The 55,330-nt window shown below is 70.5% G+C and carries 51 protein-coding genes and 1 pseudogene (1 of these 52 cut by a window edge); 17 read left to right on the forward strand and 35 right to left on the reverse strand.

Annotated features, from left to right (window positions below; translation table 11 throughout):
* From INE98_RS07675 to coaBC, 3 genes are all read right to left on the reverse strand, one after another.
* Positions 1–463 (reverse strand): histidine phosphatase family protein (locus tag INE98_RS07675; RefSeq protein ID WP_293537907.1); only part of this gene is annotated, 463 nt, incomplete at its 3' end.
* Positions 464–489: 26 nt separating this feature from the next.
* Positions 490–945: a dUTP diphosphatase gene (gene dut, locus INE98_RS07680; protein WP_293537908.1), complete on the reverse strand. Its 456-nt coding sequence runs from the start codon at positions 943–945 to the stop codon at positions 490–492.
* Positions 942–2,150, reverse strand: a complete 1,209-nt coding sequence (coaBC, locus tag INE98_RS07685) for a bifunctional phosphopantothenoylcysteine decarboxylase/phosphopantothenate--cysteine ligase CoaBC (RefSeq protein ID WP_293537910.1) — start codon at positions 2,148–2,150, stop codon at positions 942–944. Before coaBC ends, dut begins: the two co-directional genes overlap by 4 nt.
* Positions 2,151–2,268: 118 nt before the next feature.
* Here coaBC and INE98_RS07690 point away from each other — a divergent pair, with 118 nt between their 5' ends.
* Entirely contained in the window at positions 2,269–2,850 is a 582-nt protein-coding gene (locus INE98_RS07690; RefSeq protein ID WP_293537912.1) for a hypothetical protein, read from the forward strand.
* Here the strand turns inward: INE98_RS07690 and ubiB are convergent.
* Positions 2,839–4,344: a 2-polyprenylphenol 6-hydroxylase gene (gene ubiB, locus INE98_RS07695; protein ID WP_293537914.1), complete on the reverse strand. Its 1,506-nt coding sequence runs from the start codon at positions 4,342–4,344 to the stop codon at positions 2,839–2,841. The two genes, INE98_RS07690 and ubiB, sit on opposite strands and share 12 nt — an antisense overlap.
* 2 nt (positions 4,345–4,346) lie before the next feature.
* Positions 4,347–5,096, reverse strand: coding sequence for a class I SAM-dependent methyltransferase (locus INE98_RS07700; RefSeq protein ID WP_293537916.1), 750 nt, complete (start codon positions 5,094–5,096; stop codon positions 4,347–4,349).
* A 109-nt stretch (positions 5,097–5,205) separates the two neighbouring features.
* On the opposite strand from INE98_RS07700, the gene mutM reads away from it, so the two are divergent.
* The 4 genes from mutM to dnaA all read left to right on the forward strand — a co-directional run bounded on the left by mutM (position 5,206) and on the right by dnaA (position 9,155).
* Positions 5,206–6,060, forward strand: a complete 855-nt coding sequence (gene mutM, locus INE98_RS07705; RefSeq protein WP_293537918.1) for a bifunctional DNA-formamidopyrimidine glycosylase/DNA-(apurinic or apyrimidinic site) lyase — start codon at positions 5,206–5,208, stop codon at positions 6,058–6,060.
* A 64-nt stretch (positions 6,061–6,124) separates the two neighbouring features.
* Positions 6,125–6,901: an enoyl-CoA hydratase gene (locus tag INE98_RS07710; RefSeq protein WP_293537920.1), complete on the forward strand. Its 777-nt coding sequence runs from the start codon at positions 6,125–6,127 to the stop codon at positions 6,899–6,901.
* Positions 6,902–7,008: 107 nt separating this feature from the next.
* Positions 7,009–7,278, forward strand: coding sequence for a 30S ribosomal protein S20 (gene rpsT / locus INE98_RS07715; RefSeq protein WP_293537922.1), 270 nt, complete (start codon positions 7,009–7,011; stop codon positions 7,276–7,278).
* Between the two features lie 407 nt (positions 7,279–7,685).
* On the forward strand, positions 7,686–9,155 hold the full coding sequence (gene dnaA, locus INE98_RS07720; protein ID WP_293537924.1) for a chromosomal replication initiator protein DnaA: 1,470 nt from the start codon (positions 7,686–7,688) through the stop codon (positions 9,153–9,155).
* Positions 9,156–9,163: 8 nt separating this feature from the next.
* Here dnaA and INE98_RS07725 read toward each other — a convergent pair whose 3' ends face one another.
* The 11 genes and pseudogenes from INE98_RS07725 to rimP form a co-directional block, all read right to left on the reverse strand.
* Positions 9,164–9,697 carry a DUF2087 domain-containing protein gene (locus INE98_RS07725; protein WP_293537926.1) on the reverse strand — a complete coding sequence of 178 codons (534 nt, stop codon included), beginning with the start codon at positions 9,695–9,697 and terminating at the stop codon, positions 9,164–9,166.
* 243 nt (positions 9,698–9,940) lie between these two features.
* The gene (gene pnp, locus INE98_RS07730; RefSeq protein ID WP_293537928.1) at positions 9,941–12,085 is read right to left on the reverse strand and encodes a polyribonucleotide nucleotidyltransferase; all 2,145 of its coding nucleotides are present in this window, start codon (positions 12,083–12,085) and stop codon (positions 9,941–9,943) included.
* 223 nt (positions 12,086–12,308) lie between these two features.
* Positions 12,309–12,578 (reverse strand): 30S ribosomal protein S15, encoded by a 270-nt coding sequence (rpsO, locus tag INE98_RS07735; protein ID WP_293537930.1) that lies wholly within the window; start codon positions 12,576–12,578, stop codon positions 12,309–12,311.
* 19 nt (positions 12,579–12,597) lie between these two features.
* Positions 12,598–13,527 carry a tRNA pseudouridine(55) synthase TruB gene (gene truB, locus INE98_RS07740; protein ID WP_293537932.1) on the reverse strand — a complete coding sequence of 310 codons (930 nt, stop codon included), beginning with the start codon at positions 13,525–13,527 and terminating at the stop codon, positions 12,598–12,600.
* A 1-nt stretch (position 13,528) separates the two neighbouring features.
* Positions 13,529–13,954 carry a 30S ribosome-binding factor RbfA gene (gene rbfA / locus INE98_RS07745; protein ID WP_293537934.1) on the reverse strand — a complete coding sequence of 142 codons (426 nt, stop codon included), beginning with the start codon at positions 13,952–13,954 and terminating at the stop codon, positions 13,529–13,531.
* A 263-nt stretch (positions 13,955–14,217) separates the two neighbouring features.
* Positions 14,218–14,349 (reverse strand): annotated as a pseudogene (locus INE98_RS07750) (dienelactone hydrolase family protein); the annotation flags it as partial.
* Between the two features lie 11 nt (positions 14,350–14,360).
* Positions 14,361–14,876: a DUF2939 domain-containing protein gene (locus tag INE98_RS07755; RefSeq protein WP_293537935.1), complete on the reverse strand. Its 516-nt coding sequence runs from the start codon at positions 14,874–14,876 to the stop codon at positions 14,361–14,363.
* 23 nt (positions 14,877–14,899) lie between these two features.
* On the reverse strand, positions 14,900–17,860 hold the full coding sequence (gene infB / locus INE98_RS07760; RefSeq protein WP_293537937.1) for a translation initiation factor IF-2: 2,961 nt from the start codon (positions 17,858–17,860) through the stop codon (positions 14,900–14,902).
* A 54-nt stretch (positions 17,861–17,914) separates the two neighbouring features.
* Positions 17,915–18,610, reverse strand: a complete 696-nt coding sequence (locus INE98_RS07765) for an RNA-binding protein (protein ID WP_293537939.1) — start codon at positions 18,608–18,610, stop codon at positions 17,915–17,917.
* A gap of 7 nt (positions 18,611–18,617) precedes the next feature.
* A complete protein-coding gene (gene nusA / locus INE98_RS07770; RefSeq protein ID WP_293537941.1) occupies positions 18,618–20,288 on the reverse strand; it encodes a transcription termination factor NusA in 1,671 nt (556 codons plus the stop codon).
* Positions 20,285–20,842 (reverse strand): ribosome maturation factor RimP, encoded by a 558-nt coding sequence (gene rimP, locus INE98_RS07775; protein WP_293537943.1) that lies wholly within the window; start codon positions 20,840–20,842, stop codon positions 20,285–20,287. Before rimP ends, nusA begins: the two co-directional genes overlap by 4 nt.
* A 209-nt stretch (positions 20,843–21,051) precedes the next feature.
* Between rimP and ppa the strand changes: the two genes are divergently transcribed.
* The gene (gene ppa, locus INE98_RS07780; RefSeq protein ID WP_293537945.1) at positions 21,052–21,588 is read left to right on the forward strand and encodes an inorganic diphosphatase; all 537 of its coding nucleotides are present in this window, start codon (positions 21,052–21,054) and stop codon (positions 21,586–21,588) included.
* A 2-nt stretch (positions 21,589–21,590) separates the two neighbouring features.
* Here the strand turns inward: ppa and INE98_RS07785 are convergent, their stop codons facing one another.
* The 9 genes from INE98_RS07785 to rdgB all read right to left on the reverse strand — a co-directional run bounded on the left by INE98_RS07785 (position 21,591) and on the right by rdgB (position 31,769).
* Positions 21,591–23,360 (reverse strand): MFS transporter, encoded by a 1,770-nt coding sequence (locus INE98_RS07785; protein WP_293537947.1) that lies wholly within the window; start codon positions 23,358–23,360, stop codon positions 21,591–21,593.
* 97 nt (positions 23,361–23,457) lie between these two features.
* Positions 23,458–25,002 carry a response regulator gene (locus INE98_RS07790; RefSeq protein WP_293537949.1) on the reverse strand — a complete coding sequence of 515 codons (1,545 nt, stop codon included), beginning with the start codon at positions 25,000–25,002 and terminating at the stop codon, positions 23,458–23,460.
* A gap of 75 nt (positions 25,003–25,077) precedes the next feature.
* Positions 25,078–26,613: a YifB family Mg chelatase-like AAA ATPase gene (locus INE98_RS07795; RefSeq protein WP_293537951.1), complete on the reverse strand. Its 1,536-nt coding sequence runs from the start codon at positions 26,611–26,613 to the stop codon at positions 25,078–25,080.
* A 137-nt stretch (positions 26,614–26,750) separates the two neighbouring features.
* Positions 26,751–27,527 carry a hypothetical protein gene (locus tag INE98_RS07800; protein ID WP_293537953.1) on the reverse strand — a complete coding sequence of 259 codons (777 nt, stop codon included), beginning with the start codon at positions 27,525–27,527 and terminating at the stop codon, positions 26,751–26,753.
* 164 nt (positions 27,528–27,691) lie between these two features.
* The gene (gene gshB, locus INE98_RS07805) at positions 27,692–28,639 is read right to left on the reverse strand and encodes a glutathione synthase (RefSeq protein ID WP_293537955.1); all 948 of its coding nucleotides are present in this window, start codon (positions 28,637–28,639) and stop codon (positions 27,692–27,694) included.
* Between the two features lie 79 nt (positions 28,640–28,718).
* Positions 28,719–29,105: a YraN family protein gene (locus INE98_RS07810; protein WP_293537957.1), complete on the reverse strand. Its 387-nt coding sequence runs from the start codon at positions 29,103–29,105 to the stop codon at positions 28,719–28,721.
* A complete protein-coding gene (rsmI, locus tag INE98_RS07815) occupies positions 29,102–29,971 on the reverse strand; it encodes a 16S rRNA (cytidine(1402)-2'-O)-methyltransferase (RefSeq protein WP_293537959.1) in 870 nt (289 codons plus the stop codon). The genes INE98_RS07810 and rsmI overlap by 4 nt, the downstream gene beginning before the upstream one ends.
* A gap of 44 nt (positions 29,972–30,015) precedes the next feature.
* Positions 30,016–31,173 carry a radical SAM family heme chaperone HemW gene (gene hemW, locus INE98_RS07820; protein WP_293537961.1) on the reverse strand — a complete coding sequence of 386 codons (1,158 nt, stop codon included), beginning with the start codon at positions 31,171–31,173 and terminating at the stop codon, positions 30,016–30,018.
* Positions 31,170–31,769: an RdgB/HAM1 family non-canonical purine NTP pyrophosphatase gene (gene rdgB / locus INE98_RS07825; RefSeq protein WP_293537963.1), complete on the reverse strand. Its 600-nt coding sequence runs from the start codon at positions 31,767–31,769 to the stop codon at positions 31,170–31,172. The genes hemW and rdgB overlap by 4 nt, the downstream gene beginning before the upstream one ends.
* Before the next feature lie 104 nt (positions 31,770–31,873).
* Here rdgB and INE98_RS07830 point away from each other — a divergent pair, with 104 nt between their 5' ends.
* The 3 genes from INE98_RS07830 (at position 31,874) to INE98_RS07840 (ending at position 32,915) form a co-directional block, all read left to right on the forward strand.
* Positions 31,874–32,413 (forward strand): DUF2975 domain-containing protein, encoded by a 540-nt coding sequence (locus INE98_RS07830; protein ID WP_293537965.1) that lies wholly within the window; start codon positions 31,874–31,876, stop codon positions 32,411–32,413.
* Positions 32,413–32,631 carry a helix-turn-helix transcriptional regulator gene (locus INE98_RS07835; protein ID WP_293537966.1) on the forward strand — a complete coding sequence of 73 codons (219 nt, stop codon included), beginning with the start codon at positions 32,413–32,415 and terminating at the stop codon, positions 32,629–32,631. The genes INE98_RS07830 and INE98_RS07835 overlap by 1 nt, the downstream gene beginning before the upstream one ends.
* Before the next feature lie 128 nt (positions 32,632–32,759).
* Entirely contained in the window at positions 32,760–32,915 is a 156-nt protein-coding gene (locus INE98_RS07840) for a hypothetical protein (RefSeq protein ID WP_293537968.1), read from the forward strand.
* A gap of 103 nt (positions 32,916–33,018) precedes the next feature.
* Here the strand turns inward: INE98_RS07840 and rph are convergent, their stop codons facing one another.
* Entirely contained in the window at positions 33,019–33,753 is a 735-nt protein-coding gene (rph, locus tag INE98_RS07845; protein WP_293537969.1) for a ribonuclease PH, read from the reverse strand.
* A 92-nt stretch (positions 33,754–33,845) separates the two neighbouring features.
* On the opposite strand from rph, the gene hrcA reads away from it, so the two are divergent.
* The 5 genes from hrcA to gyrB all read left to right on the forward strand — a co-directional run bounded on the left by hrcA (position 33,846) and on the right by gyrB (position 40,459).
* Positions 33,846–34,943 carry a heat-inducible transcriptional repressor HrcA gene (gene hrcA, locus INE98_RS07850; RefSeq protein WP_293537971.1) on the forward strand — a complete coding sequence of 366 codons (1,098 nt, stop codon included), beginning with the start codon at positions 33,846–33,848 and terminating at the stop codon, positions 34,941–34,943.
* A gap of 67 nt (positions 34,944–35,010) precedes the next feature.
* Entirely contained in the window at positions 35,011–35,595 is a 585-nt protein-coding gene (grpE, locus tag INE98_RS07855) for a nucleotide exchange factor GrpE (RefSeq protein ID WP_293537973.1), read from the forward strand.
* 106 nt (positions 35,596–35,701) lie between these two features.
* Entirely contained in the window at positions 35,702–36,820 is a 1,119-nt protein-coding gene (gene dnaN / locus INE98_RS07860) for a DNA polymerase III subunit beta (protein WP_293537975.1), read from the forward strand.
* Positions 36,821–36,872: 52 nt separating this feature from the next.
* Positions 36,873–38,015, forward strand: a complete 1,143-nt coding sequence (recF, locus tag INE98_RS07865) for a DNA replication/repair protein RecF (protein ID WP_293537977.1) — start codon at positions 36,873–36,875, stop codon at positions 38,013–38,015.
* Positions 38,012–40,459, forward strand: coding sequence for a DNA topoisomerase (ATP-hydrolyzing) subunit B (gene gyrB, locus INE98_RS07870; RefSeq protein WP_293537979.1), 2,448 nt, complete (start codon positions 38,012–38,014; stop codon positions 40,457–40,459). The genes recF and gyrB overlap by 4 nt, the downstream gene beginning before the upstream one ends.
* Here the strand turns inward: gyrB and INE98_RS07875 are convergent, their stop codons facing one another.
* From INE98_RS07875 to INE98_RS07885, 3 genes are read right to left on the reverse strand one after another with little or no spacing between them, the layout of a single operon-like run.
* On the reverse strand, positions 40,460–41,710 hold the full coding sequence (locus INE98_RS07875; RefSeq protein ID WP_293537981.1) for a DUF3526 domain-containing protein: 1,251 nt from the start codon (positions 41,708–41,710) through the stop codon (positions 40,460–40,462).
* Positions 41,710–43,158 carry a DUF3526 domain-containing protein gene (locus INE98_RS07880; RefSeq protein WP_293537982.1) on the reverse strand — a complete coding sequence of 483 codons (1,449 nt, stop codon included), beginning with the start codon at positions 43,156–43,158 and terminating at the stop codon, positions 41,710–41,712. The genes INE98_RS07875 and INE98_RS07880 overlap by 1 nt, the downstream gene beginning before the upstream one ends.
* Positions 43,155–43,886 (reverse strand): ABC transporter ATP-binding protein, encoded by a 732-nt coding sequence (locus INE98_RS07885; protein ID WP_293537984.1) that lies wholly within the window; start codon positions 43,884–43,886, stop codon positions 43,155–43,157. Before INE98_RS07885 ends, INE98_RS07880 begins: the two co-directional genes overlap by 4 nt.
* A 117-nt stretch (positions 43,887–44,003) precedes the next feature.
* Here INE98_RS07885 and INE98_RS07890 point away from each other — a divergent pair, with 117 nt between their 5' ends.
* Complete coding sequence (locus INE98_RS07890; protein ID WP_293537986.1) at positions 44,004–46,133, forward strand: TonB-dependent receptor; 2,130 nt, start codon at positions 44,004–44,006, stop codon at positions 46,131–46,133.
* Between the two features lie 3 nt (positions 46,134–46,136).
* Here INE98_RS07890 and recQ read toward each other — a convergent pair whose 3' ends face one another.
* From recQ to INE98_RS07905, 3 genes are all read right to left on the reverse strand, one after another.
* On the reverse strand, positions 46,137–47,981 hold the full coding sequence (gene recQ / locus INE98_RS07895; RefSeq protein WP_293537987.1) for a DNA helicase RecQ: 1,845 nt from the start codon (positions 47,979–47,981) through the stop codon (positions 46,137–46,139).
* A 58-nt stretch (positions 47,982–48,039) separates the two neighbouring features.
* Complete coding sequence (locus INE98_RS07900; RefSeq protein WP_293537988.1) at positions 48,040–49,791, reverse strand: amidohydrolase family protein; 1,752 nt, start codon at positions 49,789–49,791, stop codon at positions 48,040–48,042.
* A 97-nt stretch (positions 49,792–49,888) separates the two neighbouring features.
* Positions 49,889–51,178, reverse strand: coding sequence for a DUF1566 domain-containing protein (locus tag INE98_RS07905; RefSeq protein WP_293537989.1), 1,290 nt, complete (start codon positions 51,176–51,178; stop codon positions 49,889–49,891).
* A gap of 218 nt (positions 51,179–51,396) precedes the next feature.
* Here INE98_RS07905 and INE98_RS07910 point away from each other — a divergent pair, with 218 nt between their 5' ends.
* A complete protein-coding gene (locus INE98_RS07910; protein ID WP_293514515.1) occupies positions 51,397–51,714 on the forward strand; it encodes a YbjQ family protein in 318 nt (105 codons plus the stop codon).
* 129 nt (positions 51,715–51,843) lie between these two features.
* Here INE98_RS07910 and INE98_RS07915 read toward each other — a convergent pair whose 3' ends face one another.
* Positions 51,844–52,743, reverse strand: coding sequence for a LysR family transcriptional regulator (locus INE98_RS07915; RefSeq protein WP_293537991.1), 900 nt, complete (start codon positions 52,741–52,743; stop codon positions 51,844–51,846).
* Positions 52,744–52,843: 100 nt separating this feature from the next.
* Here INE98_RS07915 and INE98_RS07920 point away from each other — a divergent pair, with 100 nt between their 5' ends.
* A complete protein-coding gene (locus tag INE98_RS07920) occupies positions 52,844–53,704 on the forward strand; it encodes an SDR family NAD(P)-dependent oxidoreductase (protein ID WP_293537993.1) in 861 nt (286 codons plus the stop codon).
* Between the two features lie 75 nt (positions 53,705–53,779).
* Here the strand turns inward: INE98_RS07920 and INE98_RS07925 are convergent, their stop codons facing one another.
* On the reverse strand, positions 53,780–54,622 hold the full coding sequence (locus INE98_RS07925; protein ID WP_293537994.1) for an alpha/beta hydrolase: 843 nt from the start codon (positions 54,620–54,622) through the stop codon (positions 53,780–53,782).
* A 125-nt stretch (positions 54,623–54,747) separates the two neighbouring features.
* Positions 54,748–55,330 carry the 3' portion of an alpha/beta hydrolase gene (locus INE98_RS07930; protein WP_293537996.1) on the reverse strand. It continues 233 nt past the right edge of the window, so 583 of the gene's 816 nt are visible here — the last part of the coding sequence; the start codon falls outside the window, past its right edge; it ends in the stop codon at positions 54,748–54,750.

Raw genomic sequence — 55,330 nt, forward strand, 5'->3', positions numbered from 1 at the left:
GGGGTTCGATGCCCAGGACATGGGCCGCCCACACATTGATCACGCCGCCATGACAGAAGACCGCCACCTTGCCGCCGGGATGGGCGGCGATGATCTCCTCCATGCCGTCGACCACCATCTTCTGGAACGCGGCCATGTCGACCCCGTGGCCGCCGGTGGCCATGGCCTGCCAGGCGGCGAAGTTCTCCTTCTTGAGCTCCTCGGTGGGGATGTAGACCCCGGAGTTGCGGTCGAACTCGACAATGCCCGGGTGCTGCTGGACCTCATGCCCCACCAGTCCGGCGAAGGCCTCGGCGGTCTGGACCGCGCGGCGCATGGTGGAGGACCAGGTGGCGTCGATGGGCTCCAGGGCCAGCCAGGCGGCGGCCCGGCGGGCCTGTTCCAGCCCCACCTCGTTCAGGTGCGGGTCGGCGGTGGTCTCCATCCGGGCGGGGCGTCCGTGGCGGACCAGGATCAGCTCCATGGGGTCTCTCCGTTCTGGGCTGCGGGTCAGCGCCCGCCTGTGGATCCGAAGCCGCCGGCGCCGCGGGCGGTGGCGTCCAGGGCACCCACCTCGCGCCAGGCCGCCTGGACCACCGGAGCAATGACCAGCTGGGCGACCCGGTCGCCCCGGCGGATGACGAAGTCTTCCTCACCAAGGTTCACGAGAAGGACCTTCAGCTCGCCTCGGTAGTCCGCATCGATGGTGCCGGGCGCGTTGGCGACAGTGACGCCGGATTTCAGCGCCAAGCCCGAGCGCGGCCGCACCTGGGCCTCGAAGCCGTCCGGCAGGGCGAAGGCCAGGCCGGTGGGCACGGCGGTCCGGGCGCCAGGGCGCAGGACCAGGGCCTCGTCCTCGGGCACGGCGGCCCTCAGGTCCATTCCAGCCGCCCCGGCGGTCTCATAGGCGGGCAAGGGCAGGTCCGGATTGTGCGCCAGGCGCACGATGTCGACGACGGGCGTCACGGGGCCTCTCCTTCCAGGGCGGCGGCGATCCGAGCGGCCAGCCTGCGGGCGACCTCGACCTTGGGGGCCTCTTCCCAGCGCTCGATCCCCTCGCGGGTGACGATGGAGACGGTGTTCTCGGTCCCGCCCATGACGCCGGGCCGGGACACGTCGTTGGCGACGATCCAGTCGCAGCCCTTCCGCGCCAGCTTGGCCCGGGCGTGGTCCTCGACGGTCTCGGTCTCGGCGGCGAAGCCGATGACCAGGGTCGGGCGTCCGGGGCTGCGGGACAGGGTGGCGAGGATGTCGGGGTTCTCCACCAGCCGGATCTCGGGCGGCGGCGCCCCTGCGACCTTCTTGGTCTTGCCCGCCGCGACCTCGGCGGGGCGCCAGTCGGCCACGGCGGCCACGCAGACGGCGACATCGGCGGGCAGGGCGGCCTCGCAGGCGGCCAGCATTTCCCGCGCCGTCTCGACGTCCACCCGACGGACGCCCGCCGGCGTGGGTTCGGCCACAGGGCCGGCCACCAGGGTGACCTCGGCGCCCAGGGCGGCCAGGGCCCCGGCGATGGCGAAACCCTGCTTGCCGCTGGAACGGTTTGTCAGCACACGGACGGGATCGACCGGTTCCGCTGTAGGACCGGCGGTGACCAGGGCGCGCCGGCCGGCCAGCGGTCGGTGGGCCCCGGCCCCAAGGGCCTCAAGGATGGCGGCGCAGATCGCAGCGGGCTCGGCCATGCGCCCCGGACCGGTCTCGCCGCAGGCCATGTCCCCGACGTCCGGCCCGACGATGCGGATCCCGTCGGATTGCAGGGCCGCAAGGTTCCTCCGGGTCGCTGGATGCGTCCACATGCGGACGTTCATGGCGGGGACCATCATCACCGGCGTGTCGGTGGCGAGCAGGAGGGTCGTCGCCAGGTCATTGGCCAGTCCCGCCGCGGCCCGCGCCATCAGATCCGCTGTGGCCGGGGCCACAACGACCAGGTCCGACGACCGGGACAGGCGGATGTGGCCCATCTCGGCCTCGTCGGTCAGGGAGAAGAGGTCGGTGTGGACCTTGTCCTCGCAGAGGGCCGCCAGGGACAGGGGGGTGACGAACTTCGACCCCGCCTCGGTCAGGACCGGTCGTACGGCGATCCCCCGCCCGCGCAGCAGGCGGACAAGCTCCAGACACTTGTAGGCCGCAATTCCGCCGCCCACGATCAATAGCACCCGTCTGTCCGACATGGGTCCTGGCAGCCTCCAACAACGTCCCCGCCTCTTACGCCAAAACGACGGGACTCGACAAACCGGATACGATGTTCCTATTCTGTTCCGACCTGGGCGGGCGCACTGGGAGACCACCATGACCAACCGTTCCGTCCGCACCCCTGTCGTGCTCGTCCTCGGGGCCCTTTCCCTCGCCGCCGCTCTGGCCGGCTGCGAGCGGCCCTCCGCCGTCCGCGCCGAAGCGGGTCCGTCCTCGGAGGACGCGCCGGCCGCCGCCAGCGCCGCCGCCGGCGGGGCCGCCGTCTTCGCTGATCGCCCCGGCGCGGGGTCGCAGGACGCGGCGACGGCCCCGGCGCCCCTGCTCGACGGACGCCCGCTCTGGACGTCCAGCCGGCGCGGTTCGGCCGAGGAGAACGCCCGCCGGGCCTTCGCCCGCAACGGCGAAAGCTTTGGCGCCGCCAGCCTCGAGGCCTATGTCCGCAAGGCCAGGGCCTTCATCGACGTCCCGCCGGCCGGGGCCGAGCGCCTGACCCGCCGCAATGGCGATGTCCTGCTTTATCATCCCGCCTCCAACACCTTCGCCGTGGCCAGCCGTGACGGCGACCCCCGGGCCTTCTTCCGTCCAGACGAGGGGGCGGCCTACTGGGCGGAGCAGAAAGCGCGGGAAAGCCGGGGCCGCACCGCCCGGGCCGGATCCGAACGGCCGTCAGAGGGCTGAGACCGCCACCACCAGGGCCGCCAGGGCCGAGACCAGGGCTGCGGCGGCCAGAATCACGGCCGCCGAAGCCTCGCGGCGCTCCGGCGCGGGCGGCGCGGGGGGCGTCTCCGCGAGCTTGGACAGCCTGGACAGGACGCGCCCGGCCTGTTCGCCCAGCCGGTTCAGGCGGGCCGCGGGGGACAGCTCCCGGGCCATCCAGCGCCGCACGACCGGGTCGGCCGCCGTCCAGATGTCGAGATCCGGCCATATCGACCTGGCCACGCCCTCGGCGGTCATCATGGTCTTCTGCAAGAGGACCAGCTCGGGCCGCAGGTGCATGTCGAACTGGCCTGTGATCTCGAACAGCTGGATCAGGACCCGGCTCATGGGCACGTCCCGCGCCGTGCGCCCGAAGATCGGCTCCCCTACGGCGCGCAGGGCCTGGGCGAAGTCGCCCACCGCGTGCCGGGCGGGGACGTACCCGGCCTCGAAATGGATGCGCGCGACACGATCATAATCGCGCTGGAGGAAGCCCCAGAGGATTTCGGCCAGATAGCGCCGCTCGTCCGGCCCCAGCCGGCCGACGATGCCGAAGTCGACAGCCTCGATCCTGTCCGGCGCCGAGACGAAGAGGTTGCCCTCATGGAGGTCGGCGTGGAAGACGCCGTGGTCCAGGGCCTGGGCCAGGAAGGCGCGGATCAGGCCCGTCGCCAGGGCCTGCCGGTCGAGACCGGGCGCCTCGAGGCTGGCCGGGTCGGACAGTGGAATCCCCCGCGCCCATTCCAGGGTCAGGACACGGCGGCCCACCCCCTCCCAGACCACTATCGGCGCCGACATGTAGCCATCGAGCGCCATCACCGCGCGCAGCTCGTCCGCCCCCGCCGCCTCGAGCCGAAGGTCCAGCTCGCGCCGGACGGACTCGATGACCGAAGCCGCCAGGGTGCGCGGCTCCAGCCGTTTCGCATCCGGGGCGAAGCGCTCGGCGAGGCCCGCCGCCAGGTTCATGACCCGGGCGTCCACCTCGACCTGGCGCTCGATGCCGGGTCTCAGGACCTTGACCGCCACCCGGCGGCCGTCATGCAGCCGGGCCTCGTGGGCCTGGGCGAGCGAGGCCGCGGCCACCGGCGGGCCGAGCTCCGGGAAGAGGGTCTCGACGGGACGGCCAAGGCTGGCGGCGATCTCCCGGCGAGCGATCGCCAGGGGAAAGGGATCCAGCCGGTCCTTGAGCCTCGCCAGGTCCTGGGCGAACTCCGCCCCGAAGATGTCGGCCCGGGTGGACAGGAGTTGCCCCAGCTTGATGGCCACCGGCCCCATGCCCTCAAGACTTCGGGCGAGGCGCTCGCCGGGCCGGCCGCGCCTGGACGCCGGGCCGGCGAAGAGCCCCGCCAGCCGCGACATGCGCTCCAGGGCGGGCGGGTAGAGGGGCCGTAACTCCCGGGGCAGGAGGGCGTCGGCGCGCGCCAGCCGCCATCCGGCCCCCGCCAGCCTCCCCGCCGCCGCCAGACCCGCCAGCATCCTCAGACCGCCCAGCCGTGATGCAGGGCCGCGACCCCGCCGGTGAAGTTGGTGTAGCCCGCCCGGCCGAAGCCTGCGGCCTCGATCATCGACTGGAAGGTCTTCTGGTCCGGGAACCGGCGGATGCTCTCCACCAGGTACTGGTAGGAGTCCCGGTCGCCCGCGATCCTCTCGCCCATGAAAGGAATGACCCGGAAGGAATAGGCGTCGTAGAGTCGCGCCAGGGCCGGGGCGGGGGGCCGGGAGAACTCCAGGCACAGAAAGCGGCCGCCCGGCTTCAGGACCCGACGGGCCTCCCGCAGGGCGGCGGGGATGTCGGTGACGTTGCGGATGCCGAAGCTGATGACGTAGGCGTCGGCGCAGGCGTCGGGCAGGGGCAGGCGCTGGGCGTCGCCGACGGCCCAGTCGATCTCCGGCTCCAGGCCCCTGTCACGGCCGGCGGCGATCATCTCGGCGTTGTAGTCGATCACCAGGATGCGGGCGTCCGGCCCCCCCCGCCTGCTCCGCGCCCGCCGGGCGAGGTCGGCGAAACGCCGGGCCATGTCGCCGGTGCCGCCGGCGCAGTCGATGATGGTCTCGCCCGGCTGGGGGTTGAGCCGCGCCGCCGCGGCGTCCTTCCAGAGCCTGTGGACGCCCGCGCTCATGACGTCGTTCATCAGGTCGTAGCGGCTCGCCACGCGGTCGAAGACCCCGCGCACCAGGCCGGGCTTCTCCCGGGGATCGACGTCCCGAAATCCGAAGGTCGCGCTCATGCCGGGCTCTTAGAACGACGGGGCCCCGCGGGAAAGCGGCTTCACGCGATACGCGGCCCCGCCCCGCCCGCCGGTTGCCCTGCGCGCCGGGCCGTGCGAGGCCATCCCCATGCCCGAACTTCCCGAAGTCGAGACTGTCCGCCGCGGCCTGGCGCCCGTGCTAGAGGGCCGCCGCCTTGCGCGCGTCGAGGCCCGCAGACCCGACCTGAGGTTCCCCTTCCCGGAGGGCTTCGTCCAGCGCCTGGCCGGCGCCCGGGTCATCGCCCTGAGGCGCAGGGCCAAGTACCTACTCGCCGACCTCGACCGCGGCGAGACCCTGATCGCCCACCTCGGCATGAGCGGCCGGTTCCGGATCGAAGGGACGCAGGCGCCAGGCCGGTTCCACCATCCGGTCGGCGACAATCCGCGGCACGACCATGTGATCTTCGACACCGAGGAGGGTGGTCGCATCGTCTATCACGATCCCCGGCGCTTCGGTTTCATGGGCCTTGTCCCCACAGCGGACCTTGAGCGGCATCCCTGGTTCGCCGGCATGGGCCCCGAACCCCTCTCGGACGCCTTCGGGGGAAGTCGGCTGGCCGAGGCCTTCGAAGGGCGCCGGCAGGGCCCCAAGACCCTTCTCCTGGACCAGCGCACGGTGGCGGGGCTGGGCAATATCTATGTCTGCGAGGCCCTGCATGAGGCGCGGATCTCTCCCTTCCGTCCGGCGGGCCGGATCTCGCAGGCCCGCCTCGACGGCCTGGCCCGCACGGTGAAGGCGGTCCTGGAGCGGGCCATCGCGGCGGGCGGCTCGACCCTCAGGGACTTCTCCGCCGCAGACGGGGCCCTCGGCTATTTCCAGCACAGCTTCCGCGCCTACGACCGCGAGGGCGAGGCCTGCGCCAACGCCGGCTGCGGCGGGCGGATCCGCCGGCGGGTCCAGGCCGGCCGGTCCACCTTCTGGTGTCCCGCCTGCCAGAGGTGACGCCGCCCTTGGCCTTTTCGCCCCCGCCGCCTAAAGCGACGGGAATACTCCGCCGGAGACCCCCATGGCCTACGAGACCCTGATCGTCGAAGCCCACGACGCCGTCGCCCTGATCCGCCTGAACCGTCCGGAGGCGCTCAACGCCCTCAACAGCCAGCTCCTCGAGGAGCTTGGCCGGGCGCTGGACGCCGCCGAGGCCGACCCTGGCGTCCGCTGCCTGGTCCTCACCGGCTCCGAGCGGGCCTTTGCGGCCGGCGCCGACATCAAGGAGATGTCGGACAGGTCCTATGCCGAGATGTTCGCCAGCGACTTCTTCGGCCCGGCGGCGCGCCGGATCGAGGCCTGCCGCAAGCCCATCATCGCCGCCGTCTCAGGATACGCCCTGGGCGGCGGCTGCGAGCTCGCCATGCTCTGCGATTTCATCATCGCTTCGGAGACGGCGAAGTTCGGGCAGCCCGAGATCAACCTCGGGGTCATGCCCGGCATAGGCGGCACCCAGAGGCTGACCCGGCTGGTGGGCAAGTCCAAGGCCATGGACATGATCCTCACCGGCCGGATGATGGACGCCGCAGAGGCCGAGCGCGCGGGCCTGGCGTCCCGCGTGGTTCCCGCCGACCGGCTGATCGCGGAGGCCCTGGAAGCCGCCGGGAAGATCGCCGGCCAGTCCCCCCTCGCCGTGATGATGAATATCGAGCTGGTGGACGCCGCCTACGAGACCACCCTGGCGACCGGCGTGGCCATGGAGCGCAGGCTCTTTCACTCCCTCTTCGCCTTCGAGGACCAGAAGGAGGGGATGGCCGCCTTCATCGAAAAGCGTAAGCCCCAGTTCAGGGGCCGGTGAGACGGCGCACCGCATTGACCGGTCGGGCTCCATCCCGTATACCCGCGCCTCCGAATTCGGCCGTTGTCCTGAACGGGCGACGGCGTCTCCTCTCAGAGAGCTGAAGCATGGCCAATAACCCCGGCGCCCGGAAGGCGGTCCGCAAGATCGCCCGCCGTACGGAAGTCAACAAGGCGCGCCGCTCCCGAGTGCGGACCTATCTCCGGAAGTTCGACGAGGCCCTTGCGTCGGGCGACCTCGCAGCGGCGAAGACTGCCTTTGTCGAGGCCGAGTCCGAGCTGATGCGCGCCGTGTCCAAGGGCGTGGTTCATCGCAACACCGGATCGAGGAAGGTCTCTCGTCTCGCCGCCCGCCTGCGCAAGGCGTCAGCTGCCTGAGGCGGACGATCTCTTTCGGGTCAACCGCCCGTCAAATCGTTGGATTGATTTAAGAAGAGGCCCAGCCCCCGGCGGGGCCTCGCCTTTTTGGTTCGTGTTTTTCCGGGCCTGTGACAGGTCCTGAAACGTCCTGATATGGATCAGGAAAAGCGCACTTCCTTGCGGAAATTGGCTTTCCCGGAGTCAACGAAAATATCCGCTGAAGCGAGAAAGAATCTGCGTTGACCGGCCCTTTCCGGCCACTAGTGTTGGGGCCGTAGAGCGTTTTTCCAAGCGACCTCAATAATCAAAAGACAGCAGCTGGCGACCTGGGTCGCGGCAGCTTCAGGGTCCTTTTGCGCTTTAGCGGAGCGCTCTCTCGCCAGTGTCGGCGGGTGGGCGAGAACGGGTCAGGACTGGGTGGGGTGATGGCGAGCGGGAGCGTATCGAAGGATGATGCATCGGTCGAAGTCTGGAACAGAACCTGCCAGGTTCTGAGGCGGGAGCTCGGCGAGGCGACCTTCGGTTCCTGGCTCGGCCAGGCCTCGCTGCGCGAGCAGGACGGCGGCGTCTGTCTCGTGGCCGCCACAGGGGTGGCCCGTGACTGGATTCGCCGCCACGCCTGGCGTCGGATCGGTGAGCTCTGGGCCCAGAACGATCCGATGGGGCGCAGCCTCGCCCTCAAGTCCAAGATGGAGTTTGAGGGGCAGGGTGCAGGAACGTGGCGGGATGTTCAGGCTCCATCCGCGGCGCCGGCGACGCCCGCAGGGACCGCGCACGCCAGATCGTCAGCGGACCCGGCGCCCGCACCTGCGCCAGCGTCTGGCTCCACCGCTGTTCCTCCCCCGTCGGGCGGGCGGCTTCAGGGCCTGCAGGAGCGCTTCAGCTTCGAGACCTTCGTCCCCGGGCCTTCCAACGAGTTCGCCTTCGCGGTGGCGCGGAGGGTGGCGTCCTGGGCCGATGGTCACTTCAACCCCGTCCTGTTCCATGGACCCTATGGCTTCGGCAAGACGCACCTCCTCAACGCCCTCGCGTGGGAGGCCATGCAGACAGGAGAGGCGCGCCGGGTCGTCTATCTGACGGCCGAGAGGTTCACCTCGACATTCGTCCGGGCGATCCAGGATCGACAGACCGCTGCCTTCAAGGCGGAGCTCAGGAACGCCGACCTTCTCCTGATCGACGACGTTCATTTTGTCGCCGGCAAGCAGAACACGCAGGAAGAGCTCTTCCATACCCTCATCGCCCTGATCGAGGATGGCCGGCGCGTCGTCCTCACGGCGGACCGCTCCCCGTCGGACCTGTCCGAGATGGAGCCGCGACTCCGGTCTCACCTTCAGTCAGGTCTTGTTTGCGGCATCGAGCCTGCCGACCGCACCCTTCGTCTGGGCATTCTTGAGCGGAAGCTCGCTATCCTCGCCCAGGCGGGAGGTTTCCTGCCGTCGGTCCGGAGTGAAGTTCTCCAGTTCCTGGCGGACCGCTTCTCGGACTCGGTCCGGGAGCTTGAAGGCGCCCTCAACACCCTGATCGCCCGCGTGGGCGGCGATATCGCCCGGCTTGGCCTGGACGAGGCGCAGGCGATCCTGCGGCCTCACCTCGCCTGCAATGAGAAGCGGGTGACGGTCGATCAGATCCAGAAGGCCGTGGCTGAGCACTATGGTCTCAAGCAGGCCGACATCGTCTCGGAACGCCGGGCGCGGATCGTGGCGCGGCCGCGCCAGGCGGCCATGTGGATCGCCAAGCAGATCACCACGCGGTCCCTGCCGGACATCGGGCGCCGGTTCGGCGGCCGGGACCACACAACGGTCCTGCACGCCGTTCGACGGATTGAGGCCCTCAAGCAGGAGGACGTCGTCCTTGCCCGGGATCTCGATGCGATCATCCGTAAACTGAGAAGCTGAGCCCCGGCTCAGCCCGCTGACAGGCGGCGGATCAGCGCCAGCGCCTCCGGCGTCGGAAGTCGCTCCACCCGCCGATAGTCCCGGCAGTCATCCGTTCTCGAAACAAGGCCCGCATGGACCATCGAACGGCGCAGCAGGGCGGGATCGCCGATCTGGCTGACGACATTCAGCCTGTGGTTGAATTCGATCTCTGAAAAGATGGCGTCCGCCGGGATCCTGGCCCACAGGCCCCAGAGGGCGAGGGACTGCAAGGAGGTCCTGGCGGGCCAGGTGGCGAGGCGTCCCTGGTCGTCAAAATGGCGAGCGGTTCGTTCCACCAGGGTGAGGTCCGGCTCTGGCCCGGTCTCAGGCGTCGGGGGTGAAGGCTCTGCGGCGGTCTGCGCCCGGAAGTGCTGAAAGTTCCGGGCGCCGGCCGCGCGGGCCAGCATGTTCAGCATCTCGACGTGCCCCGGAGGATCCGTCCGGGCGGCCAGCTGGCTTCGGAGGGATCGGGCCAGGGCCGAGATATCGTCGACTGCAAAAGGCAGGAAGGTTCTGGGCATCACGCGTCCTCGTGCTGCGCCTGGCCCGGGGGGCTGTGTCGGGGTCGCCGGCTTCGACCTGGCGCAGGGGAAGAGCGTCAGACGGGGAAGACGTTTGCCTGCGCAGGTTTAGCTCCCCTTGCGGGGCGGCGACGCCTGGGTGAACTGCGGACCCTGTTCCGCCTTACCCCGGCGCGCCGGATATGAAAAGGGGCGGCCGGATCGCTCCCGCCGCCCCTCACATGTTCCTGTTGGATCGGTGGATCAGTCCTCGGCTTCCGGCGCGGCGTCTTCCTTCTTGGAGAGATCCTCGCCCGTCTCCTGGTCGACCACCTTCATGGACAGACGCGTCTTGCCGCGGTCGTCGAAGCCCAGGAGCTTGACCTTCACGGTCTGGCCTTCCTGAAGGACGTCGGAGACCTTGTTCACGCGGTCCTTTGAGATCTGGCTCACGTGGACCAGGCCATCCTTGGCCCCGAAGAAGTTCACGAAGGCGCCGAAGTCGACGATCTTCACGACCTTGCCGGTGTAGATGGCGCCCAGTTCAGGCTCCGAGGCGATGGACTTGATCCAGTCGCGGGCGGCGTCGATCTTGGCCTGGTCCGCCGCTGCGATGCGGATGGTGCCATCCTCGCCGATGTCGACCTTGGCCCCGGTCTCGGCGGTGATCTCGCGGATCACCTTGCCGCCCGAGCCGATCACTTCGCGGATCTTGTCCACGGGGATCTTGATGGTCTCGATCTTGGGGGCGAACTCGCCGAGCTGGGTGCGCGGGGCCTCCATGGCCTTGGCCATCTCGCCCAGGATGTGCTGGCGGCCGCCCTTGGCCTGTTCCAGCGCCTTGCGCATGATCTCCTCGGTGATCCCGGCGATCTTGATGTCCATCTGGAGGGAGGTGATCCCGTCCTCGGTGCCGGCCACCTTGAAGTCCATGTCGCCGAGGTGATCCTCGTCGCCCAGGATGTCCGAGAGCACGGCGAAGCCGTCCTTCTCCAGGATGAGGCCCATGGCGATGCCGCTGACGGGCTTCTTCAGGGGCACGCCGGCGTCCATCAGGGCGAGAGAGGCGCCGCACACCGTCGCCATCGACGACGATCCATTGGACTCCAGGACCTCCGACACCAGGCGAAGGGTATAGGGGAACTCGTCATGGCTGGGGAGCATGGGACGGACAGCCCGCCACGCCAGCTTGCCGTGGCCGACTTCCCGCCGCCCGGGGGCGCCCATCCGTCCGGTCTCGCCGACGCTGAACGGGGGGAAGTTGTAATGCAGCAGGAAGCGCTCGTAGTACTTGCCCTCCAGGGCGTCGATCAGCTGCTCGTCGTCGCCGGTGCCGAGGGTGGCGACCACCAGGGCCTGGGTCTCGCCGCGCGTGAACAGGGCCGAGCCGTGGGCCCGGGTCAGCACGCCGACTTCCGAGACGATCGGCCGCACCTTGTCCACCGTCCGGCCGTCGATACGGATACCCGTCTCGATGATGTTGCGGCGGACGACCGCGGCCTCGAGCTCCTTCAGCACGCCGGCCAGCTTCTGGCTGTCGGCGCCGGAGGGGTTGGCCTCGGACTTGGCCAGGGCGGCGACAGCCTTGGCCTTGGCCTGGCCGACAGCGTCGTGCCGCTGGCCCTTGGCGACGATCTTGTAGGCGGCGGCCAGGTCGGCGCCGATCAGCTTGCGGGCTTCCGACTTCAGGGCCTCGGTATCGTCCGGGGTGAATTCGAAGGGATCCTTGGCCGAGTGCTCCGCCAGCTCGATGATGGCGTCGATCACCGCCTGCATGGATTTGTGGGCGAAGGTCACGCCGCCCAGGACCACCTCTTCCGAGAGCTCCTGGATTTCGGATTCCACCATCATGACCGCGTCGCTCGTGCCGGCGACGACCAGGTCCATGGCCGACTCCTTCATCTGGTCGAGGGTCGGGTTCAGGATGTACTCGCCGTTGGCGTAGCCCACGCGCGCCGCGCCGATGGGGCCCATGAAGGGTGCGCCGGACAGCACGAGGGCTGCGGAGGCGGCGACCATGGCGACGATGTCGGGATCGTTCTCAAGGTCATGGGCCAGCACGGTGGCGACCACCTGGACCTCGTTCTTGAAGCCCTCGACGAACAACGGCCGTATCGGACGGTCGATCAGGCGCGAGGTCAGGGTTTCCTTCTGGCTCGGCGCGGCCTCGCGGCGGGGGAAGGAGCCCGGGATCTTGCCCGCGGCGTAGTACTTCTCCTGGTAGTTCACGGTCAGGGGGAAGAAGTCCTGCCCGGGCTTGGCGCTCTTGGCGTAGACGGCGGTGGCCAGGACCATGGTCTCGCCATAGGTGGCCAGGACGGAACCGTCGGCCTGACGGGCCATGCGGCCGGTCTCGAGGGTCAGGGCGCGACCACCCCACTCGATGGTCTTTCTCTTGATATCGAACATTTGGCTTCTTTCTTGTCCCGCGGGCGTATTCCCGGCGGGGGCGGACAGGGTGTCGGACGACCGAAATCCTCTCCAGGAACGACAGGCGCGGTGAGGATTTCTTTGGAACCCCCGACGTAGGACGAAGACCCCCGAATGGGCCTCCGCGCACCGCCCCTGGTCCCCCGGCCTGTCGCGGGGGCGGCGGTGAATGTGGCCAGGGCCCCTTGCGGGGCCCCGTGAACTATCGGCGCAGGCCGAGCTTCTCGATGATCGCCTGGTAACGGGCGACGTCGGAGGCCTTCAGGTGGTCCAGAAGGCGACGCCTCTGGGACACCATCTTCAGCAGGCCCCGACGGGAGTGGTTGTCCTTCTTGTGGCTCTTGAAGTGCTCGGTCAGGTTGGCGATCCGTTCGGACAGGATGGCCACCTGGACTTCCGCACTCCCGGTATCGCCTTCGGAGCGACCGTGGGTCTGGATGAGTTCCGCCTTGCGTTCCAGCGTAATCGACATCGTAAGGTCCCCGCTCTGGTCAGAGGTGAAAGACGCGGGCGGGTTCGAGCCGTCCCATCCGCATCTCGCAGAGCGCCACCAGCGATCCGTCCTCCATGGCCGAAACGGTCCGGGAGCCGGCCGGAAGCCGGGTCCTCAGGTCGTCAACCTGTCGGGGAACGAGAACGATGGGCCGTCCCTGCTTGAGCCTGAAGGCGTCTTCTGCGGTCACGGCCAGCTCCGGGATGTCGTCCAGAGCGGTCTCGACCGGAAGCAGGGCCTCCAGGAGGCGGGCCTTATGCCCCAGATCCTCAAGGTTTTCCAGTCCAATCGCCCGGGCCTCCGTAAAGGGGCCCACCCGGGTCCGCCTCAGGGCGCTGACATGGCCGCAGGCGCCGAGCCGCTTGGCGAGGTCGCGCACCAGGGAGCGGACATAGACGCCCTTGCCGCAGTCGATCTCGATCTCGACATGATCGGGGTCCGGCGCAGCGGTCACCCTGGCGGTGTGGATGACCACCCGCCGGGGGGCCAGCTCCACAGCTTCGCCCGCCCGGGCCAGGTCGTAGGCGCGCTCGCCGTCCACCTTGATGGCGGAGTAGGCCGGCGGGACCTGGTCGATCTCGCCGACGAAGTCCGGCAGGACCTGCTCGACCTCGGCCGCCGTCGGGCGCGAGTCCGAGGCGGCGCTGGTCTCGCCCTCGCGGTCCAGGGTAGTCGTGGTGCGCCCCCAGGCGATGGTGAAGCGATAGGTCTTGCCCGCCTCCATCATGAAGCTGACCGTCTTGGTCGCTTCCCCGAGGGCGATGGGCAGGATTCCGGTGGCCAGGGGATCAAGGGTCCCGGCGTGCCCGGCCTTGCGGGCGTTGAACTGTCGCCGGACCCGGCCCACCGCCTGGGTCGACGTCAGGTCATAGGGCTTGTCCAGGCAGATCCATCCGGAGACAGCCTCTCCGCTCTTGCGGCGACCCATCTCAGGCCTCGTCGTCGGTATCTTCGGGGCCCAGGTCGCGTGCGACCTTCGGATCCCGGAACAAGGCGTCCATTCGCGCCGCCTCGGTAAAGCTCTCGTCGTGGATGAACCGCAGGTCTGGGGTGAACTTCATGTCGATGCTCCGGCCCAGACGCCCTCTGAGGAACCGGGCGTGGCGGTTCAGGGCGGAGACCATGCGATCCGCGTCCGCCCCGCCCAGGGGCTCGACGAAGGCATGGGCGTGGCGCAGGTCCGGGCTCATCCGGACCTCGGTCACGGTCACCGAGACGCCGGCCAGGTCGGGATCCGCGATCTCCTCCTCGCGCAGGATCTCGACCAGGGCGTGGCGTATGAGTTCTCCGGCCCGCAGCTGTCGCTGCGAGGGTCCGGCCGGGGCGCCGCGACCGGCGCCGGTGTGTCGTTTCATGGGAAGGTCCCGGATGGCTGGCCCGGACCGCGGATCGGACGCGGGCTCGGGGAAAGGCGGCGGGTTCTAGTCGGGTGCGACGCCGCTGTCCAGCGGGAGGCCGGGTCAGGCGCTCGTGCGCCACCGCAAAAAGGCGATGACCTTCTGCTCCGCCGCCTTGGTCGGACCGTCCTCCCGCATTTGCAGCGTCAGGACCGAGTGGGGCGGCATGTCGCCGGGCGCGGCGTCGATGTCCGCCGCCCGGTCCGCAAAGCGGATGACGAGGGGTGGAGGCCTGGAATCTCATGGACGATGATGACGGCGGGTCCGCTCCCGCGGCGCCAGACCGGGCGGGTCCAGGGGCCATCCTCGAAGTCGAACCGCTCGCAGGCGGACAGGGCGTCTTCCCAGGCCATGCAGGCCTCCATCAGAGCCGGATCTTGAGAGAGGAAAGGTCGCCCTCGAAGCCGCTCAGTCGCCACCGGCCCGCATTCGACCGACTGAAGATGAGGACGCAGGGGCCATCCCTTCGCTGCGCGGCGCAGACCCGTCCATCGGGCAGGGCCCTGAGATGGCTGGCGATGGCCAGCGTACCCGGGATCGGCTTGTCCCGGGTGTAGCCATAGGCCTCGGCCACCTGGCGGAAGACCCCCGGCTGGATCAGGGCGTCCCCTGCAAGGCTGGCGAGGGCGGGAGCCGCTACGAGGCCGAGCCGGCCCAGGTCGAGGCCGTCGACCTTCAGGTGGGAGGCCTCCCGGGCCAGTCGGGAGGCGATTTCGGCCTTCAGGGCCTCCCGGTCTACGCGGGCGTCGAAGGCCTGCCGGTCCTCGTCCCGGATCGCCACGAGCAGGGCGTGGACGTCATTGGCCGCCTCAAGACGGCTGGAGGTCGCGCAGGCCGCCAGGAGCCCGAGGAGCCCGAAGAGGACGAGGCGTCTGAGCATGGACCTCCCCGTTTGGGCGCATCCTAGAGGCTGCGCTTGACCTCTTCGATGGTGAAGCACTCGATGATGTCGCCTTCCTGGATGTCCTGGAAGCCCTGGAAGGCCATGCCGCACTCGACGCCGTTGCCCACCTCGGCCACCTCTTCCTTGAACCGCTTGAGGGTCTGAAGGACGCCCAGCTCGAGGACGACAATGTCGTCGCGCACGATCCGGACGCGGGCGCCGCGCCGGACCACGCCCTCGGTGACGCGGCAGCCGGCCACCTTGCCCACGCGGGTGATGTCGAAGACCTGCAGGACGCGCGCATTACCGAGGAAGGTTTCCCTCTGCTCCGGCGCCAGCAGGCCGGACATCACGCCCTTCACGTCATCGAGCAGGTCATAGATGATGGCGTAGTAGCGGATCTCCACTCCCTCGCGCTCGGCGAGCTGGCGGGCCTGGCTGGTGGCGCGGACGTTGAAGCCCAGGATGGGCGCCCCCGACCCCTTGGCCAGCATGACGTCGCTTTCGCTGATCGCGCCGGCGCCGGACAGGATGACCCGGGCCCGGACCTCATCTGTGGCCAGCTTGTCCAGGGAGCCGACGATGGCTTCCGCGGACCCCTGGACGTCGGCCTTGATGATGACCGGCATCTCCGAGATCTTCTTGTCCTGCATCTTGGCCATGAAGTCCGCCATGGAGACGCCGCCGCCCACCGGGGCCCCGGCCTTCTCGCGTTTCAGGCGGATCCGGTACTCGGTCAGTTCGCGGGCGCGGGCTTCTGAGTCCACCACCGCGAAGGCCTCGCCGGGTGCGGGAGCGCCGTCGAGGCCGAGAACCTCCACGGGCTCGGAGGGGCCTGCGGCGGGCACCTGCTCGTCACGCTCGTTCAGGAGCGCCCGGACACGACCGAAGTTGGCCCCCGCCACCACGATGTCGCCGCGCTTCAGCGTACCGCGCTTGACCAGAACCGTGGAGACGGCGCCGCGACCCCGGTCGATCTTGGACTCGATGACCACGCCTTCGCCGGTCCGGTCCGGGTTGGCCTTCAGTTCAAGCACCTCAGCCTGCAGCAGGATGGCCTCGATGAGGTTCTCAAGCCCGGTCTTCTTCAGCGCCGAGACCTCGATGATCTGGGTATCGCCGCCGAGGCTCTCGGCCACCACTTCATGCTGCAGGAGCTCGTTGATGACGCGGGTCGGATTGGAATCCGGCTTGTCCATCTTGTTGACGGCCACGATGAGCGGCGTCTTCGCCGCCCGGGCGTGTTGAATGGCCTCGATCGTCTGGGGCATGACCCCGTCGTCGGCGGCGACCACCAGGACGACGATGTCCGTCACGTCCGCGCCCCGGGCCCGCATGGCGGTGAAGGCGGCGTGGCCGGGGGTGTCCAGGAAGGTCACCTTCTGGCCGTCGGGCAGCTTCACCTGGTAGGCGCCGATATGCTGGGTGATGCCGCCATGTTCCCCGCCGGCCACGTCGGCCTGGCGCAGCGCGTCGAGCAGCGAGGTCTTGCCGTGGTCGACATGGCCCATGACGGCGACCACGGGCGCGCGCGCCTCCATGTTCTCGTCGACATCCTCCGCGCCGAGGAAGCCTTCCTCGACGTCAGAGTCGGACACGCGCTTCACGGTGTGGCCGAACTCGGTGGCGATCAGCTCTGCCGTGTCGCTGTCGATCACGTCGTTGATCTTCACCATCATGCCCTGGCGCATCAGGAACTTGATGACGTCCACGCCGCGGGTGGCCATCCGGTTGGACAGCTCCGCCACGGTGATCACGTCCGGGATGACCACCTCGCGGGCAACCCGCGCCTGCTCCTGGACCCCGCCCTTGCGCTTTTCGCGCTCACGCTCCCGGGCCCGGCGGACCGAGGCGAGGGACCGCATCCGCTCGACGGCGCCCTCGTCGTCCCCGGCCACCGCCTGGATGGTCAGGCGGCCCTCGCGGCGCTGGGTGGCGCCCTTGGCGCGGCTGATCGGCTTGCCGGCCGCGTTGGCGGCCTTGCGGCGCGTATCCTCGTCCTCGTCGGTGCGCCGGTCGAGGGTCTGGGAGCCAGGCCTCGGGGCCTGGCGTGCTGCGCGCTGAATCTCCGGGGTTGCGGGCGCGGCCGCAGGCGTCAGACGCGGCGGTCGCGGTCCTCCCGGACGAGCCCCGTCCCGCGCGCCCGGCGCGGGGCGGGGCGCCAGGGCCGAGTAACGGACGGTCTCCCCGCCCGGCGCGGCGGGGCGCGGCGGACGCGGTCCGCGGTCGCCGTCCCGGGGCCGTTCCGGTCCGCCGCGGTCGCGGAGGGGCTGATCGGCGCGAGGCGACCGCTGCCCGAAGCTGGTGTTCTCGAAGCGGCCCTGCGGGCGCTCGGGCCGGTAGGTCGTCGTGGTCGGCCGGTCATCCCGCCGTTCGCGGGAGGGTTCGTAGGTCCGGGTCTGGCCGGGAGCCGGCGTCCGTCCCGCCTCGCCCGCAGGCCGCGCCGCAGCAGGGGCGGCGGGGGCTGGCGACGGCTGCGGGGACGACGCCTCGGCCGGAGCGGCGACGGACGGCGTGGCGGGCCCATCCCTCGGGGCGGGCGCCGGCGCGGCGGCGGCTTCCGCCTGCGCCGCGGCCGCGCGGACGGCGACCTCCGCCCTCGCGGCGGTTTCGGCCCGGGCCCGGGCCTCGGCAGCCTGTCGGGCCTGGTGCTCGCGGGCGAGTTCGATGGCCCTTTGCCGGGCCTTCAATTCATCTGCGGAGAGGCCGCCGTCGGCGCTGGACGCCGGCGCGACAGGGCGCGGCGCCGCCGGCGCAGGACCGCGGCGTTCCGACGGCGAGGGCGCGGCCAGATTGCCGGGCCCCGAACCCGCGGTGCGGGCGCGCTTGGTCTCGACGACCACGGTCTTCGAGCGGCCATGGCTGAAGCTCTGCTTCACCGTGCCGGCGCTGACCGAGCCGGCGCCGAGACGCGGCTTCAGGGTCAGGGGCTGGCGTCCGCCGGGGGCGGAAGGACGGCCGTTGTCTTTTTCGTCGCTCATGCGCTCGCTTTACATCCGGCCGGACATTTCCGGCCCACTTCACAATCCCATGCCTCAGGCTGGAGTCCCCGCCCCGGAGGCCGAGGGAGTCATCTCGGTCCAGGACGCCGGAACCAGGGGCCGGAAGCCTGAAAGCCGCTGGACATCCACTGTCCAACGGTCGGCGCCCCGTCCCGCAAGGAAGGCGGTGTGTATCACATTCTCGCCCCCCAAGGCCAAACTCAATTCTTCCCCCGTCCAGAGCGCCGCCAGACCGGGCTCCAGGGCCGCCTTCCGCGCCGCGGCGAGGATCTTCCGGCGCCCCTCCGGCGCTCCGTCCGCAGCCTCCACCAGCCAGGCGACGCGTCCGCCCGAGAGCGCCGACTGAACCTTTTCGAACCCGAACACCACCTCTCCGGCCCGACGGGCAAGGCCCAGTCCGTCGAGAAGCCGGCGCAGCAGGAGGTGCTCCACCTGATCCGCCAGTTCCGGGTCCGCCTTCAGCGCGGTCCGCGCCGCGCGACTGAAAAGCCCCCTTCGGGCGGCCGACTCCACCGAAGCCCGGTCTGCGGCCACCCAAAGCCCGCGGCCCGGAAGCCGCCCCGCCAGGTCCGGCGTCACCCGGCCGTCCGGGCCCGCCGCGAACCTGATCATGGCTTCCCGCCGGCGCACCTCGCCGGAAACAAGGTCACGGCTCTGGCGTGAGGCCTCTGCGTGAGTCCGCGGCGCTCCGGGGCCGGGCGGCGGCGAGGTGGTCGCGCGACGGTTCACCCCCGGTTCAGGCCTCGCGCGCACCCGGCTGGCCGAAGACGATGTCTTCTTCGCTCAGCTCGGCTTCGATCTCTTCCTCGACCTCCTCCGGCGCGGGTTCGATCCAGCCCATGGCGACGCGGGCGCGCAGGATCAGGGCCTCGGCGTCGCCGGCGTCCAGGCCGAAGGATTCCAGAATCCCGGCCTCCCGCACCCGTTCGCCATTCCGGGTCTCGTACCAGCCGCGCAGGTCGTCGGGCACCAGGCCGGCGAGATCCTCCACCGACTTGACGTCGCCCTCGCCCAGGGCGACCGCCATGGGCAGAGACACGCCCTCGATCTCCAGCAGGCCATCCTCGACCCCCAGTTCTCGGCGACGGCCGTCCAGCTCGGCGGCCTCGCGCTCCAGGTGGTCGCGGGCCCGGGCCTGGATCTCCTCGGCGGTTTCCTCGTCGAAACCCTCGATCGCCGCCACTTCCGAGGCGTCCACATAGGCTACGTCCTCGACGGTGGCGAAACCCTCGGTCACGAGCAGCTGGGCGATGACCTCGTCCACGTCCAGGGCTTCCTGGAACAGGGCGGTGCGCTCGGCGAACTCGCGCTGGCGGCGCTCGCTTTCCTGGCTCTCGGTCATGATGTCGATCTGCCAGCCGGTCAGCTGGGAAGCGAGCCGCACGTTCTGGCCGCGCCGGCCGATGGCCAGGGAGAGCTGCTCGTCAGGAACCACCACCTCGACCCGCTCATCCTCCTCGTCCATCACCACCTTCGACACTTCGGCGGGCGCAAGGGCGTTGACGATGAAGGTGGCCTCGTCCGGACTCCACTGGATGATGTCGATCTTCTCGCCCTGGAGTTCGGCCACCACGGCCTGGACCCGGCTGCCGCGCATGCCGACGCAGGCGCCCACCGGGTCGATGGAGCTGTCGTTGGAGACCACGGCCATCTTGGCCCGGCTGCCCGGATCTCGGGCGACGGCGCGGATCTCGATGACGCCGTCATAGACCTCGGGGACTTCCTGCGCGAACAGCTTGGCCATGAAGCCGCCATGCGCCCGGCTCAGCAGAATCTGGGGCCCCTTGGTCTCCCGGCGGACGTCATAGATGTAGCACCGGATTCGGTCGCCGATGTTGAAGTTCTCGCGCGGGATGGACTGGTCACGGCGCATGATCCCTTCGCCCCGGCCGAGGTCGACCACGGTGTTGCCGTACTCCACCCGCTTGACCACCCCGTTGATGATCTCCCCGACCCGGTCCTTGAACTCCTCGTACTGCCGTTCGCGTTCAGCCTCCCGAACCTTGCCCGTGACCACCTGGCGGGCCATCTGGGTCTGCACCCGCCCGAATTCGAAGGGCGGCAGGATTTCCTCGTAGGTCTTGCCGACGAAGGCCTCGGGGTCGTCCCGCAGCGCTTCGGACAGGCGTCGGACGCCGATGGGCTCGACCGGCAGGCCGTCTTCATCGGTGAAGGTCTCGTCGTCCGGGATGACCCGGATCACGCGCTTCAGCGTCGTTTCGCCCGACTTGGGGTCGATCCGCACCCGGATGTCATGCTCGGCGCCGTAGCGGGCGCGGGCGCCCTTCTGGATGGCTTCCTCGATGGCCGAGATGACCACTTCCCGGTCGATCGATTTCTCCCGGGCGACGGCTTCGGCGATCTGAAGCAGTTCCAGGCGGTTGGCGGCGATGCCGGTGGGGCTCATGGGGCGTTCTCCTCATGGGGATCAGGGGGTTGACCGTCGGCCATCCGCCGGGCGCGTTCCTGCGCGCCCCGCTCCATCAGCCGGTCTGTCAGGATGAGTTTCGCCTCGGTGATCCAGGCGAAGGGGATCAGCGCGGTCTCGGCTTCGCCTTCGAGGTTCACGGCGACCTGGTCGCCCTCGACCCCGGCCAGTTCGCCCCGGAAACGCTTGCGGCCCTCGGCCATGCGGTCCAGCTCGATCCGGGCCTCGAAGCCCTCGAAGGTCTCGAAATCCTTGAGCCTCGTCAGCGGGCGATCGACGCCCGGCGTGGAGACCTCCAGGGTATAGTCCCCGGACAGGGGATCGGCAGCGTCCAGCACCTCGGACAGGGCCCGGGACAGGCGGGCGCAGTCATCTATGGTCATCTCGCCGGCAGGCGTCTCGGCCATCACCTGCAGACGCCGGGCATGGTCTCCGCCCATCAGCCGCAGGCGCACGATCTCGTACCCCGTCGCCTCCGCCACGGGGTCGAGCAGATCCAGAAGTCGGGCGTCTTCCGCCGTCCTGCTGCGCATTCCGCCTCTTCGCGCCGTTTCCGGCGCGCCTTCGAACCAACAAAAAAGCGGCCGGGCCGCAGCCCGCCGCTCGCAGACGTCATCCAACGCCACAAACGATGTGAACTGCCTTATAGACGGAATCCGGGCGGCTGTCAGCCCCTTCCGCCGGCCGCCGCTTTGGGCCATAGCAACGGCCCCACCGACCTTCCCCTCCAGGAGCCGCCGACATGGACATTTCCCGGATTCCCGTCGGGATGAACCCGCCCTACGACGTCAACGCCCTGATCGAAATCCCCCAGGGCGGCGCTCCCGTGAAGTATGAGCTCGACAAGGCGTCCGGCGCCATGTTCGTCGACCGCTTCCTGCATACGGCCATGTTCTATCCCGGGAACTACGGCTTCATCCCCCACACCCTCTCCGGCGACGGGGACCCGATCGACATCCTGGTGGTGGGGCCGACCCCGGTGGCGACCGGGGCCATCATCCGCTGCCGGCCGATCGGCTGCCTGATCATGGTCGACGAGGCGGGGGACGACGAGAAGGTCCTGGCCGTCCCGGTCGACAAGCTCCATCCCTATTACGCCGGCATCGATTCCTGGCGCGCCCTACCCGGCATCCTGACCGAGCAGATCGCCCACTTCTTCACCCACTATAAGGATCTGGAGAAGGGCAAGGTGTCCGAGGTCGGACGCTGGGCCGACCCGGAGGAGACGGGCGAACTGATCCGCCAGGCCATCGAGCGTGCGAAGCACGGCGGAAGCTGACCTCAGTCCGGATCGGCCCGGTGTCCCGGCCGGCCGGCCGGCCCTTCCCGGGCGGCCACGGCGAGGGCGAGGGCCACTCCGAGCCCTCCGAGGACCGCCGAGTAAAGAAAGAAGGCGATGTATCCGGCGCCGAGGCCGGTCGCGCTGACGCCCGACTTCAGAGCGGCCTCGGCGAGGCCGCCGGCCGGAATCGGACCCAGAAGGGCGCCGAGGGCGGCGGTGGGACCGCCGGCGTCCGACATTCGCGCCGCCGCCTCCACGAACCGGCCCGACTGGGACGCGACAAGCTTGCCGAGCAGGGCGTAGAGCGATGAGAACAGCGCGTACTGGGAGGCGGTGAACCCGCGGCTTGTCAGGCTGGACATGTACGCGATCAGGCAGGTCCCGGCGAACCCCGACGCCAGGTTGTCCAGGCTGATCGCCGCCGCCAGGGCCCAGACCTGGGCGCCCTGCAGGGTCAGCCAGGCGAAGGCCAGGTTCGAGATCGGCCCTGCAAAGGCCCCGATCACAAGGGACCGGATCAGACCCAGCCGCGCCACCGCCAGGCCGCCGAGAGCCACGCCGGCCAGGGACATCACCACCCCCAGAACCTTTCGCACCTCGGCGATCTCCAGCTTGGAGAAGCCAAGGTCCAGATAGAAGGGGTTCATGATGTTCAGGACGAAGTCGGGCAGCCGATAGACGCAGATCAGGGCGAGGATCAGAGCGGCCGTTCCCCGGTGTCTCCGCATGAAGTCCGCAAGGGGCTCGCCCAGGGCCCGGAAGAGAATCCGGCCAGGGCGGCTCGGCCGGCCCGGCAGGGGGATCACCGAACCGGCCAGGAGGGCCAGTCCGCCCAGGGCGACGACGACCTGGGCGATGGCGCCGGCGGGCTTGGCCTCCCAGAGCCCGGAGACGGCGGAGGCAGCTCCCTCGAGGCCGGTGAAGGAGAGCGGCGCCGTGATCAGGATCGGGTCCCCGGACAGGCCGGAGCCCAGGAGGATCACCGCCAGCGCGAGGAGCGCTCCGCGCCCCGTCCACTCCAGGGCGTCCCGGCCGGGGCGGGGAAGGGTCTCGCCCGCGCGCTCGGTCGCCGGCGCTTCGGCGCCCTCCCCGGCGGCGCCCTCCCCGGCGGCGACCTCCCTGGCCGCGTCCCTCGGCGCCGCCAGCACCCCTGCAACCCCGCAGAGCATCAGCGCCGCCATCAGGGCGTAGGAGCCGCCCCAGCCGAGGCTGTCGCTCAGGACAAGGGGCAGGATCCCGGCCAGGATGATGGCGATCCGGTAGCCCCACTGGTAGGCGGCCGCCAGGGCCCCCGCCCGCTCCGGGCCTGCCGCCTCGATCCGCCAGGCGTCGATGACGATGTCCTGGGTCGCCGAGACAAAGCCCACCAGCACGGCCAGGCTCGCCATCGCCCAGAGGCTCTGCGCCGGATCCACTCCGGAGATCGCCAGGAGCCCGGCCATGATCAGGCCCTGGCAGACGAGCATCCAGGAACGTCTTCGTCCGAGGCGTCGGGTCAGGCCGGGTATGGCCACCCGGTCCACCAGGGGCGCCCAGAGAAACTTGACCGAGTAGGCGAGGGTGGCGAGGCTGAAGACCCCGATCACCTCCAGGGACAGGCCGGCGTCGCGCAGCCATGCCGAGAGCGTGTCGAATATCAGCAGGTTGGGGAGACCTGAGGCGAAGCCCAGGGCCAGCATCACCAGGGACCGCCGCTCCAGGAAGACCGCGAGGGCCTGAAGGGTCGAGAGCCGCTCCTCCCTGCTCTCCGGCGCCGCATTCTCGCTCATGGAACCGCCCGCATGACCGCCTGGTGCGCGGCGAGGCCAGATTGGCGCGCGCCGGCGCCGACGTCCAGCGGTCCCGGCCGCGCCCTCTGACCGCCAGTCAGGCCAGTTGATGCTGTCCCGTGGCGGGGCTCCAGCCGCTGGCGACGCGGGTCAGGATTCGCCTCAGTGCATCTCCCGAGAGGGGCTTGACCAGGAATTCGTCCATTCCGGCGGCGAGGCACGCCTGCCGGTCATCCTCGAAGGCGTTGGCGGTGAGGGCGACTATGGGCGTCGAGAGACCCAGGGCGCGCATTTCCTGTGCGGTCTCCAGTCCGCTCATGCCGGGCATGCGCATGTCCATCAGGATCAGGTCATAGGCGCCGACCGCGACGGCCGCCATGGCCTCGGGTCCGCTGCCGGCGTGATCGACCGAACAACCCTCTCGGGTCAGCATGGCCGTGGCCAGCAGGGCGTTGATGGCGTGATCTTCGACCAGCAGGACCCGGATGCCTAGGGCGACCGCAGGGGCGATCCGGTCATCGAGCGACTCCTTCCGCTTGCCGGCTCCGGCCGCGGCCAGGACACGTTCGGCCAGGGAGCCGGGGCGCAGCGGCTTGATGAGATAGCCGGCGAATCCACGCTGTCTGTAGATCTCGATCTGGGTCCGGTCCTCTGGCGACAGAAGGATGATGGCCGGCCGGTCATCCGGCGGGGCCTGAGGCGCCAGGGCGTGATCGACCAGCAGCACCTCTGCGTCCGCCGGTGGCGCCTCCAGTCCGGCGGCCCCGGCCGCCTCGCCCCCCCGCGCCAGGACCTGCCGGTTTGCGGCCTCCCTGACCACAAGGCAGGGGCTGATGACCCCGACCCTGCGGCGGGCCAGGTTCCGACTCGGCGCGCCGCCCGCTTTCGCTGCAGGGAAGTCCAGCCAGAAGTCGGCGCCGCCGTCCGTGGCGGAGTCCACCCCCGCCGCGGCGTTCAGCGCAGTGGCCAGTGAGCGGACGATGGCCAGGCCGAGGCCTGCCCCGCCCAGGCTTACAGCGTCGACCCGGGGGTCCAACTGTATGAAGGGCTCGAAGATTCGCTCGCGATCGTTCTCGGCGACGCCGGGGCCCGTATCCCGCACGCTCAGCCGGATGCGGCCCGGCCCTGCGGGCGCCGCAGACACAATGACCCCTCCCGACCGGGTGAACTTGATCGCGTTTCCGATATAGTTGAGCAGCACCTGCCGTAGCCGGCTCTCATCGGCCCGGATCCTGCCCAGTCCCGGCGCCGTCCACCAGCCGATCTCAAGCCCCTTTTCGATGGCGCGAGGGGCCGTCAGTTCGCAGACGCCCCTCAGGAGGTCCTCCAGCGAAACCTCCTCGTTGACGATCTCAACGCTTGAGGCGCCAAGCCGGGCGAAGTCGAGAAGCTGGTTCACCAGGCCCAGGAGATGCTCGCCGGACTCCCTCAGGGCGTCCACATAGCTGCGCTGCTCCCCGGAAAGGGTGGTCGCCTCCAGAAGGCGCGCCAGGCCGATGACGCCGTTGAGCGGCGTCCGGAACTCGTGGCTCAGGCTGGCCAGCTGTTCGATGGTGACCGGCGCGGCCGCCTGCTCGCCGCGGCCCGGGTCCCGGGCTGCAGCGGGGTCGGCGTCGAACGAAGGTCTGACGGCGTGGATCATGGTTTGAGCATGCCGCCCTTCGCTTAATGGACCGTCAAGGGGCGGGGTGAACTTCCTGTCGAATCATCCGGCGCCTCAGGCGCCTCCGCCGACTCCCCGATAGGCCAGGGCCTCGGCGACATGACGGCGGCCGACGGGCGGGGAAGGCGCGCCGGGCGCAGCCTCCAGGTCGGCCAGGGTGCGGGCCAGCCGCAGGACCCGGCTCCAGCCCCGGGCGGTGAGGCCCGCGGCGTCCGCGGCGCGGGTCAGCAGGGCCCGGGCGTCCGGCTCGGGGTCGGCGATGGCCTGCAGCCAGTCGCCTGAGGCCCGGGCGTTGGCGGCCTCGGTCTCGGGCCTGCCCGCCTCTGCGGCCCGGCGGACCTGGACCTGGCGCGCCGCCGCCACCCGGGCGGCGACCTCGGCCGATCCCTCGGCGGCGGCGGGCAGGGCGAGGTCGGCGGCGCGCACGGCGGGGACCTCCACCTGCAGGTCGATCCGGTCCAGGAAGGGCCCCGATACCCGCGCCCGGTAGTCGACCTGGCAGCGCGGCGCCCGACCGCAGGCGCCCCGTCCCTCGCCCCCCTTGCCGCACTTGCAGGGGTTCTGGGCGGCGACCAGCTGGAACCGGGCCGGGTAGCGCACGTGTCCGGCCGCCCGGGCCACGGTGATCTCGCCGGTCTCCAGGGGCTGGCGCAGGGAGTCCAGGGCCTGGGCGCTGAACTCCGGCAGCTCGTCCAGGAACAGTACGCCATTGTGCGCCAGGGAGGCCTCGCCGGGGCGGATGCGCGCGCCGCCGCCGGTCAGGGCCGCCATGGTCGCCGAATGGTGCGGGGCGCGGAAGGGCCGGGCCCGGGTCAGCTCGCCCCGGGCGATCAGTCCGGCCACCGAATGGACCATGGAGGTCTCCAGTAACTCGGCGGCCGAGAGGGGCGGAAGGAGGCCCGGCAGGCGGGCGGCCATCATCGACTTTCCGGCGCCGGGCGGACCGGTCAGCAGGAGGTTGTGGCCCCCGGCGGCGGCGATCTCCAGGGCCCGGCGGGCGGTCTCCTGGCCGCGCACCTCGCGCAGGTCGGGGGCGGGAGCGCCTTCGGTCAGGGCGCCCGGTTCCGGGGGCGAGAGCGCCTGGGTTCCGCGGAAGTGGTTGACCAGGGCCACCAGGCTGGGCGGCGCCAGGATCGGCGTCGACCCCGCCCAGGCCGCCTCGGGCCCGCTGGCCTCGGGGCAGATCAGGCCCAGGCCCAGGGCCCCCGCCGCCACCGCCGCCGGCAGGGCGCCCGCCGAGGCGGTGATGCGCCCGTCGAGGGACAATTCGCCCATGGCCGCCCAGCCCTCGAGGGCGTCGGGCGGGATCACCCCCATGGCCGCCATCACGGCCAGGGCGATGGGCAGGTCGTAATGACTGCCCTCCTTTGGCAGGTCGGCGGGGGCCAGGTTGCAGATGATCCGGCGGCCCGGCATGGCCAGGCCCAGGCCGGCGAAGGCGGCCCGCACCCGCTCGCGGCTCTCGGCCACGGCCTTGTCGCCCAGGCCCACCAGGACGAACTTCTGCTCGCCCGCGGTCAGCTGGACCTCGACCTCGACGGGCCGGGCCTCGACGCCCAGGAAGGCCAGGGTGATGACGCGGGCGGCCATGCGCTCTCCTTGCGCTGCGCCCCGTTCCCCGCTCTCAGACAATCACGTCGCTTGCCGACAGACAAGAACAAAAATCGAACATCAATCCTGTACACCTGGGCGGAACGAGGGCAGGAGGGCGCCCGCGCGCATTCCTGTCACCCGACGTGGGCGGTCGGCTGAAGCGTCGATCGGAGTTTGCGCCGCCGCAGAAGGAAGATGATTGCACCCACAGGTGCAGACATTGAGATTGTCCATGGACCGTAAAGTGGAGCAAAATAGCCGGCGCTGAACAAGCTGACACTGAGCAACTTGAAACTTACCACGCCAGTAGACCAGTTCACCGAAAGAAGACCAAATCCGACTATGATGAATATAATCCACAACCATTTGCGGCGGATTCCCTTCATGCGGATACAATCCACGAGTGCAAACGCTGTCAGACAGAAGGCGAGGATCGCACCCGCCAGGATCGCATACTGCGATGCACTCTTGCCCTTCAGAGTGAACTTGGTCTGCGCCTTCAGCGACGTTTTCTGCAGATTGACGTGCATTCCGAGAATGGTCTGGGCTGTCGCCGACTTCTTGATTGTGACGTTACACAGGAACCACTTGTCACCCCACTGATACTCGAGGGTCGTGGTCACGCGAGTAAAGGACGGATATATAAACCTTTGGGCGCCGACGAGTTTCACCGAAGTTGGCGGCCCCTCCGGGAGAATTTCAGCCGCAGCGACAAGTATTCTTCTCACTTCGGGATTCCTGAGGCTAGGATCGAGCTTACTCTCGATAACGTCCAGTCTTCCCGCTTGCAAATCGGCTATGTAACTCTTGGCTAAGGCTTGATCAGAGGGCGTTGAGATTTTCTCCAACATCTGATGCTGGTTACAGCCGAATAGCAGAAACGCCGAAAACGCCAAAATCAATGCGCGCATAGATCCCACCCCCTCCGTTGCAATCAATAAAGCCCAAGGAGAGAAGGGACGCAATAGAGCTTAAACTGCCCGCCGCAAGCCACACAACCTTTCAATAGCCTCGAGCTCTGCAAAACAGTGGGATGCGGCCCTGGGTCGGTGGCGATCTCTCGGGCGCGCCCCTCTCAGCTCCCCGCACGCTTCGTCTCGATCACCTCCCAGAGGGCCGAGATCGCGTCGATCCCCGACAGGCGCTTCAGGGCGCGGGCGCCGGTGGGGGAGGTGACGTTGATCTCGGTCAGGTAGTCGCCGATCACGTCGACGCCGACGAACAAGAGGCCCCGGGCCCTCAGCTGCGGGCCGATGATGGCGCAGAGCTCGAGGTCGCGGGCGGTCAGCTCCACGGCGTCGGCCCGGCCGCCCACGGCCAGGTTTGAGCGGATCTGACCCGGCGCGGGCACCCGGTTGATGGCGCCGACCGGCTCGCCGTCCACCAGCAGGATGCGCTTGTCGCCCTTGGTCACCGCCGGGATGAACTTCTGGGCGATCACAGGCTCGCGGCCGATCATCCGGTGCAGGTCCAGAAGGGCGTCGAGGTTGGGGTCGTCCGCGAGCAGACGGGCCACGCCCGAGCCGCCGCCGCCGTAGAGCGGCTTGAGCACGATGTCCCCGTGCCGGGCGCGGAAGTCGTAGAGGGCCTCCACGTCCGAGGTCACCAGGGTCGGCGGCTGCACGCCCGGAAAGGTGGTGACGTAGAGCTTTTCCGGCGCGTTGCGCACCTCGGTCGGGTTGTTCACCACCAGGGTCTTCGGGTGGATGGCGTCCAGGAAGTGGGTGGTGGTGATGTAGGCCATGTCGAAGGGCGGATCCTGGCGCAGCAGCACCACGTCGGCCTCCGACAGGTTGCGCTGTTCCCAGGGACCGAAGGCGGCGTGCTCGTCCTGGACGTCCTTGACCCGGACGGAGCGGCCGCGGGCCATCAGGGTTCCGCCCTCCAGGGCCAGCCGGTCCGGCGTGTAGACGAAGAGGTCGTGGCCCCGGGCCTGGGCCTCCAGCATCATGGCGAAGGTGGAGTCCCCCTGGATGCGGATGTGCTCCAGCGGGTCCATCTGGACGGCGACGTTCAGCTTCATGGCGGGCTCCCTCTGAGAGGGCCTTCTAGCACGCGGCGGCGGCGCGGCGTCAAAGCCCCGCCCATCAAAGCCCCGCCCGTCAAAGCCCCGCCCAGGCGTCGGCCAGATGGCGGGGGCGCCGGCCGGGGGCGAGGGCCACCAGGTCCAGCCGAACCGTGCGGCCCGACAGGTCCGCGCGCCGGGCCGCAAGGGTCTGGCCCGCCCGCCTCAGCCTCTCCCTCTGGTCGGGGCCCACGGCCTCCAGGGCCGCCTCCAGGCTGGCCCGGGACTTGACCTCCACCACCGCCAGGACGGGGCCGCGCAGGGCCAGGATGTCGATCTCGGCCTGGGGGGTCTTCAGGCGGAAGCCCAGTATGCGCCAGCCCTTCAGCATCAGCCAGATCAGGGCGATCCATTCGGCGCGGCGGCCGCCGGTCCGCGCCCGGGCGCCCAGCCGGCGCCGCCAGGGCCTCGCCGCGGCCCTCATCCGTCGGCCTTCAGGTCGAGGGCCCGGCGGTAAAGCTCGCGGCGCGGCAGACCCAGGGCCCTCGCGACCTCCGAGGCCGCCTCGCCGGGGGAGAGCCGGGTCAACGCCTCGGCCAGGGCCGCGTCGGCGTCGTCCGCCGTGGCGGCCTCCTCCCGGCCGGGGGCGATCACGATCACCACCTCGCCCAGGGGATGGTCCAGGGCCAGGTCGGCGGCCAGGACGTCCAGGGGACCCCGCACCAGGGTCTCGTGAAGCTTGGTCATCTCCCGGGCCACGGCCGCAGGTCGGGGACCCAGCACCTGCGCCATGTCCGAAAGGCTGGCCTTCAGCCGGCTGCCCCCCTCGAACAGGATGAGGGTGGCGCGGATCCCCGCCAGTTCGGCCAGTTCCCGCCTGCGGGCGGCCGACTTCGGCGACAGGAAGCCGGCGAAGAGGAAACGTTCGGCGGGCAGGCCCGAGACGATCAGGGCCGCCAGGGCCGCCGAGGGGCCGGGCGCGGCGAAGACGGGCAGGCCCAGGGCGATGGCCTCCCGCACCAGGGGAAAGCCCGGATCCGAGACGAGGGGCGTGCCCGCGTCGGAGGCCAGGGCCACCCGCCCCCCCTGTTCCAGAAGGGCCAGGGCCCGGGGCGCGGTGCGCCCGCCGGCGTGGTCGTCGTAGCGGGCCATGGGCTTGGACACGCCATAGGCCGCCAGAAGCTTGCCCGTCACCCGGGTGTCCTCGGCCAGGATGAGGTCCGCTGCCGACAGGATGTCCAGGGCCCTCAGAGTGATGTCGCGCAGGTTCCCGATGGGGGTCGCCACCAGGTAGAGGCCGGGCGCCAGGGGGGCGTCGGACAGGGGCGGCGGGGGCGGGCGGCGGCTCATGGGCAAGCCTTCGCGGCTTTGTGCGGCGTTTGCAAGGCGCCGGGTCAGCGTGCGAGCAGGCGCTCCAGGACGGCGTCAAGCAGGCGGCGCCCGTCGTCCGTCACCCTCAGCCGCCGGGGGTCTTCGGCCAGCAGGCCCTGCGATGCGAGCTCGCGCACCTCTGCATGCCCGGCCGAAAGGCCAAGGGCGTCGAGCGCCCCGAAATCCACCCCCTCCGCCAGCCTCAGCCCCGACAGCACCCGCTCGACGGCGGCGTCCCGGGGCGACAGGACCTCGATCTCTCCCGCCCCCTCGCCCCGGTCTGCGGCGGCGATGTAGTCGGCGGGCCGCGCTGCGCAGGCCTGACCGGTCCGCACGCCGTCGAGGGTCAGTCGCCCATGGGCGCCGGGGCCCACCCCCAGCCAGTCGCCGCCCCGCCAGTAGGTCAGGTTGTGACGCGAGCGGTCGGCGGGGCTGCGGGCATGGTTCGAGACCTCATACGCCTCGAAGCCGGCGGCGGAGAGGCGGTCCTGGGTCACTCCCCACAGGTCGGCCGCCTGCGGGTCAGCCGGGGGTCTCAGCCGGCCGCGCCGTACGGCCCGCTCAAAGGCTGTGCCCGGCTCGATGGTCAGCTGGTAGGGCGAAACATGGCCGGTCCCCAGGGCGACGGCGGCGTCCAGCTCGGCCGCCCAGGCCTGGGGCGTCTGGTCGGGCCGGGCGTAGATCAGGTCGATGGAGACTCGGGAAAAGACCTTCAGCGCCGTCTGCGTCGCCCGGCGGCCCGCCGCCGCATCGTGGTTGCGGCCCAGCTGGACCAGGGCCTCGTCCTCCAGCGACTGCAGGCCCAGGGACAGGCGGTTCACACCGGCTTCGGCGAGGCCGGCGAAGCGGCCGGCCTCGGCGTCGGTGGGATTGGCCTCCAGGCTGACCTCCAGGTCGGGGTCCGCGTCCCAGAGCGTCCGGCAGGCGGCGATCACCGCGCCCACGGCCTCCGGGTCCATGAGCGAGGGTGTGCCGCCGCCGAAGAAGATCGAGGTCAGTCGCCGCGGGCCCGTCACCTCCCGCCGCCGCGCGAGGTCCTGCAGGATCGCCTGCGCCAGCCGGGCCGCCTCACCGGGCCGGCGGTCGCGGTGGACGTTGAAGTCGCAATAGGGACAGATCCGTCCGCAATAGGGCCAGTGGACATAGACCCCGAAGCCCGGTGCGGCGGCGTCGTCCGTCAAGCCAGCGCCGCCTTCAGCCGGGCAAAGGCCCGCGCGCGGTGGCTCATGGCGTCCTTGGCCGCCGGGTCCATCTCGCCGAAGGTCAGATCGTGGCCGTCGGGCCGGAAGACGGGGTCGTAGCCGAAGCCCCGGTCCCCGCGCGGCGGGAAGACCAGGTCGCCGTCGATCCGGCCCTCGGCCACCACCGCCAGGTCGTCGGGCCAGGCCAGGGCCAGGGCGCAGGTGAAGTAGGCCCGGCGGTTGGTCTCGCCCCGTTCCGCAAGCTCCCGCTCGATCCGCGCCATGGCCGGGGCGAAGTCCTTGCCCGGCCCGGCCCAGCGGGCCGAAACCACGCCTGGCGCCCCGTCCAGCCCCAGGACGGAGAGCCCGGAGTCGTCCGCCAGGGCCGGCAGGCCGCTGGCCGCCGCCGCCGCTCGGGCCTTCAGGAGGGCGTTGCCGGTGAAGGTGGCCTCCGTCTCCTCGGGCTCGGAAAGGCCCAGCTCGCCCGCCGTGACAAGCCGGTACCGCCCCTCGAGGATCTCCGACAGCTCCCGCGCCTTGCCGGGATTGTGGGTCGCCACCACCAGCCGGGACCCGGCTTCAAGTCTGATCGCCATGCAGATCTCCGGGGCCCGTCATGGCCCTTACGACAATTTAACGCGGATTCCAGAGTTTCCGCGACATAAGGGCCCGGTGAGCGCAACGGAACGGGGGCGCCGAAATGCCGACCATGAGAGCCCTGGGTCCGGGCTCACTCTCCAGCTTCCTGAAAACGGTCCTCGACCTCGTCTGGATCCTGCTACTTGTCGTGCTCGCGATCCTGGCCGCAAGCCTCCTCTACGGCGTCCTCGCCGCCGTCAATCCCGCCCTGCCCTTCGCCCGTCTGGCCCTGTTCGAAGGACTGGACCCGCTTCAGGCCTGGGCCGTCGTCCTCGTGCGCCTGCTGACGGCCTTCCTCTTCGTCGCCGGGGTGCAGGTCATCGTCAGTCGCCTTCGGGAAATCTTCGCCACCCTCAAGGCCGGCGATCCCTTCCATCCGGAGAACGTCACACGGCTCCGCGTCGTCGCCATCGGGCTCGCCTGGCTGGAGCTGGTCCGATATGCGGTCTGGATCCTCGGCGCCCTGTTGCCGCCTCCCGCCGCGCCGGACCGGCCCAACCTGTCCCTGACCGCCTGGTTCTCGGTTCTGGTGGTGGTGGTGCTGGCGGAGGTCTTCCGGGAGGGCGCCCGCCTGAGGCGGGAAGCGGAGCTGACCATCTGATGCCGATCCGCGTCACCCTCGACCGCCTGCTTGTCCAGCGCCGGATGTCGCTGGCGGAGCTAGCGGACCGCACGGGCCTCACCGCCGCGAACCTCGCCATTCTGAAGGACGGCGAGGCCAGGGCCCTCAGATTCTCCACCCTGGAGGCCCTGTGCCGGGAGCTCGACTGCGAGCCCGGCGACCTGCTCAGCCGGGAGCCCGAAGAGCGCCGCGCCTGAGCGCTGCGCCTCATCCCTGCCGCAGCGCAACAATTTTCGCCCCTCCGCACGGCGCCGGACCTTGCAGGCTCCCGCGCTTCGGCCTATGTGCAGCGCAACAATTTGTTGCAACGCACAAGGAGCAAGCCATGGCCCACGTCATGGACATCCGCGAAGCCCCCCTGTTCGGCGGCCTGCTGCGCCGGCTCGAGGCCTTTCTCGACGGCCTGATGATGCCGTTCGCCGAGGAGATCGCCCGCCTCTCGCCCTCCGCCTTCCGGCATCTCCTCAACGCCCGGTTCTGATCGCCCGCCTTCCGGCGACCATTGCGCCGGCCGCCGCTGTCTCTCCCGACGACGGACCGGCGCCGGGAGCGGGCGACCCTCCAGGGGGTCGCCCGTGTCCCCATCAGGATCCCGCCGCCGCCACCGCAGCCTGCTGGATCCGGAACAGTTCACCAATCCCCTTTTCCGCCAGGCCGTAAAGGGCCTCGAATTCCCCCCGGGTGAAGCCCCGCTTCTCGCCCGTGGCCTGGATTTCGACAATCTCCCCCGCCCCCGTCAGAACGAAGTTGGCGTCGGCCTCGGCGTTGGAATCCTCTTCGTACTCGAGGTCCAGAACCGGAACCCCCTGGCAGACGCCGCAGGATATGGCCGCCACCTGGTCCACAAGGGGCGACCGCGGGATCAGGCCCTCCCGGACGAGCAGGTCGGTGGCCTGGCGCAGCGCCACCCAGGCGCCGGTAATGGCCGCCGTCCGCGTGCCGCCATCCGCCTGTATGACATCGCAGTCGATGGAGATCTGGCGCTCGCCCAGAACGGCCATGTCGACCACCGCCCGCAGGGACCGTCCGATCAGGCGCTGGATCTCCTGGGTCCGGCCGGACTGCTTGCCCTCGGCGGCCTCCCGCCGGCCGCGGGTGTGGGTGGCCCGGGGCAGCATGCCGTACTCCGCCGTCACCCAGCCCTGGCCCCGGCCGCGCAGGAAAGGGGGAACCCGCTCCTCGACGCTTGCAGTCACCAGAACCCGGGTGTGCCCGAAGGCGACGAGGCAGGAACCCTCGGCATAGCGGTTCACCCCTGTCTCCAGGGTCACGGTCCTCAGGCTGTCGGCGGCGCGGCCGAAGGGGCGGTTGGCGGTCATGGCTCTGGCGGGCTCCTGGAGGATGTGGCGGGGCTTCCGGCGACTTGCGCCGGCGGGGTGGGTGCTTATCGTGTATGCTCGGGTGCGCGTCCATGCCCGACCGGAAACAGGGACACCAGACCGTGACCGGCCAGTTCCTCCCGCGGGGGCCGACCCTCGCCGAACTCGACAGCCGAGCCCGCGAAATCTTCCGGCGGGTGGTCGAGACCTATCTCGAGACCGGCGAGCCGGTGGGTTCGCGAACCCTTTCGCGCGGCGGGGTCCAGCTCTCGCCGGCGTCGATCCGCAACACCATGCAGGATCTCACCGAAATGGGCCTCCTCGGCGCCCCGCACATCAGCGCGGGCCGCCTGCCCACCCATGCGGGCCTGCGGCTCTTCGTCGACGGCCTGATGGAGGTCGGCGACGTCGGCGACAGCGACCGGCGCGAGATCGAGCAGCGCCTCGCCGGTCGCGGCCGTTCCTTCGAGGACATGCTGAGCGAGGCTTCGGCCCTGCTCTCCGGCCTCGCGGGCGGCGCCGGCATTGTCGTCGCCCCGGTGCGGGAGGCGGGGGTCAAGCACGTGGAGTTCGTGGTCCTCGGCGGCGACCAGGCCCTGGCCGTCATGGTCTTCGAAGACGGGGTCGTCGAGAACCGCCTGATGCAGCTCGCCGCCGGCGTCACCCCCTCGGCCCTGCAGGAGGCCGCGAACTTCCTGAACGCCCGGATGAGGGGAAAGACCCTGGCCGAGGCGGGCCAGGATATCCGCTTCGAGCTGGAGCAGGCCCGGCGGCAGCTGGACGTCGCGGCGGCCCGGCTGGTGGAGGAGGGCCTCGCCGTCTGGGGCGGGGGGGAGGGCCGGGACCGCGCCCTCATCGTCCGCGGCCGCGCGAACCTGCTCGCCGACCGGGAAACCCTGGATGACCTGGAGCGGGTCCGGATGCTGTTCGACGACCTCGAGCAGAAGGAACAGCTGATCGGCCTGCTGGACGGGGTTCGCGAGGCCCAGGGCGTACGCATCTTCATCGGCGCCGAGACGCGGCTTTTCTCGCTCTCCGGTTCCGCCGTCATTGCGGCGCCCTATATTTCGGGCCAGAAGAAGCTGCTCGGAGCGATCGGCGTGATCGGCCCGACGCGGCTGAACTACGCCCGCGTCATCCCCCTCGTGGACTATACCGCGAGGGTGTTGTCGCAGATGGCCGGGGTCTGAAGCCGGGTGACGCCCCCGGCGCATCTGCATCCGCCGGCCGGCAAGGCCAGAAGAGGTTGAGTAAGTCATGTCCGAGGAAACCCAGTCCCCCGAAGAGACGCCCCTGGCGGCCGAAGGCGCCCGGGGCGAGGGCGAAGCGCTGGCCGCCCTGGAAGCCGAGGTCGCCGCCCTGAAGGAGCAGGTGCTCCGCTACGCCGCCGACGCCGAGAACATTCGCCGCCGGGCCGAACGCGAGACCAACGACGCCCGGGCCTACGCCATCCAGAAGTTCGCCCGGGATCTGCTGGGCGTGGCCGACACCCTCGGCCGGGCCCTCGCCGCTCCGCCGGCAGGAGAAGACGCCGCGGTCCGCAACTTCGTCGTCGGCGTCGAGATGACCCAGAAGGCCCTGCTGGCCGCCTTTGAGTCCAATGGCCTGAAGTCGGTGACGCCCTCGGCCGGCGATCGCTTCGATCCCCATCTTCACCAGGCCATGATGGAGCAGGACAGCCCCGACCTGTCTCCGGGGTCGGTCATCCAGTGTCTCCAGCCGGGCTACGAACTGCTCGGCCGCCTGGTCCGGCCGGCCATGGTGGTCGTCGCCTCGCGCAATTCATCCGGCGCCGGCGAGGCCGGCGAGGCTCCTGGATCGCGTCTCGACACGCGGGCCTGACCTCGCCCCCTTTCCCCGGACTGACAAATGATTAAAGTCCGGAATCCACCTCCCGGGGCGGATTCGGTCACCCCGATCCCATCCCGGCCCACATCGGATCCGACTGATGAAGCTGACGATCGAGCGCGCCGCCCTGCTGAGAGCCCTGGGCCACGTCCAGAGCGCGGTGGAGCGCCGGAACACCATCCCGATCCTCTCGAACGTGCTGCTTTCCGCCGAGCGCGGGCGACTGAGCTTCTCCGCCACCGATCTCGACATGGAGATCGTCGACGAGGCCGAGGCCCGGGTTGAACAGGCCGGACAGGTCACCGCCCCCGCCCACACCCTTTACGAGATCGCCCGCAAGCTTCCCGAGGGCGCCGAGGTCACCCTGGCCTGGACCGGGGAAGACCCTCGCCTGGCCGTCTCGGCCGGCCGGTCGCGGTTCAGCCTGCCGGTCCTTCCGGCCGGGGACTTTCCGGTCATGTCCGCCGACGGCCTGTCGAGCCGCATCTCCGTGGATGTCAACGACCTGATCCGACTGATCGACCGCACGCGCTTCGCCATCTCCACCGAAGAGACGCGGTACTATCTCAACGGCCTCTACCTGCACACGGTCACCGAGGGCGGGGTCGCCCGACTCCGCGCCGTGGCCACGGACGGACACCGGCTGGCCCTGGCCGAGATGCCGGCGCCGGAAGGCGCCGCGGGCGCACCGGGAGTGATCGTGCCCCGCAAGACGATCGGCGAGGCGCGCCGGCTGCTCGACGACGCCGGAGAGAGCGTCGACCTTGCCGTCAGTCCCCAGAAGGTGCGCTTCGATCTCGGCGCGGCCGCCCTGACCTCCAAGGTCATCGACGGCAGTTTCCCGGACTATGCCCGCGTCATTCCCAGGGACAATTCCCGGGTCATGATGGTCGACAACCAGCTGTTCGCCCGGGCTGTCGACCGGGTGGCCACCATCTCCGCCGAGAAGAGCCGCTCGGTCCGCATGTCCATCGAGGCCGGTCGTCTGACCCTCACCGTCCGAAACATGGAGGCGGGCCAGGCGGTCGAGGAGCTGGAGGTCGACTATGACGGCGACGCCTTCGAACTGTCCTTCAACGCCCGCTATCTCCTGGACGTCACCGACCAGATCAGCGCCGACCAGGCCGAGTTCCGGTTCGGCGGACCCAACGATCCCGCCCTGGTCCTGGACCCCACCGATCCCGACGTCCGCTATGTCCTGATGCCCCTGCGGGTCTGACCGGGCCAACGGCCCTCACCCCGCCGCCGCGAACCGTCTATAGACTGGGCCCGTGCGCTCGGTCCTCACACGCCTGTCCCTCACCGACTTCCGCTCCTATGCGCGGGCGGACATCCCGCTGGACGGGCGAACCGTTGTGCTCACGGGACCGAACGGCGCCGGCAAGACCAACATCCTCGAGGCCGTCTCCCTCCTGTCGCCGGGCCGCGGCCTTCGCAACGCCGCCCTGCCGGAGATCGGCCGGCGGTCTCCGGAAGAGTCCACGGGTCGCGCCTGGGCCGTGTCCGTCCGGCTCGAGGTGAACGGCGAGCCGGTCCAGCTGGGCGTCGGCGTCGAGACGCCCGCCTCGGCCCGCCGGGCGGCCCGCCTGGAGGGCGAGGCCGTTTCGCCGGCCCGTTTCACCGACCTCATCCGTCCGGCCTGGCTGACCCCGGCCCAGGACAGGCTCTTTCTCGAGGCGGCGGGCGAGCGCCGGAGATTTCTGGACCGTCTCGTCTATGCCGCGGAACCCGACCACGCCGCCCGCGCCCAGGCCTATGAGAAGGCCCTGCGCGAGCGCCTGCGCCTGCTCACCGACGGTCCCGCGGATCCGGTCTGGCTCGACGCACTGGAGACGCGCCTGGCCCAGAGCGGCGCCCGGCTGGCGGAGGCCCGGGCCCGCACCCTCTCCGCCCTCCAGGCCGAGATCGACGGCCGCGGGGACAGGCCCTTCCCCCAGGCCCGCCTCGCACCCCTTGGCGAGTGGGAACGCCGGGCTGCAGGCGGCGAGACCGGCCGGGCCCTCGAGCAGGCCCTCCTCGCCGCCTTCGCCGCCGCCCGGGGCCGCGACGCCGCCGCCGGCCGGTCCCTGACCGGGCCGCACCGGGGCGACCTGTCGGTGATCCACGCCGAGCACGGACGGCCGGCGGCCGAATGTTCCACGGGCGAGCAGAAGGCCCTGGTCCTGAACCTGGTTCTGGCCCAGGCGGCGCGTCTTTCCCGTGCCGAATCAGCGCCGGCGCCTGTACTGTTGCTGGATGAAGTCGCAGCGCATCTGGACCGCCGCCGGCGGGCCGCTCTGTTCGACGAAATCGAGGCGCTCGGGCTTCAGGCCTTCCTGACCGGCACGGACGATCTCCTCTTCGAAGAGCTTGCGGGCCGCGCCCTCAGGCTCCGGGTCGAGGGCTCCCTGCTGGCTGTTGCGGACACCCCATGACCGACGAATTCCAGACCCCCGCCGAACCCGCCTCCGAAACGCCGGAGGAAGCCGCCGCCGCCTATGGCGCGGAGTCCATCAAGGTCCTGAAGGGCCTGGACGCCGTCCGCAAGCGGCCGGGCATGTACATCGGCGACACCGATGACGGCTCGGGCCTGCACCACATGGTCTACGAAGTCGTGGACAACGCCATCGACGAGGCGCTTGCGGGGCACGCGACGCGGGTCGAGGTCATCCTCAACGCCGACGGCTCCTGCACCGTCACCGATGACGGTCGGGGCATCCCCACCGACATCCACGAGGGCGAGGGCGTCTCGGCCGCCGAGGTCATCATGACCCAGCTGCACGCCGGCGGGAAATTCGACCAGAACGCCTACAAGGTTTCAGGCGGCCTGCACGGCGTCGGCGTGTCCGTCGTCAACGCCCTCTCGGACTGGCTGAAGCTGACGGTTCACCGGGGCGGCAAGGCCCACGAGATGATGTTCCGCCGCGGCGATGCGGTCTCTCCCCTCGCCGTGACGGGCGCCTCCCCCCTGCGGGAGTCCGGCGAGCCCCTGACCGGCACCGAGGTCACCTTCCTGCCCTCCCGGGACACCTTCGCCTTCATCGACTTCGACCGGCGGACGCTGGAGCACCGCCTGCGCGAGCTCGCCTTCCTGAATTCAGGGGTTCACATCCGCCTGCGGGACAACCGCGAGGCCGAGCCCTGGGAAGAGATCCTGCACTATGACGGCGGGGTCGAGGCCTTTGTGCGCCATCTCGACAAGGCCAAGTCCCCCCTGATGAAGGCGCCCATCGTCGTGCGCGGCCGGCGCGACACCGTCGAGCTGGACCTCGCCCTGTGGTGGAACGACGGTTATCACGAGAACGTCCTCTGCTTCACGAACAACATCCCGCAGAGGGATGGGGGCACCCACCTGGCGGCCTTCCGCTCCGCCCTGACCCGGATCATCTCCGGCTATGCCGAAACCAGCGGTGCGGCCAAGCGCGAGAAGGTCAGCCTGTCCGGCGAGGACGCCCGGGAGGGCTTGACCTGCGTGCTCTCGGTCAAGGTGCCGGACCCCAAGTTTTCCTCCCAGACCAAGGACAAGCTGGTCTCCTCCGAGGTCCGCCCCGCCGTCGAGGGCCTGGTGGGCGAGGGTCTCGCCACCTGGTTCGAGGAGCATCCCGCCGAGGGGCGGATGATCGTCCAGAAGATCGCCGAGGCCGCCGCCGCCCGCGAGGCGGCGCGCAAGGCCCGGGAGCTGACCCGGCGCAAGTCCGCCCTCGACATCACCTCCCTGCCCGGCAAGCTCGCCGACTGCCAGGAGAAGGATCCGGCCAAGTCCGAGATCTTCCTCGTCGAGGGCGATTCCGCCGGCGGTTCGGCCAAGCAGGCGCGCAACCGCGAGAACCAGGCCGTCCTGCCCCTGCGCGGCAAGATCCTGAATGTCGAGCGGGCCCGGTTCGACCGGATGCTGGGCTCCGACCAGATCGGCACCCTGATCACCGCCCTCGGCGCCGGCATCGGGCGCGACGACTTCAACATCGAGAAGATCCGCTACCACAAGATCGTCATCATGACGGACGCCGACGTCGACGGCGCCCATATCCGGACCCTGCTGCTGACCTTCTTCTACCGGCAGATGCCCGAGGTGATCGAGCGCGGCTATCTCTACATCGCCCAGCCGCCCCTCTACAAAGCGGCCAAGGGGCGGTCCTCGCGCTATCTGAAGGACGACGCCGAGCTGGAGGTCTACCTCACCGAAGAGGGCGTCGACGGGGCGACCCTGGACCTCGCCTCCGGTGAGCGCCTCGCCGGCCAGGACCTCCTGAACCTCGTCCAGGCCTCCCGGGCGGCCCGGGCCAATATCGAGCGCCTCACCGCCCGGGCGCCGGCCTTCGCCATCGAGCAGGCGGCCCTGGCCGGCCTGTTCGGCGAGGACGGGGATCCGGCCGCCGCCGCCCGCCGCCTCGACCTCTACGCCGAGGAGGGCGACGGTCCCTGGTCCGGAGAGGTCGCGCCCGCCGGCGGCTTCGCCTTCTCCCGGCGTCGCCGGGGCGTGACGGAGCGCGTGGTTCTCGACGACCTCCTGATGGGCGCCGCCGACGCCCGCCGGCTGGCCGAGCGCGCCCAGGCCCTGGCCGAGCCCTTCTCCGGTCCCGCCGTCTTCACCCGACGGGACCGCACGACCCGGGTCCGCGGACCCCTCGACCTGACCGCCGCCATCATGGAGGCCGGACGGCGGGGCCTGACCATCCAGCGCTACAAGGGCCTTGGAGAGATGAACCCCGAGCAGCTGTGGGAAACCACCCTCGACGCCGAGGCCCGCACCCTGCTCCAGGTCCGCGTCGCCCACGCCGACGACGCCGACGACATGTTCACCCGCCTGATGGGCGACCTGGTCGAGCCGCGTCGCGAGTTCATCCAGGACAACGCCCTCGACGCCGAGGTCGACGTCTGATCAGCCGTCTTCCGCCCAGCGGGGGGCTTTGGCGAAGTCACCCTCGCGGAACGGCGTCTCGTTGAAGATGTAGGGGTAGTAGAACCGCCGGAGCCGCTCGTGGAAGGCCCGGATACGGTCCTGGTAGGCGAGCTGGGCCGCAAGGTCCGTTTCCGCCATCCGGTGCAGAGTGGTCTGGAGTCCCACGGCCGGGAGGAACCATCCCGCCCTCGCGGTCCAGGCGTCCCGCGCCTCGAGACCGCGGCGATAGGCGGCGACCTGGTCTGCGACGCTCAGGTCCCCGAGGTGCTGGAAGGCGTAGTACCACTTCCAGTGGAATCCCGTGAGGACCGGCGGCGTGTCCCGCCACTCCGGGTGTGCGGCGAAGAAGGCGTTGAGGGTGGCGTCCTTGGGCTTGTCCCAGCCGGCGTGGACAGCCTCGCGCTGCGCAAGGGTGAGCTCCACCCCCTGTCGGACGGGAATGGTGGAGTTGATCAGAAGGTGCGCCAGGGCGGGCAGGACCAGGGTCAGGGCGACCCAGGTCGCCGCCAGCAGGGCTCCGTTCGCCACCGAGCTCCGTCCCAGGGCGCCCACGCCAAGGCAGACCAGGGCCCAGAAGGCGAGATAGAGCGCCGTCGCCCCCAGGGCCGCGAGGCTGACCCCGGCGGCGGCCCCCGAGATCCAGGCGCCCGCTGCAAAAGGCGCCCCCAGGGCGACGAAGGCCAGGCCGAGGCGAAGTCCAGCGCGGCGCAGCCAGAGACCGGTGGACCCGCCCGCCGCCTGCAGGGCCTGGAGCCGGCCGGCCTCCCGCTCGCCCGAGACCAGGTCGTGCAGGAGAACGATCAGGATCAGCGGGGCCAGGAAGGTCGCGACGAAGGCCCAGTCGAACCGGCCGGACAGGGCCAGTTCGGCGTTGTAGGCCTCGCCCTCGTGGATCTGGCTCTCGAGCGCCAGGGCGCGGACCCGCAGCACATAGGGCGCCACGTCTCGCTGCCCCAGGGCGGCGAAGGCGAGAGCGGCGGGCGGGTCCCATGTCGCGTGGAAGGTGTAGTAGGCGGCGTTTCCGGCGTCGCCCTCCCGGGAGACCCAGGCCGACACCGCTTTCTCCTCCTCCGCCTGAAGCGGCTGAATCCGGGCGATGGTCTCCGTCTGGCGGCGAACCTCCCACAACCCGGTCGCGACGCTCACCGTCGACAGGAGCGCCAGCAGCACCAGGGTTGGAACCGCAAGTCTCTGCCGGAGGAAGAGGCGAAGCTCCTGTCCGAGGCGCATCACCCCGCCCCCCGTGCCAGCCGCCGGCCCGCGCCCCAGGCGAGGCTGCCGGCGAGTCCCGCCCAGAGGCCCAGAAGGGCGAGGCCGGGAAGGGCGGCCGTCAGGGCCTCGGCCGTCGAGGCCGGCCGATAGACGAAGTCAGGCGTCCGCCGCCATGCGCCCGGGTCAATCCGGACCCTGCGACCGGCCTCCGGATCCCGGTTGCGGTTGGTGTCGTCGGAGAAGGTCAACGCCTCCGCCTGAAGGCGATTCAACCCCTGGACGATGGTGTAGCGATAGGCTTCGGCCTGCTGCAGAAAGCGGCGATGCCCCTCCAGGTCCGTCCCCGAGGCGGCCATCGACAGGCTTCGCACCGCCAGGGTCGGGCTGGCGAGGCCCAGAATCAGCGCCATCCTTGACTGCTCTCGCTGGCCGGCGAACTGCCGTTCGGCATAGCGGTCGAAGAGGGCCGAGGTCAGACGCTCTCCCTCCATGGCGATGAGGCCCCGGTAGTTCACCGGGAGGTCCTCGACGCGCGAGACGCCATAGGATTTCAGGACCGACGCCCGGAAGGCGTTGAAGTGGGGATCGTCGGGGTTATGGCTGTCTCCGATCTTCTTCAGGTCCCGCTGGATGGCGATGTCCGTCTCCAGCCGGCTGGCCTGGGGCATGGCCGCCAGGGCGATGTCGGTCGCCAGGCGCGGCGCGAGGATCGCGGAAACGGCCCATCCTGCGACCAGCAGGGCCAGGGCGCTGCGGCTGCTCGGCGCCAGGGCGGACACCGACGTCGTGATCAGCACCCAGACCAGGAGATAGACGGCGTACCCACCCGCCAGCATCGCGACGGCGGGCGCCGGTGCGCCGCCGAACAGGGCGAGCCAGACCAGGGCGATGAGAGCCGGCGCCAGGATGAGACCGGCCACGGCGGCCAGGGCGACGACCTTGCCGGCCAGGACCTGGCGGGCGCCGACTCCCTGGGCGAGGTGCAGTCTGAGGAGGCCGGACTCCCTCTCCCGGGCCAGGGCCCCGAAGCCGATGAAGATCAGGACCAGCGGACCCAGCGCCTGGATGACGAAGGCCGGGGTCAGCTGGCCGAAGCGGACCAGGAGGGAAGACTGGCGCACATCCCCGAAGTTGGCGCTGTTCTGCCTGTGGCCCTCCAGGAACAGGGTGGAGCCGGTGAAGGCGTCGACGCCGGGGTCGAAGCCCGCCAGGGCGGGCAGGGGACGGAAGACGAAATGCCCGTAGTGCACCATCCGGTGCGGATGGCGGGCCGGTTGCCCGTCGAATTCGCGGTCCGCCTGGGCCTGGAAACGGCTCCGGATCTCCTGGCTTTCCCGGCCCTGGGAGATGGCGGTCAGGGCGGCGACGGCGGACAGGGCGACCACAAGGGCGACGGCGATCTGAGCCACCCGGGTCCGGGCCAGCAGGCGCAGCTCATTGGCTGCGATGCGCAGGACCGGGCTCATCCCGTCGCCGCCTCGCCGAGGCGGCGATGCAGTCCCAGAAGATCCACCTCGCCCCGGGGCCGGGCCTCCTCCACGATGACGCCGCCCGCCAGAAGACCGATGCGGTCGGCGCAGTCTGCGGCGCCCAGGAGGTCATGGGTCACCATGAGGATCGCCGTCCCCCGCTCCCGCAAGCCGGACACCAGGCGATTGAAATCCGCTGCGGCGACGGGGTCGAGCCCGGTCGTCGGTTCATCGAGAAGCAGGACCGGCGCTTCACGCAGGAGGGCCATGGCGATGGCGACCTTCTGTCTCATGCCCTTTGAGAACCCTGCGGTTCGCCGGGTCCGCGCCTCGGCCTGGAGGCCTGCGGCGTCGAGGGCGGCGTCCATCTCCGACCGGGTCGGCCGGGCCCCGGAGAGCCCCAGGAAGTAGGCGATGTTCTCATAGGCGGAGAGGGTCTCGTAGAGGGCGACCGTTTCCGGGAGGTACCCGATCCGTCCCCGGACCGCCGCGGCCTCGCTCGCCGTATCGAGGCCTGTGACCCGAGCCGTTCCGGATGTCGGCCTCAGGAAGCCCATGAGAACGGCCAGGGTGGTCGACTTGCCGGCGCCGTTCCCGCCCAGCAGGGCGTAGACCTCCCCTGGATTCACGGTCAGCTGCAGGTTCTTCAGGACCTGGGCTCCGCCCCTGTTCACGCACAGGTCGCGGATCTCGATGGCGGGGGAGGAGGAGCAGGGGGCCGGCATGTCAGTCTGTTCTCCCGCGGTCGGCGCCCTGTCAATGCTGATATAACATTGCATTGACATGGCGAACGCCACGGTTATGAGGCTCGACGCTATACTGTAACACCCATGGGGCCTCAGGTGAACTCAACGTCCAGGTCGATCCTCCTCCTCTCGGCGAGCCTCGCCTGCCTGTCCGGTCCGGCCCTTGCGGAAGTCGCCAGCAGCGTCTCCGAGGTCGTGGTGACCGGGCAGAGACAGGCCTATCGGGGCCTCTTCACGCCGGCCGAGACCCCCCAGAGCCTCGCCGTCATCTCGCAGCGCACCCTGCAGGACAACAACATCACCGGCCTGACGGAGGCCCTCGACCTCAACGCGGGGATCGCCCGGCAGAACAACTTTGGCGGTCTGTGGGACTCCTACGCCGTCCGGGGCTTCGCAGGGGACGAAAACCTGCCCAGCGGCTACCTGGTGAACGGCTTCAACGGCGGTCGCGGATTCGGCGGTCCCCGTGACGTGTCCGGCGTCGAGCGGATCGAGATTCTCAAGGGGCCGAACGCTGCGCTCTTCGGTCGCGGAGAGCCCGGCGGGACGGTGAACATCGTCACTCGCAAGGCCCGTTTCGGAGAGAGCGGAGGCGACTTCAGCGCCAGCCTCGGGGCGTTCAACGCCCGCCGGGCGGATGCAGACGTGAACCTGGCGGCGGGAGATGTCGTCGGCGCCCGGTTGATCGGCTTCTACGAGGAGGCCGAGAGCTTCCGGCGGACGGTCAGCACCGAGCGCTACGGTTTCCTTCCCTCCTTCGGGTTCCGGCTGGGTGCGGACACGACCGTCACCTACGACCTCGAGATCACCCGTCAGAAGGCGCCCTTTGACCGCGGCGTCCCGGCCATCGGCGGCGTCCTCGGCAAGGTGGACCGCCGGACCTTCCTGGGCGAGCCCGGCGACGGGCCCGTCAAGGCCGACGCCACCGGCCAGCAGCTCGAGATCCAGCACGACTTCAGCCCCGCCTGGAGCCTGCTCCTGGGCGCGGGTTTCCGCACGACAAGCCTGTCCGGCTTCTCCACCGAGGCCGAGCTCGCCGCCTCCCGGCAAAAGCTGAACGTCGATGGCAAGTCCCTCTCCCGCCAGAGGCGTTTCCGGGACTACGAGGCCGACCACGCGGTCCTGAGGGGCGAGGTGTCCGGCGACTTCCAGGCCCTTGGCGTCAGGCACCGCCTCCTCGTCGGGGCAGACTTCGACCGGTTCGAGAACAGCCAGCTCTTCCTGCGGTTCCGCCCGGCGGCGGTGAGCGGCAATCCCTCGGACCAGGCCGCCAATGTCATTGATGTCTTCGCCCCGGTCTATGGCCGGTTCCCGTTGCCGACCCCCGGTCCGCAGACGAACCGGCTGGACGTCCAGGAGGCTGCCGGCCTCTACATCCAGGACCAGATCAGCCTTTCGGACGCCCTGCAGATCCGGCTCGGCGTCCGCTATGACGATTTCTCGCTGGAGAGCCTCAACCGGGCGACAGGCGTGTCCCAGAACCGGTCGGAGAGCCGCCTCAGCCCGCAGGTCGGGCTGGTCTGGACCGCGACGCCGTCCCTCTCGCTGTTCGCGGCCTATGGCGAGGGCTTCCGCGCCAATATCGGCGCGACGGCGAAGGGCGAAGTCTTTGACCCCGAGATCAGCCGGTCTTTCGAGGCGGGCCTGCGGTTCACCCTCCTGGAGGGCGACCTGTCCGGAACCCTCGCCTACTTCTCGATGCGCAAGAGCCAGGTTCTCGCCGCTGACCCGGCCAATCCGGGCTTCTCCCTGCCCATCGGCAAGGCCGGCAGCCAGGGGGTCGAGTTCGACCTGAACGGCCGCCTTCCCGGCGGGGTCGAGGCCCTATTCTCCTACGCCTATGTCGAGGCCGAGGCCCGGTCGGATGTCCTTGATCCCAACTTCTCCCTCCAGATCCGCAAGGGGGACCGGCTCATCAATGTGCCGCGCCACAGCCTGAACGCCCAGCTCGCCCGGGACTTCGATCTCGGGGAGACCGAGGTCCGTCTCGGCGCCGGCGTCCAGCATGTGGGCGAGCGGCTGGGCGAGACCGCGACGAAGTTCGAGCTGCCCGCCTACACCCTGGTCCGGCTGTTCGGCGCCTGGCGGGCCACGGACCGGGTGGAGGTCTTCGGGGAGGTGCAGAACCTCTTTGACGAGACCTATTACACCAACAGCTTCGCCACCCTGTGGGTCCAGCCGGGCGCGCCGCGGACCGGCTCGGTCGGGGTGCGCCTGCGCTTCTGAGCCTCAGTCCACCGGGGTCCCGGCCACCAGGGCCAGGACGGCGGGGCCGTAGCGGGCGAGCTTGGTCTCGCCGACGCCGCTGACCCGGGACAGGGCTGCAGAATCGGCCGGTCGGACCGTCGCGATCTCCGCCAGGGTGCGGTCGCTGAAGATGACATAGGGGGGCGCCTTCTGGCGCACCGCCTCGGCCCGGCGCCAGGCGCGCAGGGCGGAGAAGAGTTGCGGATCGCCCTCGAAATCGGTCCCGGGACCGTCGCGCCGGCGTCGTGCGGGCGTCGCGCCGGCGTCGCGGGACCCGTCGGGGTGACGCTGCGCCAGGCGTCCCTCCACCCGTCGCTCTCCTCGATAGACCGCGCGCACGGCGTCCGCGTCGCCCAGGGTGATGAGGGGCCGGCCCTCGTTCGGGTCCTCGCGCAGGAGGCCATCGAAGATCAGCTGGTCGATCAGGCCCCGCCAGGCGCCCGCCGGCAGCTCGGCGCCCACCCCGAAGGTGCTCAGACCCGCCTCGAAGGCCGAGGGCTCGCGGGTCTTGCCGAGGAGGTGCTCCACCAGACGGCCGCGGCCATACCGCCCGTTCAGCCGGTGAGCGGCGGACAGCACCTTCTGGGCCTGGAGGGTCAGGTCCGCGCCCTTCGGGGGATTCAAACAGTTGTCGCAGCGGCCGCAGTCCGCCACGCCCTCCTCGCCGAAATAGCGGCGGACCGCCGCCGTGCGGCAGGCGCCCCCGTCCAGCAGGGCGTAGAGCTGGCGCACCTTGCGCACCTGCACTGCGCGGACCTCGTCGGAGAGGGCCTGGCCGTCCAGCCGACGCAGGGCCCAGGCCATGTCCGAGGCGCCGTAGAGGGTGATCCCCTCGGCGGGCTCGCCGTCGCGCCCGGCGCGGCCCACCTCCTGCCAGTAGGCCTCGATGGAGGCGGGCGGGTCGGCGTGGATCACGTAGCGGACGTCCGGCTTGTCCACCCCCATGCCGAAGGCGATGGTGGCCACCATGACGGCGTCGTCGGCGGCCAGAAACCCCGCCAGGCGGCGCTCGCGCAGGTCGCGGTCCAGGCCGGCGTGGTAGGCCATGGCCGGCAGGCCGGCGGCGCAGAGCTCGGCGGCCAGGGCCTCGGTTCCGTCCCGGGAGCCGGCGTAGATCACCCCCGGCCGGTCGCGCCGCGCCTTGGCCAGCTCCAGCACCCGCTTGCGTCCCGTCCCGGCCTTGCGCTCGGCGGAGAGGGCCAGCTCCGGCCGGTCGAAGGAGGCGACGAACTCCCGGGCGGCGCCCAGGTGCAGGCCCTCGCGGATGTCCTGCCGGGTCCGGGCGTCGGCGGTGGCCGTCACCGCCAGCCGCGGGACCCCGGGGAAGACCTCGGCCAGGCGCCCCAGCAACCGGTATTCGGGGCGGAAGTCGTGGCCCCACTGGCTCACGCAGTGGGCCTCGTCGATGGCGATCACCGACAGGGGAACCTGGGACAGCCGCTCCAGCATCCAGGGCTGCAAGAGGCCCTCGGGCGAGACGTAGAGGAGGTCGAGGGTCCCGGCCTCGATCCGCGCCCAGGTGGCGGCGCGGTCTTCGGGCGCGGTGAGGGAGTCCAGCCGGGCGGCGGCGACCCCCGCCTGGACCAGGCCCGCCACCTGGTCGGCCATCAGGGCGATGAGGGGGCTGACCACCAGGCCGAGGCCGGGCCGCAGCAGGGCGGGGATCTGGTAGCAGACACTCTTGCCCCCGCCAGTGGGCAGGACGGCCAGGGCCGGACGACCGGCCATCACCTCGGCGATCACCGGCGCCTGCAGGCCCCGGAAGCCGGCGTGCCCGAAGACACGGCGCAGGACCTCCTGCGCCTCCTGTAGCGAATCGTCGGACATGCCCCTCTATCGCCCGCCCCGCTGCGGCTGCGAAGGGGCGGAAGGCGGCGCGCCGGGCCTATTCGGCGGCGAGGGCCGCCGGGGCGTCCTGGGCGCCGCGGACCAGCCGCCCGGGCAGGGCGCCGGTGGGCTCGCCGTCGCGGTAGGTGACCTGTCCGGCCACCAGGGTGGCGACATAGCCCCGCGCCCTCTGCAGGAGCCGCCGCCCGCCCGCCGGCAGGTCATAGCCCACCGTGGGCGGCTCCACCGCCAGACGGTCGAAGTCGATGACGTTGAGGTCGGCGCGCAGGCTGGGCGCCACCAGGCCCCGGTCCAGAAGGCCCACCGTCTCCGCCGTCGCCCGGGTCTGCAGGCGGACCATGTGTTCCAGGGGCAGGCGCGGACCCCGGGTCCGGTCCCGGGCCCAGAGGGTCAGGTTGGTGGTCGGGAAGCTGCCGTCACAGATCATGCCCACATGCGCGCCGCCGTCGGACAGGCCGGCCACGCAGTCGGGATGGCGCAGCATGTCATAGGCCGGGTCCAGCCCGCCGTCGGCGTAGTTCAGGAAGGGCAGGTAGAGCATGCCGCGCCCGCCGCGGGTCATCATGTGGTCCAGGGCCACGGCTTCGGGGGCGACGCCCCGGGCCCGGGCCAGGGCGCCGATGGAGTCCTCGCGTCTCGGCTCGTAGTCCGGCGTCTCGGCCATCAGGAACATGTTGTCCCAGTCCCGGGTCAGGCGCGAGGCGATGGCCGCGCCGCCCGGCGGGACCGCGTCGTCGAGGAGGGCGGCCCGGAAGGAGGCCTCCGCCAGCCGCGCCATGCGCTGCTCCAGGGGCAGGGCCGCCACCGACTTCCAGGCCTCGGTGTGGCTGAAGGGGTTGAGGGTCAGCTCGAAGCCCAGCAGCACGCCCACCCCCCGGCCGCAGACCTGGGCGCGCATGGGCAGGCCCTCGGCGGTCGCGGCGGACAGGGCGGCCAGCAGGTCGCGCCAGGCGTTGGGCGCCTTGGGGCCTTGCAGCAGGCTGAAGGACAGGGGCCGGCCCGAGGCCTCCACCAGCCGGCGCATCAGGCCGAACTCGGCCTTCGGGTCGGCGAAGTCGGAGACGAACTGCAGGACGCCGCGCCCGGCGGCCTTCAGCCCCAGGGCGATGCCCATCAGCTCGTCCTCGGCGGCGGTCAGGGTCGGCGTCGGCTGGCCGTCCGAGGTGCGGTGATTGAGGGTCCGCGAGGTGGAAAAGCCCAGGGCGCCGGCCTCCATGGCCCGCTTGGCCAGGGCCGACATGGCGGCGATGTCGGCGGGGCTGGCCGGCTCGCGGTTCGCGCCGCGCTCGCCCATGACAAAGACCCGCAGGGCCGCGTGCGGCAGCTGGGCGCCGACGTCGAGGTCGTAGGCCCGGCCGGACAGGGACTGGAGATAGTCGGGATAGCTCTCCCAGTTCCAGGGCAGGCCCTCGGCCAGGACCGGGTGGGGAATGTCCTCCACCCCCTCCATCAGCCGGATCAGCCGGTCGTGGTCCTCGGGCCGGCAGGGGGCGAAGCCGACCCCGCAATTGCCCATGACGGCGGTGGTCACACCGTGCCATGCGGAGGGGGTGAGGTGGTGGTCCCAGGTGACCTGGCCGTCATAGTGGGTGTGGATGTCGACGAAGCCGGGGGTGACGATCCTGCCCCGCGCGTCGATCTCCTCGGCGCCTGACCCGCTGACGGCGCCGACAGCGGCGATCCGCCCGTCCTTCACCGCCACGTCGGCCTCGCGCCCCGGCGCCCCGGAGCCGTCGATCACCGTCCCGCCGCGGACCACCAGGTCGTAGGCGCGTTCCCGTCCGGCCATGACATCTCCTCCGTCGCGGTCCCCGCCGCGTGAGGGAGATTCAGCGCCTATCGCGGGTGCGGGGTCAAGATGGCGCAGCGTCGCCCGCCCTGCGCTCTCACCCCGCCAGGTCGCGGACGCACAGGACGTGGTTGTGGCCGCGGATGTCGTCGCCCTGGGGGCCGAAGCCTTCGGGAAAGGCGCCGGGGCGGGCCGTCTTCGGGTCGCTGCGCAGGGCGCCGGCGCCGTGCACGTCCATCCACTGGCGCCGGCCCGAGCCTGGGGGCGCCTCCATATAGCCCCGCGCCGGGCCGATCGCCGCATAGACCGCCAGCTCGCCGGTCCGGGAGAAGGCGCGGCCGGGCTCCGTGGCGGGCGGCGGGCCCTCCAGATGGGTGGTGGAGGACCAGAGGTAGGCCTCCCGGTCGCTCAGGACGAACACCGGGTCGAGGGCCGGGATGCGGGAATAATCGACGATGGAGTGGAGTTCCTTGGCGTCTGGAAGGCGCCAGTCCCGGCGCCCGGCGAGGGAGAGGCCGTCGCAGTAGGCCAGGGCCTTGGCCCAGCTGAGGGCGCCCGCGGTCTCGCGCCGCTGCCAGACGAGACCGCTGGCCCGGTCGGTCACCGTCTCGGCGTCGGGATGGAAGTCGTTGCGCCCATAGGCGGGCCCACGGACCAGACGCACGGCCAGCCGGTGGGGCGTCTGCATGCGGTTGGCCGGGTCCATGACCGGATAGCCTTTGATCCGGCCATCGGCGAAGTTGACGCCAAAGACCGTGTCGTCTCCGCCCATGGTGCGGCCGATATAGGGGGTCGCGCTCCACTCCTGGACGTCGATGGGCCTTCGGCCTTGGGCGGCGTCGCCCAGGCCCGAGCCGGCGGCGTAGGCGAAGTCGAAGACCGAGGCGTCGATGTAGGGGCGCGAGGTCCGCGGATCTCCGGTGTAGCCGCCGCGATAGTCGATGAGGGAGAAGAGTTCGCGGAGGGTGGGGACGCGCCAGTCGTCATGACCCCCCAGCCGGCTCGCCCGGGCGAAGCCTTCGAGCTCGGCGTAGGCCATCGGGCGGCTTGGCGCCTTCGCCCAGACCAGGCCGGTCACCTGGTCGACGACCGTGCCGTCGCCATTGTCGCGATAGGCGGGCCTGCGGCCGGGATGCTGGGCGTCCTGTCCGGCGAGGAAGGCCCCCTCCGCCGGGCAGGCGATGACCTCGCCGGTCTCGCCGTAGCAGCGGTCCTGCGCCGTCCCGACGACCGGATAGGAGGCCGGGGCCGGCGGCGGGGGGGCCGCTCCCCCGGGCCAGGCCGACGCCAGAAGGATGAAACCGCCCGCGAGGGCGCCCAGAAGGGGACTGAACCGCTGGCCGGTGATCGGGCGCCTTCGGCGGTGGGCGCGGCCCTGTCCGACCATGAGGTCTCCTCCGTCGCCGCCCCCGGCCCGGAAAGTGATTGAGCCCCTGGAGGCGGGGTCCGGTCAAGGTCTCGCGGGCGCCGGCTGGTCTCGTCGCCGTCAAGATTCGGAGCCTCTGCGTCCAGCCACAGGTCGCCACCGGCGCCCTGAGCGGCTTCATCTTCCCTTTCGTCCCGCCGGGACTATCTGAGTCTGCATCCTGAACCCCGGAGACCCCGATGCTGACCTCGACCACCCCCTATATCGCCGGCCGCGAGATTGCCGAGACCCTCGGCGTGGTGACGGGCGAGGCCATCATCGGGGCCAACATCTTCCGCGACCTCCTGGCCGGGCTCACCGACATCGTCGGCGGCCGCTCCCGCGCTTACGAGTCGGCCATGCGGGACGCCCGGGAGATCGCGCTGAAGGAGATGGGCGAGGAGGCCCGCCGCCGGGGCGGCGACGCCGTGGTGGGCGTGGACCTGGACTATGAGACCTTGGGGTCCGGCAGCATGCTGATGGTCTCGGCCACCGGCACGGCGGTGCGGCTGAGGTAGGCGCTCAGGCCCCGTCGTCGCCGCCCGTCCCGGGGGGCGTGACCTCGACATCCGCAGACTCTCCCTGAGGACAGGAGGCGCCGGGCGCGGTCCCGGTGCGTGGTGCGCAGGGTCCGCGCAGGCGGTTCCCTAGGATGCGGCCAGCTCGCGCACGACGTCGATGAAGGCGCGCAGCTTGCGGGCTTCTGCGGCGCGACGGGGGAAATAGAGGAAGAGGCCGGGCTCCTGGATCGCAGCGTCGGGGAGCAGCTCGACAAGGCGGCCGGCGGACAGGTCGTCTGTCACCAGCGGCTCGTAGATGTACGCCACGCCTATCCCGGCGAGCGCAAGGTCGCGGGCATAGCTCGCGTCCGAGACCCGCACCGTGCCGCTGACCGGCGCCGCCACCTCCCGGGCTCCGTCCCTGAACTCCCAGTCATAGATCGCGCCGGAGGTCAGCAGGCGGAAGCCGATACAGTTGTGATCCCCCAGGTCGGCCAAAGATTCGGGCCCCGGGCGTTCCGCCAGATAGCCCGGTGAGGCGACAAGGATTGCACGGAAGGGTGGGGTCATCCGCACCGCCACCATGTCCCGCGCGATCATCTCTCCGAGCCTTACGCCGGCGTCGAATCCCTGCGCGACGACATCGACCAGGGCGTCGTCGCTGATCACCTCGACCACAAGGCGAGGATGACGCCGCGCCATCTCGGCGAGGATCGCGGTCAGGCCCATGCCGAAGGCGATCCGCGGGACATTGAGGCGCAGAACGCCGGTCACGTCCCGCTGCCAGGCCGCCACCCGCTCGGCTGCGGCGTCGATCTCGTCAAGGGCGCGTTGTGCGGCCTCGATGAACACCTCCCCCGCTTCGGTCAGCGCGACGCTGCGTGTGGTGCGTGCAAACAGTGGCGCGCCGAGATGCATCTCAGCGGTGCGCACCGAATGGCTGACGGCCGAGGCGCCTAGATCGAGTTCGGCGGCGGCGCGGACAAAGCTGCGCGTTCGCGCGACGGCGACCACAATGGGCAGATGCGGCAGCAGGGCGCGATCCATTCCTGAATCCTATCGCATATCCCATCCGATTTCAGGCCCATTGTTTGATCAATGCTCATCACCGATCTCCGGCCCCTGATCTTCGGCCGAGGAGCCCGCCATGTCCGACAGCGACAACCCGACCCGCACCTGGTTCATCACCGGAGCGACATCCGGCTTTGGCCTCGAACTCGCCCGGGCCGTGCTCGAGCGCGGCGAGCGGGCGGTGCTGGCCGGTCGGAGGGTCGACCGGCTCTCCGCGCTTGCGGGCAGACACCGGGGTCGCGTCCTGCCCATCGCGGTTGACCTGACCGACCCCGGGGCGCGGGCGAGCGCCGTCGCGAAGGGGCTCTCCCGGTTTGGCCGGATCGATGTGCTCGCCAACATCGCCGGCCGCGGCTCCCTCGGCGCCGTCGAGGAGTTCGCGCCCGAACAGCTGCGCGAGCAGATGGAGCTGAACTTCTTCGCCGCCGCCGAGCTGGCCCGGGCCGTGCTCCCGGCCATGCGCCGGCAGGGCTGCGGCCATATCCTCAACCTAACCAGTATCGGCGGCCTCGTCTCGATGGGTGGCTTCGGCCCCTACTGCGCGTCCAAGTTCGCCCTGGAGGGCTGGAGCGAGGCGCTTCGCGAGGAAGGGGCGCCCCTCGGCATACGCGTGACCATCGTCGAGCCGGGCGCCTTCCGCACCGAGTTCGCCGGCGAAGCCAACATGCGACCCGCGCATCCGATGGACATCTACCGCCCTATCGTCGCACCCCTTGAGGACTATCTTTACGGCGGTGACGGCAAGCAGATGGGCGATCCCGCCAAGGCTGCGGCCCTTATGATCGCAGTGGTCGACAGCGAGGCTCCGCCGCTCCGCCTGATGATGGGCGCCGACGCCTTCGGAATGTGGGAAAACGCGATCGCCGCCCGCCAGGCCGATATCTCCAGCTGGCGCGAGCGCGGCCTCGCGACGGCGTTCGACGAGGCCGGGGAATAGGGTCGGGCAAGGGCCGGCGCCCCCGGCCTGCGGAGGGCCCAGGCCCCGGGCGGGGGGTGCGGGTGAGGTCGCGGTTCAGGTCTTCGGGCGGGGGAGGCTCCTGGCGAAGTCCAGGAAGGCGGCGTCGAAGGCCTCCGGCGTCTCCAGGAAGGCCGCGTGCCCGGCGTCGAACAGGGCGATCCGGGCGCCCGGGGTCCGGCGGGCGAGGCCCCTGACCAGGAACCAGGGCAGGATCCGGTCCCTCAGGCCCCAGGCGAAGAGAATGGGGATCCGCAGACCCCGCAGCACGGGCCGGATGTCTGCCTCGGGCTCGGCGAAGCTGCGCCAGGCTTCGGCGAGGACCGGGGCGGCTTTCTCGCAGCCGGCGACGATCTCTTCCCGGCGCCAGGCCGCCTCGGGGCGCGGCAGAACCTGCTGGTAGTATCGCCTGAACCACGCCGGGAAGCCGGCGTCCCCTGAAGCCGCCTTTTCGAACCGTCGGGCCATGTGACGGCAGAACATCCTGATGAAGAGGTTCGGCGGGATCAGTCCGCCCGTATTGCACAGGACGAGACCGCGGACCCGGTCGGCATGGTTCGCAGTGCAGAGGATGGCGGCCGCGCCGCCGATGGAGTTTCCGAGGAAGATCACGTCCCTCAGATCCAGGGCTTCAAGGACGCCGCCTGCAAGCGCGGCGTAGCGCTCTGCGCTCGCTGGCGCGGCTTCCCTCGGGCTCTCGCCCTGGCCCGGCCAGTCCAGGGCGATGAAGGTGAAGTCTCCGCCCAGTCTCTGGGCCAGGCGGTCGAAGTCCCGGGCGCCGTGTCCTGTCGCGTGGAGGCAGACGACCGGCGGTCCGCTGCCGCAGCGAGTTAGGCTGAGGTCTACGCCAAGGATGGAGACTGAGCCCCGTGAGACCGTGGATTCAAAGCTTTCCGACATGAAACGTCATCCTCTGCTGCGCATTCGGTCAACGGTTAACTGGGGTCGGGTCCCTACCAACCGCCGCCCGGGCTCGCCAGTCACGACCTCAGGGGCGGTCTGCGGCTGCAAGGGTCGGTCGAGGATCAGTATCCGCCCTCGCTCCAGGCCCTGATGGCGTTCGCCGTTTCCTCCGCGTACTCCAGGTGAGGAAAGTGCCCCGCCTGAGGAAGCTTCAGGGTCGAAAAAAGGCGTTGACCCTGGCATCGGGCGGTCGTCGCCGAAGCCATCTCCCGTCCGGCGGTCGGGTCCGCTTCGCCTACGACGAACATCAAAGGCATTGCCGACGCACACAGTGCCTCCGTCCACCGAGAATCATTCCTGCGGCGTTCCTCGACGGTCGGAAGTGTCTTGTGCATGAGCCTGGCGTCGGAGGGGTAGTTCAGTAGCCGCCACACTTCCGAGAGATCACCGGCTGGGATTCGTTTCTCGGGGCCTGAAATCTGGGTCAGGCCGGCGACAAGTGCGGCCTCCGACGCCTGCTGGTTCACGATTCCTCCCAACGGGCTCAGGAGCGCTCTTTGGGTGCTGGTGGGACTGAATTGGTCCGCAAAAAGCGAGCCGTTGATCAGTACAACAGAATGAATGCCGAAGCGCAGGCTCCGCGCACGATCGCGCGAAAGCAGTTCCTGGACAACGGCGTTACCGATATCGGACCCGATGAGTCGG

Source organism: Phenylobacterium sp. (assembly GCF_020253645.1).
In the GTDB taxonomy this organism is placed as follows: Bacteria; Pseudomonadota; Alphaproteobacteria; order Caulobacterales; family Caulobacteraceae; genus Phenylobacterium.

What these genes read in the sequence shown, in the direction of transcription:
- coaBC (WP_293537910.1), bottom strand. Translation starts at nt 2,150, where the DNA reads ATGTCGGACAGACGGGTGCTATTGATCGTGGGCGGCGGAATTGCGGCC.
- INE98_RS07690 (WP_293537912.1), top strand. Translation starts at nt 2,269, where the DNA reads ATGACCAACCGTTCCGTCCGCACCCCTGTCGTGCTCGTCCTCGGGGCC.
- ubiB (WP_293537914.1), bottom strand. Translation starts at nt 4,344, where the DNA reads ATGCTGGCGGGTCTGGCGGCGGCGGGGAGGCTGGCGGGGGCCGGATGG.
- INE98_RS07700 (WP_293537916.1), bottom strand. Translation starts at nt 5,096, where the DNA reads ATGAGCGCGACCTTCGGATTTCGGGACGTCGATCCCCGGGAGAAGCCC.
- mutM (WP_293537918.1), top strand. Translation starts at nt 5,206, where the DNA reads ATGCCCGAACTTCCCGAAGTCGAGACTGTCCGCCGCGGCCTGGCGCCC.
- INE98_RS07710 (WP_293537920.1), top strand. Translation starts at nt 6,125, where the DNA reads ATGGCCTACGAGACCCTGATCGTCGAAGCCCACGACGCCGTCGCCCTG.
- rpsT (WP_293537922.1), top strand. Translation starts at nt 7,009, where the DNA reads ATGGCCAATAACCCCGGCGCCCGGAAGGCGGTCCGCAAGATCGCCCGC.
- dnaA (WP_293537924.1), top strand. Translation starts at nt 7,686, where the DNA reads ATGGCGAGCGGGAGCGTATCGAAGGATGATGCATCGGTCGAAGTCTGG.
- INE98_RS07725 (WP_293537926.1), bottom strand. Translation starts at nt 9,697, where the DNA reads ATGCCCAGAACCTTCCTGCCTTTTGCAGTCGACGATATCTCGGCCCTG.
- pnp (WP_293537928.1), bottom strand. Translation starts at nt 12,085, where the DNA reads ATGTTCGATATCAAGAGAAAGACCATCGAGTGGGGTGGTCGCGCCCTG.
- rpsO (WP_293537930.1), bottom strand. Translation starts at nt 12,578, where the DNA reads ATGTCGATTACGCTGGAACGCAAGGCGGAACTCATCCAGACCCACGGT.
- truB (WP_293537932.1), bottom strand. Translation starts at nt 13,527, where the DNA reads ATGGGTCGCCGCAAGAGCGGAGAGGCTGTCTCCGGATGGATCTGCCTG.
- rbfA (WP_293537934.1), bottom strand. Translation starts at nt 13,954, where the DNA reads ATGAAACGACACACCGGCGCCGGTCGCGGCGCCCCGGCCGGACCCTCG.
- INE98_RS07755 (WP_293537935.1), bottom strand. Translation starts at nt 14,876, where the DNA reads ATGCTCAGACGCCTCGTCCTCTTCGGGCTCCTCGGGCTCCTGGCGGCC.
- infB (WP_293537937.1), bottom strand. Translation starts at nt 17,860, where the DNA reads ATGAGCGACGAAAAAGACAACGGCCGTCCTTCCGCCCCCGGCGGACGC.
- nusA (WP_293537941.1), bottom strand. Translation starts at nt 20,288, where the DNA reads ATGAGCCCCACCGGCATCGCCGCCAACCGCCTGGAACTGCTTCAGATC.
- rimP (WP_293537943.1), bottom strand. Translation starts at nt 20,842, where the DNA reads ATGCGCAGCAGGACGGCGGAAGACGCCCGACTTCTGGATCTGCTCGAC.
- ppa (WP_293537945.1), top strand. Translation starts at nt 21,052, where the DNA reads ATGGACATTTCCCGGATTCCCGTCGGGATGAACCCGCCCTACGACGTC.
- INE98_RS07785 (WP_293537947.1), bottom strand. Translation starts at nt 23,360, where the DNA reads ATGAGCGAGAATGCGGCGCCGGAGAGCAGGGAGGAGCGGCTCTCGACC.
- INE98_RS07790 (WP_293537949.1), bottom strand. Translation starts at nt 25,002, where the DNA reads ATGATCCACGCCGTCAGACCTTCGTTCGACGCCGACCCCGCTGCAGCC.
- INE98_RS07795 (WP_293537951.1), bottom strand. Translation starts at nt 26,613, where the DNA reads ATGGCCGCCCGCGTCATCACCCTGGCCTTCCTGGGCGTCGAGGCCCGG.
- INE98_RS07800 (WP_293537953.1), bottom strand. Translation starts at nt 27,527, where the DNA reads ATGCGCGCATTGATTTTGGCGTTTTCGGCGTTTCTGCTATTCGGCTGT.
- gshB (WP_293537955.1), bottom strand. Translation starts at nt 28,639, where the DNA reads ATGAAGCTGAACGTCGCCGTCCAGATGGACCCGCTGGAGCACATCCGC.
- INE98_RS07810 (WP_293537957.1), bottom strand. Translation starts at nt 29,105, where the DNA reads ATGAGGGCCGCGGCGAGGCCCTGGCGGCGCCGGCTGGGCGCCCGGGCG.
- rsmI (WP_293537959.1), bottom strand. Translation starts at nt 29,971, where the DNA reads ATGAGCCGCCGCCCGCCCCCGCCGCCCCTGTCCGACGCCCCCCTGGCG.
- rdgB (WP_293537963.1), bottom strand. Translation starts at nt 31,769, where the DNA reads ATGGCGATCAGACTTGAAGCCGGGTCCCGGCTGGTGGTGGCGACCCAC.
- INE98_RS07830 (WP_293537965.1), top strand. Translation starts at nt 31,874, where the DNA reads ATGCCGACCATGAGAGCCCTGGGTCCGGGCTCACTCTCCAGCTTCCTG.
- INE98_RS07835 (WP_293537966.1), top strand. Translation starts at nt 32,413, where the DNA reads ATGCCGATCCGCGTCACCCTCGACCGCCTGCTTGTCCAGCGCCGGATG.
- INE98_RS07840 (WP_293537968.1), top strand. Translation starts at nt 32,760, where the DNA reads ATGGCCCACGTCATGGACATCCGCGAAGCCCCCCTGTTCGGCGGCCTG.
- rph (WP_293537969.1), bottom strand. Translation starts at nt 33,753, where the DNA reads ATGACCGCCAACCGCCCCTTCGGCCGCGCCGCCGACAGCCTGAGGACC.
- hrcA (WP_293537971.1), top strand. Translation starts at nt 33,846, where the DNA reads ATGCCCGACCGGAAACAGGGACACCAGACCGTGACCGGCCAGTTCCTC.
- grpE (WP_293537973.1), top strand. Translation starts at nt 35,011, where the DNA reads ATGTCCGAGGAAACCCAGTCCCCCGAAGAGACGCCCCTGGCGGCCGAA.
- dnaN (WP_293537975.1), top strand. Translation starts at nt 35,702, where the DNA reads ATGAAGCTGACGATCGAGCGCGCCGCCCTGCTGAGAGCCCTGGGCCAC.
- gyrB (WP_293537979.1), top strand. Translation starts at nt 38,012, where the DNA reads ATGACCGACGAATTCCAGACCCCCGCCGAACCCGCCTCCGAAACGCCG.
- INE98_RS07875 (WP_293537981.1), bottom strand. Translation starts at nt 41,710, where the DNA reads ATGCGCCTCGGACAGGAGCTTCGCCTCTTCCTCCGGCAGAGACTTGCG.
- INE98_RS07880 (WP_293537982.1), bottom strand. Translation starts at nt 43,158, where the DNA reads ATGAGCCCGGTCCTGCGCATCGCAGCCAATGAGCTGCGCCTGCTGGCC.
- INE98_RS07885 (WP_293537984.1), bottom strand. Translation starts at nt 43,886, where the DNA reads ATGCCGGCCCCCTGCTCCTCCTCCCCCGCCATCGAGATCCGCGACCTG.
- recQ (WP_293537987.1), bottom strand. Translation starts at nt 47,981, where the DNA reads ATGTCCGACGATTCGCTACAGGAGGCGCAGGAGGTCCTGCGCCGTGTC.
- INE98_RS07900 (WP_293537988.1), bottom strand. Translation starts at nt 49,791, where the DNA reads ATGGCCGGACGGGAACGCGCCTACGACCTGGTGGTCCGCGGCGGGACG.
- INE98_RS07905 (WP_293537989.1), bottom strand. Translation starts at nt 51,178, where the DNA reads ATGGTCGGACAGGGCCGCGCCCACCGCCGAAGGCGCCCGATCACCGGC.
- INE98_RS07910 (WP_293514515.1), top strand. Translation starts at nt 51,397, where the DNA reads ATGCTGACCTCGACCACCCCCTATATCGCCGGCCGCGAGATTGCCGAG.
- INE98_RS07915 (WP_293537991.1), bottom strand. Translation starts at nt 52,743, where the DNA reads ATGGATCGCGCCCTGCTGCCGCATCTGCCCATTGTGGTCGCCGTCGCG.
- INE98_RS07920 (WP_293537993.1), top strand. Translation starts at nt 52,844, where the DNA reads ATGTCCGACAGCGACAACCCGACCCGCACCTGGTTCATCACCGGAGCG.
- INE98_RS07925 (WP_293537994.1), bottom strand. Translation starts at nt 54,622, where the DNA reads ATGTCGGAAAGCTTTGAATCCACGGTCTCACGGGGCTCAGTCTCCATC.